This window comes from Foetidibacter luteolus, assembly GCF_009650435.1.
GTDB classification, from domain to species: Bacteria; Bacteroidota; Bacteroidia; order Chitinophagales; family Chitinophagaceae; genus Foetidibacter; species Foetidibacter luteolus.
The window spans coordinates 1-57,671 of sequence record NZ_VVIP01000091.1; the positions used below are offsets into that span (position 1 = coordinate 1).

General features: G+C 43.8%; 46 protein-coding genes (1 of these 46 running past the window's edge). 18 read left to right on the forward strand and 28 right to left on the reverse strand.

The genetic code is table 11. The annotated features are described in order from the left end of the window. Nucleotides 1-447: 447 nt before the first annotated feature. The 5 genes from F0364_RS26950 (at nt 448) to F0364_RS26970 (ending at nt 4,542) form a co-directional block, all read left to right on the forward strand. Complete coding sequence (locus F0364_RS26950) at nt 448-855, forward strand: VOC family protein (RefSeq protein WP_153800929.1); 408 nt, start codon at nt 448-450, stop codon at nt 853-855. A gap of 124 nt (nt 856-979) precedes the next feature. Continuing rightward, a complete protein-coding gene (locus F0364_RS26955; protein ID WP_153800930.1) occupies nt 980-1,804 on the forward strand; it encodes a M48 family metallopeptidase in 825 nt (274 codons plus the stop codon). Nucleotides 1,805-1,932: 128 nt separating this feature from the next. Further along, a complete protein-coding gene (locus F0364_RS26960) occupies nt 1,933-2,379 on the forward strand; it encodes a hypothetical protein (RefSeq protein WP_153800931.1) in 447 nt (148 codons plus the stop codon). A gap of 54 nt (nt 2,380-2,433) precedes the next feature. Then, nucleotides 2,434-2,952 (forward strand): class IV adenylate cyclase, encoded by a 519-nt coding sequence (locus tag F0364_RS26965; RefSeq protein WP_153800932.1) that lies wholly within the window; start codon nt 2,434-2,436, stop codon nt 2,950-2,952. A gap of 285 nt (nt 2,953-3,237) precedes the next feature. Next, on the forward strand, nt 3,238-4,542 hold the full coding sequence (locus F0364_RS26970; RefSeq protein ID WP_153800933.1) for a sugar MFS transporter: 1,305 nt from the start codon (nt 3,238-3,240) through the stop codon (nt 4,540-4,542). Between the two features lie 504 nt (nt 4,543-5,046). Here the strand turns inward: F0364_RS26970 and htpG are convergent. From htpG to F0364_RS27000, 6 genes are all read right to left on the reverse strand, one after another. Then, nucleotides 5,047-6,945 (reverse strand): molecular chaperone HtpG, encoded by a 1,899-nt coding sequence (gene htpG, locus F0364_RS26975; RefSeq protein ID WP_153800934.1) that lies wholly within the window; start codon nt 6,943-6,945, stop codon nt 5,047-5,049. Nucleotides 6,946-7,208: 263 nt separating this feature from the next. Further along, nucleotides 7,209-8,975: a SusE domain-containing protein gene (locus F0364_RS26980; RefSeq protein WP_153800935.1), complete on the reverse strand. Its 1,767-nt coding sequence runs from the start codon at nt 8,973-8,975 to the stop codon at nt 7,209-7,211. Between the two features lie 42 nt (nt 8,976-9,017). Beyond that, nucleotides 9,018-9,857, reverse strand: a complete 840-nt coding sequence (locus F0364_RS26985) for a SusE domain-containing protein (RefSeq protein ID WP_153800936.1) — start codon at nt 9,855-9,857, stop codon at nt 9,018-9,020. Between the two features lie 20 nt (nt 9,858-9,877). Further along, nucleotides 9,878-11,497: a RagB/SusD family nutrient uptake outer membrane protein gene (locus F0364_RS26990; RefSeq protein ID WP_153800937.1), complete on the reverse strand. Its 1,620-nt coding sequence runs from the start codon at nt 11,495-11,497 to the stop codon at nt 9,878-9,880. Between the two features lie 19 nt (nt 11,498-11,516). Beyond that, a complete protein-coding gene (locus F0364_RS26995; RefSeq protein WP_153800938.1) occupies nt 11,517-14,525 on the reverse strand; it encodes a SusC/RagA family TonB-linked outer membrane protein in 3,009 nt (1,002 codons plus the stop codon). A 504-nt stretch (nt 14,526-15,029) separates the two neighbouring features. Further along, nucleotides 15,030-15,779, reverse strand: a complete 750-nt coding sequence (locus F0364_RS27000) for an NUDIX domain-containing protein (protein WP_153800939.1) — start codon at nt 15,777-15,779, stop codon at nt 15,030-15,032. Nucleotides 15,780-16,293: 514 nt separating this feature from the next. Here F0364_RS27000 and F0364_RS27005 point away from each other — a divergent pair. After that, nucleotides 16,294-19,203 (forward strand): FAD-binding and (Fe-S)-binding domain-containing protein, encoded by a 2,910-nt coding sequence (locus tag F0364_RS27005; protein WP_153800940.1) that lies wholly within the window; start codon nt 16,294-16,296, stop codon nt 19,201-19,203. Nucleotides 19,204-19,778: 575 nt separating this feature from the next. Here the strand turns inward: F0364_RS27005 and F0364_RS27010 are convergent. The 4 genes from F0364_RS27010 to F0364_RS27025 form a co-directional block, all read right to left on the reverse strand. Next, complete coding sequence (locus F0364_RS27010) at nt 19,779-20,693, reverse strand: COX15/CtaA family protein (RefSeq protein ID WP_153800941.1); 915 nt, start codon at nt 20,691-20,693, stop codon at nt 19,779-19,781. 406 nt (nt 20,694-21,099) lie between these two features. Beyond that, nucleotides 21,100-21,945, reverse strand: coding sequence for an endonuclease/exonuclease/phosphatase family protein (locus F0364_RS27015; RefSeq protein WP_153800942.1), 846 nt, complete (start codon nt 21,943-21,945; stop codon nt 21,100-21,102). A gap of 55 nt (nt 21,946-22,000) precedes the next feature. Further along, nucleotides 22,001-22,723, reverse strand: coding sequence for a hypothetical protein (locus F0364_RS27020; RefSeq protein WP_153800943.1), 723 nt, complete (start codon nt 22,721-22,723; stop codon nt 22,001-22,003). Then, a complete protein-coding gene (locus F0364_RS27025; RefSeq protein WP_153800944.1) occupies nt 22,716-23,405 on the reverse strand; it encodes an SDR family NAD(P)-dependent oxidoreductase in 690 nt (229 codons plus the stop codon). The genes F0364_RS27020 and F0364_RS27025 overlap by 8 nt, the downstream gene beginning before the upstream one ends. Nucleotides 23,406-23,608: 203 nt before the next feature. Here F0364_RS27025 and F0364_RS27030 point away from each other — a divergent pair, with 203 nt between their 5' ends. The 5 genes from F0364_RS27030 (at nt 23,609) to F0364_RS27050 (ending at nt 30,160) form a co-directional block, all read left to right on the forward strand. Further along, nucleotides 23,609-24,832 (forward strand): aspartyl protease family protein, encoded by a 1,224-nt coding sequence (locus F0364_RS27030; protein WP_235921316.1) that lies wholly within the window; start codon nt 23,609-23,611, stop codon nt 24,830-24,832. A 287-nt stretch (nt 24,833-25,119) separates the two neighbouring features. Next, on the forward strand, nt 25,120-26,394 hold the full coding sequence (locus F0364_RS27035) for a DUF2130 domain-containing protein (RefSeq protein ID WP_153800945.1): 1,275 nt from the start codon (nt 25,120-25,122) through the stop codon (nt 26,392-26,394). A 55-nt stretch (nt 26,395-26,449) separates the two neighbouring features. Then, a complete protein-coding gene (locus F0364_RS27040) occupies nt 26,450-27,967 on the forward strand; it encodes an arginine deiminase family protein (protein ID WP_153800946.1) in 1,518 nt (505 codons plus the stop codon). A 10-nt stretch (nt 27,968-27,977) separates the two neighbouring features. Beyond that, nucleotides 27,978-28,901 carry a citrulline utilization hydrolase CtlX gene (gene ctlX, locus F0364_RS27045; protein ID WP_207632904.1) on the forward strand — a complete coding sequence of 308 codons (924 nt, stop codon included), beginning with the start codon at nt 27,978-27,980 and terminating at the stop codon, nt 28,899-28,901. 512 nt (nt 28,902-29,413) lie between these two features. Next, on the forward strand, nt 29,414-30,160 hold the full coding sequence (locus tag F0364_RS27050) for an MBL fold metallo-hydrolase (protein ID WP_235921327.1): 747 nt from the start codon (nt 29,414-29,416) through the stop codon (nt 30,158-30,160). Nucleotides 30,161-30,214: 54 nt separating this feature from the next. On the opposite strand, the gene F0364_RS27055 is transcribed toward F0364_RS27050, so the two are convergent. After that, nucleotides 30,215-31,654: a sigma-54-dependent transcriptional regulator gene (locus tag F0364_RS27055; RefSeq protein WP_153800947.1), complete on the reverse strand. Its 1,440-nt coding sequence runs from the start codon at nt 31,652-31,654 to the stop codon at nt 30,215-30,217. Nucleotides 31,655-32,007: 353 nt separating this feature from the next. Between F0364_RS27055 and F0364_RS27060 the strand changes: the two genes are divergently transcribed. Beyond that, nucleotides 32,008-32,376, forward strand: coding sequence for a response regulator (locus F0364_RS27060; protein WP_153800948.1), 369 nt, complete (start codon nt 32,008-32,010; stop codon nt 32,374-32,376). A gap of 37 nt (nt 32,377-32,413) precedes the next feature. Here the strand turns inward: F0364_RS27060 and F0364_RS27065 are convergent, their stop codons facing one another. The 6 genes from F0364_RS27065 to F0364_RS27090 all read right to left on the reverse strand — a co-directional run bounded on the left by F0364_RS27065 (nt 32,414) and on the right by F0364_RS27090 (nt 38,864). Then, on the reverse strand, nt 32,414-33,808 hold the full coding sequence (locus F0364_RS27065; RefSeq protein ID WP_153800949.1) for an ATP-binding protein: 1,395 nt from the start codon (nt 33,806-33,808) through the stop codon (nt 32,414-32,416). Between the two features lie 136 nt (nt 33,809-33,944). Continuing rightward, entirely contained in the window at nt 33,945-35,432 is a 1,488-nt protein-coding gene (locus tag F0364_RS27070) for an alpha-amylase (protein ID WP_153800950.1), read from the reverse strand. A gap of 456 nt (nt 35,433-35,888) precedes the next feature. Beyond that, the gene (locus tag F0364_RS27075) at nt 35,889-36,464 is read right to left on the reverse strand and encodes a YciE/YciF ferroxidase family protein (protein ID WP_153800951.1); all 576 of its coding nucleotides are present in this window, start codon (nt 36,462-36,464) and stop codon (nt 35,889-35,891) included. Between the two features lie 165 nt (nt 36,465-36,629). After that, the gene (locus F0364_RS27080) at nt 36,630-37,115 is read right to left on the reverse strand and encodes a hypothetical protein (protein WP_153800952.1); all 486 of its coding nucleotides are present in this window, start codon (nt 37,113-37,115) and stop codon (nt 36,630-36,632) included. 83 nt (nt 37,116-37,198) lie between these two features. Beyond that, on the reverse strand, nt 37,199-37,675 hold the full coding sequence (locus tag F0364_RS27085) for a hypothetical protein (protein WP_153800953.1): 477 nt from the start codon (nt 37,673-37,675) through the stop codon (nt 37,199-37,201). 79 nt (nt 37,676-37,754) lie between these two features. Beyond that, complete coding sequence (locus F0364_RS27090) at nt 37,755-38,864, reverse strand: DNA topoisomerase IB (RefSeq protein WP_153800954.1); 1,110 nt, start codon at nt 38,862-38,864, stop codon at nt 37,755-37,757. Between the two features lie 638 nt (nt 38,865-39,502). Here F0364_RS27090 and F0364_RS27095 point away from each other — a divergent pair. After that, a complete protein-coding gene (locus F0364_RS27095; protein WP_153800955.1) occupies nt 39,503-40,651 on the forward strand; it encodes an amidohydrolase family protein in 1,149 nt (382 codons plus the stop codon). A 2-nt stretch (nt 40,652-40,653) separates the two neighbouring features. Here F0364_RS27095 and F0364_RS27100 read toward each other — a convergent pair whose 3' ends face one another. From F0364_RS27100 to F0364_RS27145, 10 genes are all read right to left on the reverse strand, one after another. Next, a complete protein-coding gene (locus F0364_RS27100) occupies nt 40,654-41,199 on the reverse strand; it encodes a Uma2 family endonuclease (RefSeq protein ID WP_153800956.1) in 546 nt (181 codons plus the stop codon). A 37-nt stretch (nt 41,200-41,236) separates the two neighbouring features. Continuing rightward, the gene (recO, locus tag F0364_RS27105) at nt 41,237-41,983 is read right to left on the reverse strand and encodes a DNA repair protein RecO (protein WP_153800957.1); all 747 of its coding nucleotides are present in this window, start codon (nt 41,981-41,983) and stop codon (nt 41,237-41,239) included. A 78-nt stretch (nt 41,984-42,061) separates the two neighbouring features. Further along, nucleotides 42,062-42,706: a hypothetical protein gene (locus F0364_RS27110; RefSeq protein WP_153800958.1), complete on the reverse strand. Its 645-nt coding sequence runs from the start codon at nt 42,704-42,706 to the stop codon at nt 42,062-42,064. Nucleotides 42,707-42,724: 18 nt separating this feature from the next. Continuing rightward, entirely contained in the window at nt 42,725-42,892 is a 168-nt protein-coding gene (locus F0364_RS27115; RefSeq protein ID WP_153800959.1) for a hypothetical protein, read from the reverse strand. 38 nt (nt 42,893-42,930) lie between these two features. Beyond that, the gene (carB, locus tag F0364_RS27120) at nt 42,931-44,577 is read right to left on the reverse strand and encodes a carbamoyl-phosphate synthase large subunit (RefSeq protein ID WP_153800960.1); all 1,647 of its coding nucleotides are present in this window, start codon (nt 44,575-44,577) and stop codon (nt 42,931-42,933) included. Between the two features lie 318 nt (nt 44,578-44,895). Continuing rightward, nucleotides 44,896-46,275 carry an RIP metalloprotease RseP gene (gene rseP, locus F0364_RS27125; protein ID WP_153800961.1) on the reverse strand — a complete coding sequence of 460 codons (1,380 nt, stop codon included), beginning with the start codon at nt 46,273-46,275 and terminating at the stop codon, nt 44,896-44,898. Nucleotides 46,276-46,503: 228 nt separating this feature from the next. Beyond that, the gene (locus F0364_RS27130) at nt 46,504-47,664 is read right to left on the reverse strand and encodes a 1-deoxy-D-xylulose-5-phosphate reductoisomerase (RefSeq protein ID WP_153800962.1); all 1,161 of its coding nucleotides are present in this window, start codon (nt 47,662-47,664) and stop codon (nt 46,504-46,506) included. A 9-nt stretch (nt 47,665-47,673) separates the two neighbouring features. After that, nucleotides 47,674-48,165: a PIN domain-containing protein gene (locus F0364_RS27135; RefSeq protein WP_153800963.1), complete on the reverse strand. Its 492-nt coding sequence runs from the start codon at nt 48,163-48,165 to the stop codon at nt 47,674-47,676. Then, a complete protein-coding gene (locus tag F0364_RS27140; protein ID WP_153800964.1) occupies nt 48,165-48,413 on the reverse strand; it encodes a UPF0175 family protein in 249 nt (82 codons plus the stop codon). Before F0364_RS27140 ends, F0364_RS27135 begins: the two co-directional genes overlap by 1 nt. Nucleotides 48,414-48,431: 18 nt before the next feature. After that, nucleotides 48,432-49,931 (reverse strand): GH3 auxin-responsive promoter family protein, encoded by a 1,500-nt coding sequence (locus tag F0364_RS27145; RefSeq protein WP_153800965.1) that lies wholly within the window; start codon nt 49,929-49,931, stop codon nt 48,432-48,434. Nucleotides 49,932-50,261: 330 nt separating this feature from the next. Here F0364_RS27145 and rplU point away from each other — a divergent pair, with 330 nt between their 5' ends. The 5 genes from rplU (at nt 50,262) to F0364_RS27170 (ending at nt 54,357) form a co-directional block, all read left to right on the forward strand. Beyond that, nucleotides 50,262-50,567 carry a 50S ribosomal protein L21 gene (gene rplU / locus F0364_RS27150; protein ID WP_153800966.1) on the forward strand — a complete coding sequence of 102 codons (306 nt, stop codon included), beginning with the start codon at nt 50,262-50,264 and terminating at the stop codon, nt 50,565-50,567. 50 nt (nt 50,568-50,617) lie between these two features. Continuing rightward, nucleotides 50,618-50,884: a 50S ribosomal protein L27 gene (rpmA, locus tag F0364_RS27155; protein WP_153800967.1), complete on the forward strand. Its 267-nt coding sequence runs from the start codon at nt 50,618-50,620 to the stop codon at nt 50,882-50,884. Nucleotides 50,885-50,973: 89 nt separating this feature from the next. Further along, nucleotides 50,974-51,159, forward strand: a complete 186-nt coding sequence (locus F0364_RS27160) for a hypothetical protein (RefSeq protein ID WP_153800968.1) — start codon at nt 50,974-50,976, stop codon at nt 51,157-51,159. Nucleotides 51,160-51,419: 260 nt separating this feature from the next. Next, nucleotides 51,420-52,394: a Fic family protein gene (locus F0364_RS27165; RefSeq protein ID WP_207632905.1), complete on the forward strand. Its 975-nt coding sequence runs from the start codon at nt 51,420-51,422 to the stop codon at nt 52,392-52,394. 289 nt (nt 52,395-52,683) lie between these two features. Then, nucleotides 52,684-54,357 carry a DNA polymerase/3'-5' exonuclease PolX gene (locus F0364_RS27170; RefSeq protein WP_153800970.1) on the forward strand — a complete coding sequence of 558 codons (1,674 nt, stop codon included), beginning with the start codon at nt 52,684-52,686 and terminating at the stop codon, nt 54,355-54,357. A 3-nt stretch (nt 54,358-54,360) separates the two neighbouring features. Here F0364_RS27170 and F0364_RS27175 read toward each other — a convergent pair whose 3' ends face one another. Then, a protein-coding gene (locus F0364_RS27175; protein WP_153800971.1) for a sensor histidine kinase crosses the window boundary here: on the reverse strand, nt 54,361-57,671 show its 3' portion. The gene runs 442 nt beyond the window's last position; 3,311 of the gene's 3,753 nt are visible here — the last part of the coding sequence; the start codon falls outside the window, past its right edge — the gene reads right to left on this strand; it ends in the stop codon at nt 54,361-54,363.

Below are 57,671 nucleotides of genomic sequence, written 5' to 3' on the forward strand. Positions count from 1 at the left end.
TACAGAAGAAAACAAACTCCCGCTGCTAACATTAAACTTTGAACAAACAAACATTGAACAGTTGCCGGTTACAGGTAGCTGGATACCGGTCTGTTAAAGGGTAAAAACCTAATGGTCTGTTCAGTTGATAAACTACAGAAGAAAACAAACTCCCGCTGCTAACATTAAACTTTGAACAAACAAACATTGAACAGTTAAGCCCCATCGGGGCGGTATGTTAGTAGCAGGTAAAAGCTATGAGAAGTGGAACCCCGTAGGGGTGATATGTTAACCGGTCCATTACACAAAAAGTGGTACAAGACAGCAACCTCCTTTACATTAAAATCGCGTAACAATAGGCCGCCGTTGCGCAACTTTACAAATCCCACGGTGCCATTGGTATTTACTAAACCCGTTATTATGCGGGGCCAATCTTTTTAAATAGCTTCAAGCCTTCAAACAAGCTATATGAGTTCTTCTCCCCAAAATTCGGCCCCAGCTATACAAATATCCATTGCGCCCTGGTTAACCGTGGCAGATGCTACAACCGCGGTGGCGTTTTATAAAAATGCTTTCCATGCTGTTGAAACTTACCGGCTTGAAATACCCGGCGGAGGCCTGGTAGCAAAACTTGCTATTGGCCAGGCTGAATTTTGGGTAAGCAGCGCTGAAGATGCCGCAACTGTTCAAGGGCCGGTAGGTGGCAGCACAGTAAGAATGATACTTACTGTAAACAACCCTGATGAGCTTTTTGCCAGCGCCACCAGCGCTGGTGCAAAAGAAATCTTTCCGGTGGGGGAAAGCCATGGCTGGCGCCTGGGCCGTATTGAGGATCCGTTCGGTCTTCATTGGGAAATCGGGCACCCCTTACTGTAAAGGTTTGTGCTCTCTTCAGTATACTTTTTGCCTGTTACGTTACCCATTAATTGTTGTTTTCACGCCGTACTCAATTACCTTTGGTACAGATATTGAAATTGATATTGATAAATAATTACCCAGTATGAAAAGCAGATACTTTATTCTTTCTGTTGTTTTGTCCGTAGCAGTTATCGCATGTTCCAGAAATGCCATTACCGGCAGAAACCAATTATCCCTTGTATCCGATGCCGAGGTTCAGAACATGGCCGTTTCAGAATACAAGCAGTTTTTATCGCAAAGCAAAGTTATTTCCCCATCTGCCAGTAAAGATGCGGAAATGGTGAGGCGTGTAGGAAACAGGCTTATCACTGCCATCCAGGAATATTATAAAAAGGAGGGCCTTTCCAACGAATTGGCCAACTATTCCTGGGAGATCAACTTGGTAGACAGTAAAGATGTAAATGCCTGGTGTATGCCGGGTGGCAAGATCGTTGTTTACACAGGCTTATTGCCGGTTACACAAACTGAGCCTGCGCTGGCTGTGGTAATGGGCCATGAAATAGCCCATGCGCTGGCCAAACACGGAAAAGAGCGTATGAGCCAGGGCCTGGCCCAGCAATTGGGTGGGGTAGCGTTGCAGGTTGCATTAGCGAATAAACCTGCCGCCACCCAAAACCTGTTTATGAACGCTTATGGCATTGGCAGTAATGTAGGCGTTATGTTGCCCTTTAGCAGGTCTAATGAGTTGGAGGCGGATAAATTTGGTCTTCGCTTTAGCGCCTTAGCCGGTTACAATCCACGGGAAGCCATACCATTTTGGCAAAGAATGGCCAAAGCTGGCGGGCAAAAACCGGCTGAATTTTTAAGCACCCACCCTGCGGATGAAACCAGGATCAACCAGTTACAAAGCATCATGGATGAAACTGTACGGGATTATTACAAGCCGATGACAGGCTCTAAAAAGTAACTTTTCGCCTCAAAATACAGGCTGGTAGCCCATTTTAGCAAAAAAGATGGGCTTTTTTCTTTTGTGTACCGGTAGTATACTCTACCTTTGCAATCCTATTCTTTAAAAACCACAATTAATTTTTAAGGATGTCTACACAACAAAGTTTTTTTGAAAAGTTACAATTGCAGGATGAAAAGAATCTCCTGATCCAAGGTCTTCCTTCCTCTATTGAAAAACAGTTTGTTAAGCTCTCTTATTCCAAAAATGTAACGCCGCTCCTCAAAAGCAGGAAAATTGATTTTGCACTGGTTTTTTCAGTAAACCACAATCAAATGTGCAACATCTTAAATGATGTATTCCCCGCTTTACATGGCGAAAGCAAATTATGGGTGGCTTATCCTAAAACTACCAGCAAAATTGCAAGTGATTTAAACCGCGATTGCAGTTGGCAGATTTTAAGCGATAACGGCTTCGAGGCTGTAACCCAGATTGCTTTGGACCATGTGTGGACCGCGATGCGTTTTCAGAAGGCAGAACCTGCCCCTGTTAAAGCTAAGGCTACCAGGCAAAGGGCCAAACTGGAAATGGCTTAAGTTACCGGCAAAAGGCCGGAAAGGATTACCTCAGTTACGTTCCGTTGAATTTTTATGAATCATATCAACGTTGAAATTAAAGCGAAATGCTTTCACCTTGAAACGGTGGAAGCATTTTTGTTTGCGCACAATGCCCGTTATGTTGGTACCGATTACCAGCAGGATACCTATTTCAATGTACCGGATGGCCGGCTTAAATTAAGGCAGGGCAATATTGAAAATAGCCTGATTTTTTACCGCCGTGATAATCAAAAGGGCCCCAAACAGTCAGATTTTCAGCTTGTTGCCTTTAAAGACGGCCCAGCCCTGGAAAACCTGCTATCCGATGCACTGGGTATTAAAACCATTGTAAAGAAAACCCGCCGCATATTTTACCTGCATAATGTAAAAGTTCACCTTGACGAATTGGAAGGCCTTGGCAATTTTGTAGAAATTGAGGCCGGCAACCTGCTTGCGCCGGAGAAAACGGTTGAAGAACTACATGTTCAATGCCGGAAGCTTATGAAAGCCTTTGACATACAGGAAGCTGACCTGATTGACAAAAGTTACAGTGATATGCTGTTGGAAGGTTAGCGGCGATAGATATTCAATTCGGTGCCTGCTCTCCTGGTTTCCTACATATTAGTTTATACGCTATATAAGTTTCAGGGACATTTTTTCTCATAACACTTTGATAACTAAGGTTTGTTCGCCTGATTTTTCGTCTTTGTAATTAAACCAAATAAGTTTTATTGTTCTCTCATTGCCTCTTTTTCAGCGCCTAACACATTAGATTTTCACGCAAACGTTTTAATAGAAATGTTATAAGATATTACAAGTAACTTGGCATTCTTGTATATAAAAAAATCATCATCCTTCATGTCAGCAACACTACAGGCGAAAGCGGCGCCGGTTTCAGAGAAAAAAAATTACGCGGGGCCACTTATTATTATAGGTGTCTTATTTTTCATTTACGGGTTTGTTACCTGGGTTAACGGAACCTTAATACCTTATCTCAAAATTACCTGCCAGCTTAAATCAGACGTTCAATCTTACCTTGTTGCCACCGCTTTTTTTATTGCATACACTATTATGGCCTTGCCATCATCACTGATATTGAAGAAAGTAGGGTATAAAAAAGGGATGGCTTTAGGGCTTTTTATCATGGCCGTCGGCGCTGTGGTGTTTATACCTGCTGCCCAGGCGAGGAGTTTTCCGATGTTCCTGGTTGGCCTGTTTATTATTGGTACCGGTTTAGCACTTCTGCAAACAGCATCAAACCCGTACGCCTCTATTCTCGGGCCCCATGAAAGTGCTGCAACACGTATCAGCATAATGGGTATCTGTAACAAAGTTGCCGGCATAATAGCTGGGCTAATTTTTGGTTATATTGCCTTAAGCGATGCTGATGCCCTTGAGCAAAAGCTTTTAACCATTAGCGAGCAGGAAAAAAATGCCCTGCTGGACGAACTTTCGGGGCGTGTAATTGTGCCTTACATAATTATTTCTGTGGTGTTGGTACTTACTTCAATAGCAGTTTTAAAATCGGGCCTGCCAGATATTGATGACGGAAAGGAAGATGAAAATGCCGAAAGTGCCTTGCCTCAAAAAACGAATGTTTTACAGTTTCCCCACCTGGTATTGGGTGTGCTGGCCTTGTTTTTTTATGTAGGGGTAGAGGTTATGGCGGGTGATACAATTATCAGTTATGGCAAATCTTTAGGTATCCCTCTTTCTACGGCCAGGTATTTTACACAAGGCACACTTGCCTGTATGCTTATAGGATATATAGCCGGTATTGCCACTATTCCCAAATATATATCCCAGGAAGCTGCTTTAAAATTCTGCGCCATCTCAGGAGTAATTTTTACGATTCTTGCGGTAGTTACTACCGGCTATGCTTCTGTTGTTTTTATTGCTTTACTGGGCCTTTCCAATTCGCTTATGTGGCCGGCAATTTTTCCGCTGGCCATAAACGGCCTGGGAAAGTTTACCAAAACCGGCTCGGCGCTTTTAATTATGGCCATTTGCGGCGGGGCATTACTGCCATTAGCTTATGCTAAACTCTCAGAAGTATGGAATACCCAGCAGGCATATCTTTTAATGGTGCCCTGTTATTTGTTCATTCTGTATTTTGCTATATCAGGCCATAAAGCAGGGTTGAGGCAACAACAAGTTTCATAAAACTTTTTTCCAGATATGGGAACAGGCTTTCTATAAAACGGAATAACAAGCTTAAAAAGAATCATAAGTTATTGATTTTGAACACCTGCTGCTACTGGCATGACAGTTGAAAACATACAGCAGGTTTTTCATAGGATATTGGATTAAAAAACGGGGCAGCATTTCTATGCAGGCCCTTTTTTATTTTCACGGGGTTACCTGCTTCTCAATCTCTTACCACATCAATTAGAAAGGAAAGATATTATTTCAGCCATTCACGCATCAAACGTACCGGTATGTTGAACAGCCAGCGGATGCCGCGTGAGGGATTGAAGCGGAAAGCCCGCAACCACCGCAGCCTTAGCGGAGGTGGTGAGGACTTGCAGCGAACCCGGCCCGGACCTGCAGGAAGGGTTGGCTTTGTGCATTGCCTCTGCATGGGCCGGGACACGCCCTGAAAACTCTTCCCTAAAACATAAAAGCAGCCATGCGGCTGCCTTTATGTTTTATATATGTTGCTGTTAATTATGCTTCAACAACCAGGCCCTGTTTTTCGTTCTGCATCAAGTCAACACTGCGGTTGATGAAGTTGGTAAGGTCGTTGCCCTTGAGCAGGCCCTGCGATAGCAATGCCAGGTCGGCCAGGTTGCGTACCAGTTTTTCCTGCTTGTCTTTCTGCTCTTCTTTTAGCAGGCTTTGGTAAATGGGGTGGTTGCCATTTACGGTAAGCGTTACTTCGTCGGGCATGTTGCCGTAAAAAGAAGCCATGCCGCCGCCAATGGCCGCCATGTCTTTCATGCGGCGCATAAATTCAGGGCGTGTTGCTACAACAGGCGCTGTATTGGGGCTAAGGCCTTTTACTTCAACCGTAACGTGCAATTCGGGAATTTGCAGGCCAAACAGGTCTTTCAGCTTTGCTTCCTCGTCTTTATTAAGCACGCTGCTGTCATGTTCCTGTTTGTCTACCAGGTTGTCGGCTATGTCCGCATCCACCCTAACGAAATGGACGTTTTCCCATTTCATTTCCATGTTGTTGATGAAGGCAGCATCAACCAGTGTTTCCATTTTTACCACTTTGTAACCCTTAGCTGTGGCAACTTGTATGTAAGCATCCTGCTGTATGGGGTTGGTAGTGTAAATGATTACCTGCTTGCCATCTTTATTTTTTTGCAGCGTTTCTGTGGCTATCTTATATTCCTCCAGGGTAAAGAATTTTGAAGGGGCTTCCTGTCCTTCTTCAACGGCGGCGGGGCTGCTGTCTTCCATTACCAGGAACTTGTTGGCTTTTTCAGCAAACTTGTCATCCGTCATCATACCGTACTTAACAAACAGGCCCAGGCTTTCCCATTTTTCTTCGAACGCCTTGCGGTCGTTGCGGAAGATCTCGTCCAGTTTATCGGCCACTTTTTTGGTAATGTGGGCGTTGATTTTCTTTACGTTAGGGTCGCCCTGCAGGTAGCTGCGGCTTACATTCAGCGGAATATCCGGACTGTCTATAACGCCGTGCAGCAGCATCAGGAACTCAGGCACAATGTCCTTTACTTCATCTGTTACAAAAACCTGGTTGCTGTACAACTGTATCTTGTCTTTCTGTATTTCGTAGCTCTGCTTTATTTTGGGGAAGTAAAGGATACCCGTAAGGTTAAAGGGGTAATCCACATTCAGGTGTATCCAGAACAGCGGGGTTTCGCCAAAGGGATACAATTCCTTGTAAAAATTCTGGTAATCTTCGGTAGTTAGCTCAGAAGGCTTTTTAACCCATATAGGGTTGGTGTTGTTAATGGCCTTTTCTTCCTCGCCTTCCTTCTTTTCTTCGGCAACATCCCTGAAATAGATAGGAACCGGTAAAAACTTACAGAACCTTTCCAGTATACTTTTAATGCGGTGCGCTTCTAAAAATTCTTTGCTTTCCTCGTTAATGTGCAACACTATTTTGGTACCGCGGTCTGTTTTGTCAATTTCGTACAGCTCAAATTCGGGGCTTCCGTCGCAGCTCCAAAACACCGCATTGGCATCTTTAAAGCTCTTGGTGTAAATATCTACCTTATCGCTCACCATAAACGCACTGTAGAAGCCCAGCCCGAAATGGCCGATGATGTTGGCATCTTTATATTTGTCCAGGAACTCTTCAGCGCCGCTAAAAGCCACCTGGTTAATGTATTTGTCCACCTCTTCAGCGGTCATGCCGATGCCACGGTCAATAATGCTGAGGGTTTTTTCTTTAGCGTCCAGCTCTACATCAATGCGCAGTTCGCCCAGCTCTCCCCTTGCCTCGCCTATAGAGGAAAGGGTTTTCAGTTTTTGGGTAGCATCTACGGCATTGCTTATCAGCTCCCGCAGAAAAATTTCATGTTCGCTGTAAAGAAATTTTTTGATGATAGGAAAGATGTTCTCCGTTTGAACCCTTATCTGTCCTTTTTGCATAGTATTTATTTTTTGGATGTCAGCTTTTGACTGTTTGTGAATCGTTCCTTGCGTCGCACTCTTGTACTGTATAACCAGTGGCGGCAAGGCATTTCGTGTAATGTACAGGCATTGCAGGTTTTTGTGATAATCCGCAACGAAACCATGGTTAACAAAGAAAATACCAAAAAGTATAAGGCTGACAGCTTGGCAATTACATGCAGTATACCAACAAAAAGGGCCACCACATAGTGGCAGCCCCTGAAGTATAAACCTTAACAGAACTACGGGTTAATGGTAACTGTTTGCGCCTGCTCATCCAGCACAACAGTATATGTACCGCCTGCGGCAGGTGTTTTAAAATTGTCGCCGCCATCCCATTTTGTTTTACGGGCAACGCCGGTAGCATTGCTACCGCCACTATTGTCTTCATAGTCAAAAGCACCCCATGCATTACCAGCCAGGAACTTAATGTCTTTGCCGCCCAGCAGTTTGAGGGTAAGCTGCCATTTGCCTTTGCCCATATATGTCATTTGCGGGCTTGCTCCCGGGTCCCATGCGTTAACGCCATCAATGCCGTCGCCAACTATACGCATTTCTGTGGCGGGGGTCATTTCATATACTACTTTATCAACATTGCGGCCGTCCCATATTACGCGGTACCTGCCTGCGCTGGTAACATTGGGAAAGTTAGCGCCGTTAACTTCCAGTTCGCTGCCACTACTACCGGAGGAGCCATAGCTTCTTGTTTCATCCACCGCATTGCTGCCGTTGTTCCACTGATCGTTGTCAATCAATTTCCAGCCATCGGCCGCCAGGTCTGTTACGCCCAGGAAAAGGTTGGTGCCCACATTGCCCAACGCATAGGCGGGGAAAACATTCGGCGGGTTCCAGCCCGCGCCGGTAGCGCCACCCACAAAGCCCATACGGCCTTCGCGTATATCGTACTGCATGGTTTTGCGGTTAATGGAAATGCGGTAAAAGCCATCGGCGCCAACACCAATATCTGCACCTCCTGCTGATAAAACCCCTCCGCTGCCACCGTAGTTTACATCCCATGAACGCCCTTGCGTAATTTTGAACTTGGCCCCTGCAGGCAAATAAATGTACATGTAATACATATCGTTGAATACGCTGCTGCGTAAATCCCTTACAAATTCAGGCGCAGTACCAGGGTCCCAGTCGTTACCGTTACCAGTAGCATTCTGGTAACCGCCCGGCATGTAAAACCTAAGCAACGGAAAGTAGCTTTGTATGGTAATGGCAACCACATTAGAATAAACCGAAGCGCCAAATGAGGTTGATGCTTTTACCCGGTATTCAATCTTACCTTCTTCGCCACCAGCTACGCCGGAGTTAAGGGCTGTTTCATTCAACTCGCCTTGCGTAAGCGCCTTTGTATATAAAGAGCTGCCTACCGCAATTTCCTTAGGTGCGGCAAAATTTTTGCCCACAGAATCGTATTCTATCACGTAGTTAACAGTACCGCTGTAGCCATTAAATGAGGCTGACCAGTTAAAGTCAACCGCCTTTTGCGAGGCTGTATTCAATTCGCATACGGCCGATTCCACAGAGCTGGTTAAAACGGAAGAATCGCCATAGGGAGTAACCATTACATTGATAACATTGGATTTGTATTGCTCATTGTTATTACCGTAAGATGACAGTACACGAAAATCGAGGTTGCAGGCAGTACCTGGCGCAAAACCATAGTTAAGCAATATAACGTTCAGGTCTTTACCGGTAAGTGATGTATTGCGCTGGCCAATAACTTCTTTGGTTATTTTATTGCTGAAATTTCTGCCTGCAGAATCTATTTCCAGCACGTATTTAAAGGTACTGCTGTCAGAGGCATAGGCCGGGTCTGTCCAGGCAAAGCTGATGACATTGTTCAGAGAGTCGGCCGGTGCCGGCGCTACCGAGGTAACAGAAGAAGACAGGGTAACGGCCGTGCCGTTGTCGTAAAAGGGCAGGTCTTTAACCTTCTGGCATGCTACAAAGAGCATAGCCAGAGTGGTTGCAGTTAATAAAAAGTTGATTAATTTTTTCATAACACAGTTTTAAATGTGTAACAGGTTGATTAAGGTTCGTATTTATTGTTTGGTGACAGTGTATTTTCCCCGCTGAAAATCTACCTGTATTTTATAAGTGCCGCCTGCGGCAGGGCCCGGGAAGTTATCACTCCAGTTAAACCCAAAATCTCCGCCATCGGCGCTTTGGTCTGCGGTTTTCTTACATGCGAACTTGTTGCCCCAATCGCCATTTTTCGGGATGAAAAGGTATTGCTTGCCACCGGCTAACGGAACGGTTAATTCATACAATGTTTCGCTAACCCTGGTAAATTGCTGGGAAGGAACCGGTACAGGGTTATCCCAACCGCCATCTGTTGCATCGCCTACGAGGAAAAGTTCTCCTGTTGTTGGCGGGGCTACTTTTGGAGGGATGGCATAAGGTGTTACCCGAAACGACAGGGCGTTGGAACTTAAGGTAGCTGAATTATTAACGAGGTTTGATTTAACCCTTATCTCAATCTGGTGAGGAATGCCGGGTACCAACTGCAACTGGTTCAATAAATAGTCGTTAATCTCTGATACCTTAAAGGATTTGCCCAACTCTTTGCTAACCGCAACGGTTTGCTTCTGGGGATTAGAGAAGCTGGCGCCAACTGTATCTATCTCAATAAGGTATGACACATCCTGTGAACTTACGCCGGTTGTAAACCTATAATCAGGATTTGTCCAGTTTAATGAGATAGCGGATTTATCTGCGTCTGCAAAGTTGAGATTAATTGAATCAGTCGTCGCATTCGTCACTGCTGTGAGTTCAGGCGGGGTACCCCCTTCCAGGAAAACCTGGTTTTCATCTTTCTCACATGATAACAGCATAACTGCTGCAAGGAGTGAGAGCGTTATAGATTGAATAATATTTTTCATTGCAAAAATTTTAATGATAATTAATACCCTGTGTTCTGGGTAAGGTTAGGATTCGCTGTTATATTGGATGCCGGTACAGGATAAATATTGTATTTGGCATCAACGCCGGTACCGGATGCCACACCCCCTTTCCAGGGCCACAGGTAAGTGCCGGTAGTAAGCAACCCGTAACGGATAAGGTCTGTACGGCGGTGCCCCTCCCAATACAATTCCCTTGCTCTTTCATCCAGCACCAGTTGCAACGATAAATCAGCCGTTTTTAATTCACCCACATTTCCGGGGCCGTAGCTTTGGCCATAAGCCCTGTACCTTATTTTATTCAGGTATTCCAAAGCCTTGGCTGCACTGCCGCCACCGCCACGTAACTGCGCTTCGGCATACACCAGGTACATTTCAGAAAGGCGGAAAACAGGGAAATCAATATCAGCAAAATCTCGTTTAGTGTCTGAAACAGGGTTGCCATCGGAACGGATATTCCTGTACTTGTTTACGTGTACACCGTTGTTGAAATCGCTGATATCATTTATCACTATCTGCGAAGCGCCTGTACCGTATTTTGAAGTGGTAAACCTTGCTCTTTTATCAGTACCGCCTGTAGGATCGCTGAATTTTGCAGACAGGGCCGATGTTGCCCTGTAACCATACCAGCCGCCGCTTACGCCAAAATCCGAATGATCATCCCCTGAAGCGCAATGCACAAAGAAGGTAGTGTTGCCATAAGACTGGGTGCGCAGGCCATCGCAGGTTATGGCGAATATAAATTCGTTTTTCTGCGTCTCGTTATCAGCCATGAACAGTCTTGCGTATTCCGGTTGCAGCTCATAACCGGCTGTGATAACTTTTTCTGCATAGGTAAGCGCATCTGCGGCCCTTGCAGTACCGGTGTACACTTCTGCATTCAGGTACAACCGCGCCAGCAAAGCCCAGGCTGAAGCCTGATCCACTCTGCCATATTCGGCAGTTTTGGCAGCGGCCATTTTAGATTCTATGTCCAGCAATTCGCTTTCTATGTAATCAAAAAGGTCTTTACGGGAAATTTCTTTTGGCAGGTCCGTGCCTATGGCATTTTCTTCAGTAATAAAGGTTGATTTGCCAAACAGATCCAACATTACCCAGTAGTTAAATGCCCTTAAGAACCTCACTTCCGCAACTGAGTTTTTAATATCTGTTGCCTCGGCGCCGGTAATGCCACGGGAGGCAAGCTTATCATCTGTAGATTCCCGCAGGTACTCGTTACTGATGGTGATGTTATAAATGGGCCTTGCATACATGCCCAATAAAAAAGGATCGGAACTGCTCCATTTTAAGCCATGGAAATCTTTGATGGTCTGGTCGTTCCAGGCAACTACCGCTTCATCGGTAGGTAATTCCTGGCAGTTGAAGAAACCCCTGATAAATGGAGATTGGGAGCCTTCGTCAAGCCCTTGTATATCAGAGCTGCCTGCCGGGCCTGTGTTACCAGTGCTGGCAAGGCCGCCATACACTTTTGCCAATACGCTTTTGTAACCGGCTGCAGTTGAGTAAGTGGTTGCCGGCGTTAAATCATTTTGCGGGTATAGGTCCAGCTTTTTGGCACATGACGATACTGTAGCCGCGGCCACACACGCTATAAAGATGTTTCTTATTTTAATACTTTTCATTGTGTCAATTTTTCAATTACTAAAAATCAAGGTTTACGCCAAGTGAATAAATGCGGGGACGTGGATAGATGTTGTTATCAACTCCCGAGTCACTTGCATTTTCAGGATCTAACCCTTTATATTTAGTGATGATGAAAACGTTTTGGATGCTCGCCGCAATTCTTAAGCTGGCTTTGTTGCTAAACACTTTGCCGGCATTGTAACCAAAATTGATATTGTCCAACCGCAGGAAAGAGGCATTCTCTATGTAATAATCAGAGAGGTATTGGTTGTTTTCAAAACGTGTTTCAAGATAGTTGCCGGAAACATTGCCAATGAAGTTGATTGGGTTTTTAATGGCCCTTAGCACACCACTGTTTGAGTGATAGTTGTTGTACAGGTAGTTGCCAAAATATCCATGTGCTGCCAGGCTTAGGCTAAACTGTTTGTAAGTAAGCTGTGTATTAATGCCCAGCAGTACATCAGCGGCAGGTTTCTTGTAAAAATACCTGTCATCGTTGTTAACAATACCATCGCGGTTAATGTCTTCATACAACCCCTCAATAGGAAGCCCTGTTTTTGAATCGTAAACCTGTTTGTATACATTAAAGGTATATGGGGCGTAGCCTACAAAATGTTTGCCCACGTTGTTGCCTGTACCGCCGCTGATACCGCTCACATCAATGCCTTTAAAGTTAGCGTCCTGCTGTTTTAACAGGTTGGTAATTTTAGAGGTATTATAGGTATAGTTAAAGCCAAAGTCCCAGGAGAAATTGGTGGTTTTAACAGGTGTTGTGTTAAGGGTAAATTCTACACCCCTCACTTCCATATTGCCTACGTTAATGGTAATCCTGTTTACAAAGTTGGCGCCTGGGGCTACCGGCACCTCGCTTAACAGGTCTTTGGTTTTTTTGAAGTAGTAGTCAACACTGCCTGATATCCTGTTGTTGAGAAATCCAAAATCAATACCAACGTTAGAGGTTGTGGTGGTTTCCCATTTCAAGCTCCTGTCATATCCTTCCGGGCGCAAATAAGAATAATAAGTGTCACCGAATAAATATTGAGCAGATACATTGCTCCTGGTGTACCTGGGCAGGTAAGAGTAATAGCCTATGCCATCCTGCTGCCCGGTTATGCCCCAGCCCAGCCTGAGCTTTAACTCAGTAACGGCAGGTATCATCTGGAAAAATTCTTCACGCAGTTTCCATGCTGCGGCAAAGGCGGGAAAGTAGCCCACCCTGTTTTCGGGGGCAAACTTAGAGCTGGCATCTCTTCTCAATGAACCGGTAAGAAGGTACTTATCCGCGATGGTTATGTTAACCCTTGCCAGGTAAGACTCCAGGCGATATTGCGGCTTATCAGTCAGGAATACCGGCTCTGAACCCTGGATGGTATCTTTTTTACCGGGGTTATTTACATCGGCTATTGCCCTATAGCTAAATGCGGCGTAATTATTAACATTGGTAGTAAAATCCTGGTAGGTGTGGCCCACCAAAACATCAAACTTGCTTTTCAGGCTTTTTATATCCTTTGCGTAAAACAATGAAACATCAGCAAGTGTATTTTGCTTTTTCTGCTGGTAGTAAGTTCTTCTTCCACCGGTTTTGTAGTTGGTGGCAGATAAGGAATCTATATTATCATTACCTGAACCTTTTGTATTGTCAAGCCCAAAGTTGGCCTGCAGGTGCAGGTCTGGTAAAAAATGCAGTTTGTAGTCAAACTGTATGTTTCCAATAAGCCTGTTAACATTAGAAGTATTGTGCCTTAAATTCAAAAGGCCAATGGGGTTGCGGGTGGAAAGGTCTATGGCGCTGTCGTTGTTCTGGCGCCATTCGTAGTAACCGCCAAAATTTACTGTATGCGATTTATCGTCCATTACCGGCTTTGTAGGGTCGAAGGAAACAGCAGACCCGATAGCCCCCTCATCTGCAAAGCGGTTGCTTGTTCTGCTGGCTTTTAAAGCCAGGTTAACAGATAAATGGTCATCAAAGAATTTGGGGTTAAGGTTTAAAGAAGAGGAAAGCCTCTTAAAATTGTTAGTTTGTAAAACGCCGTCCTGGTTAAGGTAGCCTACCGAAATACGGAAAGGTACGGTGCCAATGCTTCCGGTAGCGCTAAGGTTATTATCGTAACCAACAGCGCTGCGGTATATTTCATCCTGCCAGTTGGTTTTTGCAGTGCCCAACAAATCTTTGTATGCATTGCTGCCTGTTGTATTTGCATCGTCAATCACAATACTGCTTAGCTCATCTGCAGACAGTACATCTACCTGTTTGGCTACATTGGCAGAAGATACCATAGTGTTGTAGTTAAACTTTACTTTTCCCCTGTAACCCTTTTTTGTGGTAATGATAATCACACCATTAGATGCCCTGGCGCCGTATAAGGCTGTTGCAGACGCATCTTTCAACACGCTCATTGACTCAATATCGTTGGGGTTGATGGTGTTGAGCAAATTAGCCGATCCGGGCAGTGAATTGCTCTCTACCGGTACCCCGTCAATAACAATCAGCGGGTCGTTACTGGAGTTTAATGATGCGCCGCCACGTATGCGTATGCGGCTGCCCCCACCGGCAGAACCTCCTCCGCTTGTAACCTGCAGGCCCGCTACCTTGCCCTGCAGCAACTGCTCAGATGATGGGATGTTACCCTTCTGAAAATCCTTGGCAGATACAGAGGCCACGGAGCCGGTAAGGTCTCCCTTCTTACGGGTGCCGTAAGCAATCACAATTACATCATTCAAAGGGTTGGATATACCCAACAGGGCCACTGTAATGTTGCCATTACCAATACTTACTTCTCTTGCAGTGTAATTAATGTGAGAGATAAGCAATGTGGTGGCATTTTGCGGAACGGACAGGCGGAAAGCCCCGTCGGCCCCGGTTTGTGTACCGATAGTGGTGCTTTTAACCAGTACCGTTGCACCCGCAAGGGGGGCGCCGCTGGAGTCTGTCACCCTGCCGGTAACAACCTTGTCCTGCGCCAGTGCGGGAAGGCAAAGGCATAGCAGTGGCAGAACAACCGAAAAGAACAGTTTAGTCAATTTCATACATCATAGCATTTAAGGTTTATACATATTTCAGGCAAAAAACAGTTATGGGGCACAGGCTGGTAGCCCGCCCAAAGGCAGTAATAAATGAGTTTTATACTTATGTGGAAAGTTGATGATGGTTTTTGCGCTAACAAAAGGCAAGGCAAAGCAAATTGCATACACCCCAGGCAAAGCGGTTATGGCGGCAAAGCAGTTTAGTCTCATATAAAGCAAGCAATTTTTTGTTGGGCTTAAAGTGTAATATTTACACAATCTTGAACAAATGTGTATAAATTACACAAAACCGCCAAAATTTTTTGCCATTTTGTTAAAATTTTAATGTGGGGGCGGTAATTAAGTGGATAACACGTAAAAATTAACGGCCACATAATGCCGCCCAGGATTACCAGGCGTACAAGAGTGCGACGCAAGGGACGCCCAATAGCAGTTCCTCCTGCCGGGCCCATAATGATTCTTACCATGCCCATCGGGCATGATGGTTTTTACAGCCGTGTGATTGGGCTAAAAATCAATGCCGGTAAGCTTTCTCTTGGTTTTTTCGTACTTGTCAAAGTTAAACTGGTACAGCTTGCCTGGGCGGTGGGGCACATCATCTTCAAATTCGCCAGTGTCAATCAAAAAATCCATCGCAAAGAATTTCTTGCGAAAATTGCGCCTGTCTAATTTGGTGTCCAGTATGGCTTCGTAAAGGTTCTGCAGTTCGCGTAAGGAGAATTTTTCAGGTAAAAGGTTAAAGCCGAGCGGGTGTTCCAGTATTCTTTTCTGAAGCCATTTATAGCATTCGGTAAGTATTTCCTTGTGGTCAAAAGCCATTGTTTTAATGGCGTTTACGTTGTGCCAGTGCAACTCGTTGTCCATCTTCTTCAAATGGTGGTGCTGTATATTCAGCAGCGAGCAATAGGCAACGGTAAGTACCCGGCCGCCGGGGTGGCGCCTGGGATTGCTAAAGGTTTTTACCTGTTCAAGGTACACATCATCCATACCCGTCCTTTCCCGCAAAACGCGGTAAGCGGCATCGTCCAGTTCTTCGTTATTGTCTGCAAAGTCGCCCAGAAAGCTCCATTCGCCCTTAAAAATCTCAAGGTCGCTGCGTATCAACAGCACTTTAAGCTCGTTTTCTTCAAAGCCAAAAATTACACAGTCAACGGTTATGGGTACCCTTGGGTAAGATGCTACCAGTTTTTCGGCATCTTTTATCAAAGTTATTTCGGTTACTCCCTGTTCAGTTTGAGCAGTTGTTTCAATTGTCATGATGGCAAACATTTTATAAAGGGATCGGACAAGGATGGTGTTGCGGGCTCTAAATTAAGAATTTTAAATAATGTGTGATAAATACACTTTAAATTTTTATCCATCATTTTTGTATCAAACACAATGACACAGGTGTTTTTACATCGTACACCGTACATTCCACATCTTACCTATCACAAGTACTTCGTACTTGCCTTTGGGGGTGTTCCTCGTGACTCGGGTCGGGCAGAACTGCGTTCGCAACCTTCGTCAAAGCAACATTTAGTTGCTTTTTCTCGGTTGTGCTACTACTCCGGCACAAAATCCGTGCTGCGATGGCCTCACCGGGGTAGCCGCTTCAATCCCTCACCCAAGGTGTAGCACGCTTTTATTTTGCAGGCGGGCCGCTAAGTTAACGGTTATGCCTGCCGGCACCTAAAAACCGCGGCCAATAAACCGCTATGTACGGTAAGCTGCTGCCAAAGCGGCAAAACAACTAAATTTGCCATCCTTATAAGAAAAAGCGAGCTACATAATGAACGACAAGTTGCGGCAGTTGGCCCAATCCCTGACCGGGGAATTGTATTATGATGACACCATGCGTATTCTTTATGCTACCGATGCATCTGCTTACCGCGAAATGCCGCTGGCGGTGGCCATCCCTAAAACAACAGATGACCTTAAACAACTGATAAGTTTTGCACATGCCAACCAAACTTCGCTTATACCGCGTACCGCAGGCACATCGCTGGCGGGCCAGGTAGTGGGCGCAGGCATAGTGGTTGATGTATCTAAATACTTTACGCAGATTATTGAACTGAATAAGGAGGAAAAATGGGTGCGGGTACAGCCCGGCGTTGTACGGGATGAGCTGAACATGTTCCTGAAACCGCACGGCCTTTTTTTTGGCCCGGAAACATCCACTGCCAACCGCGCCATGATTGGCGGCATGGTAGGCAACAACTCCTGCGGCTCTAACTCTGTAGTGTACCGCAGTACCAGGGAGCATTTGCTGGAAGTAAAAGCATTATTGAGTGATGGAAGTGAAGCGGAGTTTAAAACACTGGGCCTGGATGAATTTCATGCCAAGTGCGAAGGGGATAGCCTGGAAGCTTCTATTTACAGGAAGGTAAGGGGCATGCTGGGCAATTACGATAACCAGGCAGAGATAAGGAAGGAATTTCCTAAAAAAAGCATTGAACGCAGGAACACCGGCTACGCCGTAGATATGTTGCTGGATACGGCGCCTTTTACCGCCGGGGAACCCGACTTTAATTTTTGCAAACTGATAGCGGGTTCTGAAGGCACACTGGCATTGATTACAGAAATTAAGTTAAACGTGGTACCGCTGCCGCCCAAAGAGGCTGGGCTGCTGTGCGTTCACTTTAATACCATCGACGAATCTTTAAGGGCCAACCTTATAGCTTTAAAATATGCACCCAGCGCCAGCGAGTTGATTGACCATTACATACTGGAATGTACCAAAGACAACATAGAGCAACGCAAGAACCGTTTTTTTGTACAGGGAGACCCCGGCGCCATACTGGTGGTGGAGTATGCCCGCCAAACCAGGGAAGAAGTAATAGCTGTTGCCGCCCAGGCCGAAGCGGAAATGAGAGCGGCGGGGCTGGGTTATCATTTTCCGTTGCTGTTTGGAGAAGATACCAAGAAGATATGGACACTACGCAAAGCCGGCCTTGGCCTGTTGAGTAACCTGCCCGGCGATGAGAAGGCTGTACCGGTTATTGAAGATACCGCGGTGGATGTAAACGACCTGCCGGATTTTATCCGCGACTTTAACCTGGTGCTTAAAAAGCACAACCTTTATTCCGTACATTATGCGCATGCAGGCAGCGGTGAAATACACTTGCGGCCTATTATTAACCTTAAAACCAAAGAAGGCAACCAGCTATTCCGCACCATTGCAGAAGAAATTGCCACGTTGGTTAAAAAATACAACGGCTCCCTTAGCGGCGAGCATGGAGACGGCCGCCTGCGTGGAGAATTTATTAAGCAGATGGTAGGTGAAAAAAACTACCGCCTGCTAAAGGAAATCAAGCAAACCTGGGACCCGGCTAATATCTTTAACCCCGGTAAAATTGTAGATACACCATCTATGAACAGCATGCTGCGTTACGCACCAGGCCAGCAAACACCACGGTTCAATACCATTTTCCGTTACCCCAACCAGGATGTGCTGCAGCATGCGGAACAGTGTAATGGCTCCGGCGATTGCCGTAAGTCTCACCTCTCCGGCGGCACCATGTGCCCTTCTTTCATGGCTACCCGCAACGAAAAAGATACCACCCGTGCCAGGGCCAACATTCTGAGGGAATTTCTTACCAACTCCAACAAGGTTAACCGTTTTGACCATAAAGAGATTTACGAGGTGATGGATTTGTGCCTGAGTTGCAAGGGCTGTAAATCCGAGTGCCCTTCTAATGTAGACATGGGAAAGTTGAAGGCCGAATTTCTTCAGCATTACTATGATGCCAACGGTGTTCCTTTCAGGAGCAGGTTGATTGCCAACTTTAGCAAATCGGCCAAGCTGGGTGCAATTGCGCCAGGCCTCTACAATTTTGTAATGACAAACAAGGGCATCAGCACACTGGTAAAGAAAATGTCAGGCTTTGCTGTTAACCGCTCTATGCCTGCCATGTACAAAACCACGCTGCAAAGCTGGTACCGTAAAAACAAGCAGGGTGCTGCCGGCGGCAGGCAACTGTACCTGTTCTGCGATGAATTTACCAACTATAACGATACTGAAATAGGCATTAAAGCCATCCTGCTATTGCAAAAGCTGGGTTACGAAGTAACCATTCCCAGCCATGAGGAAAGCGGCAGGGCATGGTTATCCAAAGGGCTGGTACGGCAGGCTAAAAAAATAGCCAACAAAAACATTGAGCTGCTGGCTAATGTGGTAACAGAAGATAGCCCACTGATTGGAATTGAGCCTTCTGCCATTCTTACTTTCAGAGATGAGTATGTGGACCTTGCTACAGATGAAAACTATGAAGCAGCCAAAAAGCTGGCGAAAAATGTATTTACCATAGATGAATTCCTGGCCCGGGAAATTGAAAAAGGCAATATTGGCAAAGAGCAGTTCAGCACAGAAAAACGTATTATAAAACTTCACGGGCATTGCCAGCAAAAAGCATTGTCTTCTGTAGCGCCTTCTGTAAAAATTCTTTCCTTACCAGAGAATTATCAAGTTGAAAATATACCTTCCGGCTGTTGTGGTATGGCCGGTTCTTTTGGTTATGAGAAGGAACACTACGATATCTCTATGAAAATAGCGGAGCTGGTATTACTGCCAACAATACGTAAACAGCCCGAAGATGTTATTATAGCCGCACCCGGCACCAGTTGCCGCCACCAGGTGAAAGACGGCACCGGCAGAACAGCCAAACACCCCGTGGAGATTTTATACGAAGCGCTTAAATAGGCTTATGGGTACTCAAACTATTTCGCTATACTGCAAACAGGGTAAAAATGTGCAATTGCATTCTTTTACCTATCCAGGGTTGTAGTATTATGGGTGCGTGAATGTTTTTTAGGGGGGTGTCCCTCGTACCTCGGGCCGGGCTTTCCGCTATTACTCCGGCACAAGGCCCCGCTGCGAAGGCCTCACCGGGGTAACCGCTTCAATCCCTCACCCGAAAGACAGTTACCGGTTACAAGTTGCTGGTTACCGGTGTGTTGAGTGGGTGAAAGGTTGGTTATATTTTTTGATTGATGAAACGCCTGGTAAAATATTCAACATAGTATTAACCAGAATAAACTTATTACACAACCTGTGTTGTGGCGGAACACTTTGTGGGTAAAACATTGCCCGAAGGGCATAAATAACAATAGCCCCGGTTGCAAACCGGGGTTAAAGAATGAATCGTACAGCAACCCTGCAAGGGTTGAACCCCACGCGTATTCAACCCTTGCAGGGTTGGGCTATAAGGATGCGGTAACCCGGGTTTCATCGGTGCTATTACACAGTTTTATTCTGCTCATACTATCATGAACATGCTACTTAATTTTCAGCCTTACGTCAAGTAACTGAATAACAAGTAAACTGGCCATCAGCAAATGCGCAGGTTGCGCAAAAGCCGGCATATTTAACCCGGCCAATATTAACCCCATGGCAATGGTAAGCAATACAGAAACCAGGATAAATACGCCTTTGCGCTGTACCTGCTTATAACCAAGGGACAGCCAGAAAATACCAATACACAATACAGCCACCAGCCATGCCATAATTTTGTGCAGGGTAAAATAATGGTCAAGGCGGGCTATCCAGGTTTCTCGCCGGGTGTACAACAGTGGTTTGGCTATTTCATCTATTTGCTCCCGCACTTCGGTGCCCAATACAATTTGCGCCAGCAATACCAGCAATGTTACCAGCGTTAACCATTTTAAACGTTTGTTGCTTAGTCTTTCCTGGCGCTTAAGCAGGTGTATAATGATTAATGGTATAGCCGCAATTACCAAAGCTACCAGCATGTGCGTGGTTACTTTTACTACAGCAAGGTTAGCATCAACTACCTTTTTGCCCAGCCAGCCCTGGAACCCTGTTGCCAGTAACAACAATAACGACAGCCAGAAAATTTTACGGTTGGTTTTAGAGTATTTTCTAAAGCTCCAGACGGTATGGATAAAAATCCAAACACCCAGCAAAGCGCCCAGCAAGCGGTTAATGTATTCAATCCAGGTATGGTAAGCATTAAAGGTATGGTCAATATCCTGCTGCTTCAGGTATTTTTCAAAATAAGGGGGCAACTGGCTGGCATCTGTAGGCGGTACCCACCTGCCAAAGCAGCGCGGCCAATCCGGGCAGCCCATACCGCTTTGCGTGGTGCGTACTACGCCGCCGGCAAGTATTACTAAAAAAACAAATACCAATACAAATCGTGTGTAGCGTATAAAAGCGGTATGCGTATTCATAAACGCTGCAAAGGTATTGGGGTAAAGGCAAGTATGCTTCAATAAAAAGAGGCAGATTTTATGAGCATGTTATTGAGCGTTTCAGTACAATAATCAACAGGCGTCACTTTTGGGTGAGGGATTGCAGCGGATACCCCGCTGAAGCCTTCGCAGCCCGGCCCTGTGGCGGAGTATGAGCGGAAAGCCCGACCCCTTGCGTAGCTTGGGGGCACCCCCAAGTACGATTTGCGAAGTACGAAGTACTTACTTATGTTAGATGTTAGATGTGGGATGTACGATGTAAAACAAGTACGATTTAGGATTTACGAAGTACCTGTAATATGTTAGATGTACGATGTGGGAAGTACGATGTAAACACGTACGAAGCACATAACCACTTAAGATGTTAGGTTTACAACTTAAACACCTATATAACCACCCTTGCAAAAACGGGAAAATGGTCTGATGAAAAACGCCCCTGCCATGTTTGCGAAAGTGTGGCGTGCTGCAAAACCTGTACGCCATTCCTGATAAAAATATGGTCAATAGGTTCGTTGCCCAGCTCCTTTTCTTTAAAGCCGGTAAAAGTTCCCTGCGGCCCATAGTGTGGCGTTTCGCTGATGGCCTTGCTGTCAGTTAACCGGTTAGGGTTATTGCTGTCGGTAATAATTTTTATCGGCTCGTCTGATGGGCGGGCATTAAAATCGCCGGTGATAAAAGCAGGCGTACTGCCGGCAATTTCTTTTACTTTTTGCAACAGCAGTTTGGCGCTTTCGGCCCTTGCCTGCTGGCCACGGTGGTCAAAATGCGTATTGAAAGCGTAGAAGGTTTTATTGGTTAGCCTGTCTTTAAAAAGACACCAGGTTACCAGCCTTGTTATATCGGCATCCCAGCCTTTGGAGCCTGGCACTTCCGGTGTTTGAGACAGCCAGAAAGTGGCGCCCTTTATCCAAAGCAGGCGGGTAGTATCGTAAAAAATAGCGCTGTATTCGCCGGCGGTTTTACCATCATCACGGCCTACACCAAAGTATTTAAACGCGGGCAGGCGCTGCAGCAGGTCCTCCATCTGGTCGTGCAGGGCTTCCTGCACACCCAAAAGATTGGTTTGATGAAACAATACCTGGGAGGCAGCATTGTCCTTACGGTAAGGCCAGGCATTTAGGCTGTCACCCGGGTTGTTGTAGCGGATATTAAACGTCATTACATTCAGCGGCGCCTGTGCAAAGGCATTTGCGCAAATAATCATCAGCAAACAAAAGAAAATGTTTTTCATGCGCTAAAAGTAGGGCAATAATGAACATTTGCAGCGAGCCTGGTTTATGTATATGTTAATAATCGGGGTTGTGCCCATAAACGCCAGGCATCATACGTATATAGCGTTTAACAGTGGCCGGGCTCATGTATCGTTCATTTTTATCAACACTACTGTTTTCTGTAGCCTCAGTTTGTTCGGCGTTGCCAAATTGTTTTTGTATAAACCTGCTCCAGGCCAATAGCTGGTAACCCAGGCCATGAGCTATGCACAGGCTGTCTGTAGCAAACTCAAACCTGTTCATATATGCCCGGGATAGATGGCCAATACCTGTTCTTATGAATCTGCCAAAACCACCGTTGACAAAGTAGGACACATGACTAAGCTCGTGCCCAATTACGCCAATACGGGCGTTATAATCCATGTACTTAATGAGTATTGGCGACAGAAATGCATTGCTGGAATCGCTGATGGTAATTATATATTTTGCCTTGCTGCCTTTTCTAAAAATGCTGAAAAATCTCGGCTTAGCAGCCAATGGAGAAATATAGTGCCTGTATTCAAACCTGATATATGTTTGCCTAAGCTCCGGAAAATAAGACAATGCTACCAGTATTGGCCTGGCAAGCGCTGCCGGAATTTCTTTATTAGCGCCAAATTCTTTTGCAAGTGTAGCACTGTCTTCTGCTAATAATGCATTTTCAGCAAATTGCTTAACTGGCTGTTGTGCCGATGCGTAATGCGCATTTTGTAAAAGCCATACAATCAGTATCGGGATTAGCAACCTTACCTTAAGCATTGTTATACACCTTAAGTACTGGTTCACGCAACGTTTGGCCGTTATCGCCAACAACAAACTCCAGTATGCCCGCAAGTGCTGCAGGGGTAACCCAGTTATCAAAACCGGCATTGGGCATAGCTTTGCGGTTGGCCGGCGTATCAATGGTTGAGGGAGCAACTACAACCGCGGCCACATTTTTTCCTTTAGCTTCTTCGTTCATTATTTCCGCCAACCTAAGCAGTAAAGATTTGCTAAGCGTGTACGCCAGCATGCTTTTGCCCAGGGCGGTATTAATGGCCGGGCGGGAGCCTATGAATACAATACGCCCATTGCCATGCTGCAGCATGTGGCTGAACAAAGGCCGGGCTACATGATATGCAGTATTAAAGTTTAACGCTACCTGCTTTTGAATATCATCCGATTTTGTATCTGCTATGCTGCCCATGGCAAAGCCGCCGGCAAGCAGTAAAGCGGCATCAATGTTTTTGTATTTGTCAATGTTGTTTTGCACAAACGCCGCGGTTTGCTGTTCGTTGCTTAAATCAACCACCTGCACGTCCAGCAGGCTATGCGGCTCCAGTTCTCTCTTTTTTTCTTCGCCTGACACGGTTGCGATAACCTGGTAGCCTTTATTTAAAAACTCTTTTACCACGGTAGTTCCAAGCCCGCCGCCTGCGCCTGTTATAATAACTGTCTTCATACTGTTTACTGTTTATAAAGAAGAATGGCTAAGCTACAAAACAATGCCCATTAAAGAGGTGTTCAAACACAGTAGGGGTTCACTTTAAACCTGTGTTACACGAGGGCCAGGCTGCAATTTATTTTATCAGCGGCATTGGCTGAAAATGATATTGTTGTAATTTCAGATAATATCTTATTTAACGAAGAATCAAAAGCACAAGCGTGGCAGGAAAGGAAAGGTTTATACATATAACAATAGCCCGGCTTCAGTTGCTTATATTAACGATAGCTTGTCTGCCTGTGGTATTACCAGCACAGGAACAGATATTGCCTGCCCCCGCTCAAAAGCTTACTACCCTCCCCTTTTACCAGATTACCGGCGGCATTATCATTATTCATGCCTTGTTGGATAACTATAAAGACACTTTAAACTTTGTGCTGGATACCGGCAGCGGCGGCATATCGCTTGACTCTTCTACCACAGAATACCTGGGCGTTAAAAAAGAAATGAGTGATAAAACAGTACGCGGCATTGCAGGTATGCGTACTGTTGAATTTGCTTACAACCACACACTAAAATTAAAGGGTCTTGATGTGGAGAGGCTTGATTTTCATGTAAACAATTACGACCTTCTTTCCAGCACCTATGGTGTAAAGATTGATGGCATTATCGGCTACAGTTTTTTGCGCCGTTATATCGTTGCCATAGACTACGATAAACTGGAAATAAATGTATTTGCACCCGGCACCTACAAGTATCCCCGCGGCGGGTTTATGCTAAGGCCCAGGTTTGGCACCATACCAATACAAAACGTGATGGTAAAAGATGAAAACGCTTTTGATGCACGCTATTACTTTGATACCGGCGCCGGGCTTTGCATGCTGCTGTGCGAGGAAATTGTAAAAGACAGCGCACTGCTTAAGCGCAAAAGGAAATTTTATACTACACAGGCGGAGGGCCTGGGCGGTAAAAAAAGCATGCAGCTTACGGTTATAAAGCAGGTAAAGCTGGGCCCTTATAAGTTCAGGAATGTGCCTGTGTACGTTTTTGATGACGAGTTTAACATTACATCGTACCCCATGTTGGGCGGCCTTATTGGCAACGATTTGCTGCGCAGGTTTAACACCGTTATCAATTATCCTGAAAGGGAAATTCACCTTAAGCCCAATACACATTATACAGACTCTTTCGACTATTCTTATGTGGGCATGAGCGTATATATGATAAATGGCCTTATTACCATTTCCGATGTAATAAAAGATTCCCCTGCCGATAAAGCCGGCCTTAAAGATGGCGACATCATTTTCGGCATTGACAATAACCTGTCCGGCAATATACAGGTGTACAAAGCCATGCTGCAAAGCGCCGGTAACAAACTTAAAATAATTGTTATACGCAATGGGGAGTTTGTAACCGTGCAAATGAAAGTGCGAAGTATTTACTGACGTAATATTTGGGGCTTTCGGCTGCAATAACTTTGTTGAGGCTGTGGTACCGGCTTTCCGCTGCAAGTCCTCGCCACTCGTACCTCGTGGCTGCGGGCTTTCCGCTTCAATCCGGCAGCCATTCAACTGCAGGATTTCTTCCAGGCAAAGCATCCGTTACTATTCAGCCAACCAACAAAAAAGAGCATTGTGCCCGGGCTTAACCATTGAAGCATATTAGCTGCTGTTTAACCACTCTGTAACTTTGAAGCATTTCTGCCTATCTTGTCAAAAAAAATACAGCGGCAATGGCTACAATGATCAAATGCCCCAACTGCGGCCATGAATTTCCTTTGGAAGATGCGCTAAACGATGAGTTGAAAGAGAATATTGAAAAGGAAAAGCAGCAGTTGCGGCAGCAGATGATGGATTATAAAAAATCCAAGGAAGATGAACTGCGAAAAAAGGAAGAAGAATATGTAAGGTTGCGCCAGCAACAGGAAGAATTGTACAATAAAAAACTGGATGAAGAACTGAAAAAGCGCAACCAGCAACTGGAAGAAAACATTCGCAGGAACATTACCGCCGATTATGAAAACCGCCTGAAACTTTTACAGGAAAACGCCAGCGACAACGAAGAGAAATTGAAGGAAGCCCGCAAAAGAGAACTGGAGTTTTTACAGAAGGAACAAGAGTTGAAAAACCGGGAAGCAGAGCTGGAACTGAATGTACAGCGCAAGCTGATGGATGAGCGGGAAAGGCTGAAGCAGCAATTGCAAAAAGAAGAGCAGGAACGCCTTGGCCTGAAAGAACAGGAACACCAGTTGCGCTTAAAAGAACTGGAAAAGCAACTGGAAGACCAGAAAAAACTGGCGGAAGAAATGCGCCGCAAGGCGGAACAGGGCAGCATGCAGTTGCAGGGTGAAGTGCAGGAACTGCTGCTGGAAGAAATTCTGCAAACCACTTTTCCCTTTGACGAGATAAAAGAAGTGGGCAAGGGCGTACGCGGTGCGGATTGCATACAAACCGTACGCAACAAGTTTGGCAGCGAAGCCGGAAAAATTATCTATGAAAGCAAACGCACGAAGGACTTTAGCAACGACTGGATTGAAAAGCTGAAAGCAGACATGCGCAGCCTGGGCGCCGATGTAGCCATTATTGTTACGCAGGCTTTGCCAAAAGATATGGAACGGTTTGGCGAGAAAGACGGCGTGTACATCTGCACTTTTACCGAAGTGCGGAGCGTGGCTTTGCTGCTGCGCAATGCCCTGCTTAAAATTGCTGACTTCAAAAAAAGTGAGGAAAACAAGGGGGATAAAATGGTGATGCTGTACGATTATCTCATCAGCAACGAGTTTGGCGAACAATGGAAAGCCATTCGTGAGGGTTTTATGAGTATGAAGCTAAGCATTCAGAAAGAGCGGGATGCGATGGAGAAGCTCTGGAAAGCAAGGGAGAAGCAACTGGAGAAAGTGTTGCTGAACGCCGCACATATAAAAGGTTCTATTGAAGGCATTGCCGGCGCTGATGCCGTTAATCTTAACCTGCTGGAAGATACCGGTGACAGCCTGCTGGAAAATTAAACCCGGCGGCTTGTACGTAACTTGCAATAATACATTACAAAACAAAAGCAGATTTATGCCGCAGAATGCCATACATGTAACCTCAGAAATAGGTACCCTGGAAAGATTGATTATACACAGCCCCGATGGCGGGATTGGTAAAGTGGTACCCAGCAAATTCCAGGAGTGGCTGTACGATGATACCGTTTACCTGGACAATATGCGCCGTGAGTACAACGAATACATTAAGGTATTGCTATACTTTCTTGATCCTGAGAAAATTGAATACATACGCGGGTTTGAACGTAACCATGATGGCCAGAAGCAAATGGATTGCTTTATACCCGGAAGCCCGCATTACTTTAACAGCGATAAAGTGCTGGATACACAACACCTGCTGGCCAAAGTGCTGGAGCAGGATGAAGTGCGTACAAAAATTATTTCGGCGGTTTGCGCCTGGGAGGGCTGCAGCTTCAGCACAGAAAAAAAGCTGCATGCGGTGGAAGACACACATGAGCTTGCCAAAGTACTTATTAGCGGCGTGATGCCCGTTGCCGGCAAAAAGCATGGGCAATTTGTATTTCAGCCATTACCCAATTTTATTTTTACCAGGGACATCGGCATAACCCTGCACAACCACCTGCTGCTTAGCAATGCTGCTACCGCGGCAAGGGAAAGGGAATCTCTGCTGATGAAATTTATCTCTTACTACCATTTGTTTAAAAACAACCAGGACGGCATAATTGAAATATCAGAATCAAGCCAGTTCTTTTTGCTGAATGAAGAAGAGCAGCGAAATTTTAAAACCTCTGTAGAAGGCGGCGATGTGATGATGATTTCCAAGGGGCACCTGCTGATTGGCATAAGTGAACGTACTACTGCCAGCGCTGTTAACGAAATTATACATGCCATTTTTAAAAACAGTGCAGTGGGTATTGATAAGATAACGGTTATTAAAATACCCCGCCACAGGGCACAAATGCATATTGATACGGTGTTTACCCAGGTAAGCTGCAATACATGGGTATTGTTTGGCAAGTTCTCAGAGTTGTTAAACAAGGTAAAGAATGAAAACCGCTATTCGTATTACCACGATTTAGATGACAGCGATGCCAAGCAAACTTTTGAACTGGTGGAAGTATTCCGTTACCAGAAGGCTCTGACAGAAGCCTATGATGCCGGCCGCAACTACCAGGTTGACATTTCAGCAAAAGTTACAGGCCTTGAATCTTTACTGCGCAACATAAGCCAGGAAGATTTTGGTATACCTGGAGATGAGGTAAAAATTATCTACAGTGGCAATAATGTTTTTCCTTATGATGAGCGTGAACAATGGACAGACTCCTGTAACCTGCTGGCTTTAAAAGATGGCGTTGTGGTTGGTTACGACCGCAACCCGGAAACGCTAAAGGGCTTTGCCGCCAATGGGTATAATATACTTAAAGCCGCTGAGCTTTTTGATTTGTTTGACAGGAAAGCTTTAATGCCGGAAACAATAAAAGATACCTTAATATTGCTGCCGTCCGGCGAGTTGTCACGGGCAAGGGGCGGGGCCCATTGCATGAGCATGCCACTGTTAAGAAAAGACTTTTAAATAATTACCTATGAGTTTAATTGCATCAACCATATTAATGGTACGGCCGGCCTGTTTTGGTTACAATACCGAAACCGCGGCCAATAATGTTTTCCAGTCGCAGGTGGCGCATGGCTCTACTAAAGAAGTGCAGAAAGCAGCGGTAGAAGAGTTTGACGAGTTTATAAAAACACTGAAGAAAAATAAGATTGATGTAATAGTTATACAGGACACACCGATGCCGGTAAAGCCTGATGCGGTGTTCCCCAACAACTGGTTTAGCACCATGCCGGGCGGCAAGCTGATTGTGTACCCTATGTTTGCCATAAACCGCCGAATTGAAAAAAGGGATGACCTGTTACAGCAGTTGCACCATGAGTATAAGGTTACAGACTTCCAGGACTGGAGTGAATTTGAAGCGGAGGGGTTTTTCCTGGAAGGTACAGGCAGCATGATAATAGACCACAACAGCAAACTGATATTCGCCTGCCTGTCTGACCGCACACATAAATCGCTGCTGGATAAATTTGCGGCAGCGCATGGTTACAGGGCGGTATCGTTTAGCGCAACAGATGAAAAAGGATCGCCGGTTTACCATACGAATGTTATTATGCACCTGGGTGAAAGTTATGCGGTAATTTGTCTTGACAGCATTAAAGATGGCGCAGAACGAATAGGCGTGCAGCAATTGCTGATAGCATCGGGCCATGAAGTAATACCCATAAGTTTTGAACAGGTAAGGGCTTATGCCGGCAATATGCTGCAGGTAAAAAACAGCGCAGGCAAAAAGATAACCATATTAAGCAAAAGTGCCTATAAAAGCCTTACCAAAGAGCAAAAAGAAATTCTTGAAATACACACGGATTTGTTACCTATTGATATAAGTACTATCGAAACAATTGGCGGTGGCAGTGTGCGTTGCATGATGGCTGAAATATTTTTAGAGAAGAAGTAGTTGCAGCATCCAAAGGATAAAATTTGTAAATGAATTTTTGGAGCCAGGCTTTATAACAACTATTTGGCGTTCCTTGCGTCGCACTCTTCAACGCTTTGTTCATTATTGATCAAATTACCGCCGCCATTAATTTTATTCCTTGCAAAGTACAGTTGCCGCACCACTGCTTTTTTATGCATTCGGCAGCGGGTTGCACTTTGGGTGAGGGATTGCAGCGGATACCCCGGTGAAGGTCTTGTGTGCCGGCTCTTGTGCCGGAGTATGAGCGGAAAGCCCGACCCCTTGCGATAGCTTGGGGGCACCCCCAAGTACGAAGTACTTACTTATGTTAGATGTTTGATGTGGGATGTAAGATGTAATGGAAATGTTAGATGTTTGATGTGGGATGTAAGATGTAAACAAGTACGATTTGCGAAGTACAAAGCATGAAATATCTGTACTGCAAGATGTGGGATGTACGATGTATAAGCTATATGAGAAGACTTGATTTTTTGATGATATAAACAGTATGGATGATGAAGATTATTCCTTTATCGGAGGGTTCGTTTACAATTGATAAGACCAAGATTTTTGTGCCTTTTAACGAGGACAATGATAACCTGCAAAGCCGGCCTGTGGGCAGCCTGCTGGTAGAAGTGCAACCTTTTGTGGTAGTTACTGAAAAAGATGTGTTGCTGCTTGATACCGGGCTTGGATTTGGAAAAAGGGGGGAGCTGCAATTGCATGCTAACCTGAAAGCAAATGGTATTGACCCGGCCAGCATTACCAAAGTGTTGATGACGCACCTGCACAAAGACCATGCTGGTGGCGTAAGCAGAAAAGATAACCTGGGAAATTATCATATTTCTTTTCCTGAAGCCACCTATTACATTCAGAAAAGAGAGCTTGATTTTGCTTTTGACACAGGTTTTCCATCGTTTATGACCGAGGAGCTGTCTCTACTGCAGCATAGCAGCAATGTTGTGCTGCTTGAAGAAGACAAGGGCAGCATTGACAATTATATTACTTATGAAGTAACTGCCGGCCACAGCCCATACCACCAGGTGTTTTGGATGAAGGATAGTAGTGAAACGATTTTTTTTGGGGGTGATGATGCACCCCAGTTGCAGCAAATGAAAAGCCGTTTTGTAGCCAAGTACGACTATGACGGCAAGAAGTGCATGCAGTTAAGGCAACAATGGTGGGAAGCGGGTAGAGCAGCGGGCTGGACATTTCTTTTTTATCATGATATTGCAACGCCTTTTATTAAACAGGCATAAAATAAAAGCGGGGTTTGTTTAAATACAAACCCCGCCGTTTTAAAATATACGCTGTTAATTTAACTCCCGTGTATCTTCGTAATTCTTTATTTTATTGTACAACGTTTTACGGTCAATCTTTAAAATTTCGGCAGCCCGCTTTTTATTAAAGTTTACTTCTTTCAGCAGGTTCATAATGGTTTCGTATTCTGCTTTTGCCGCTGCGTTCTTTAAATCTCTCTCCTTGGGCGGAAATTCAATTTGAGAAATATCCACCTGCGGCTGGCCGGTATTTTCAGAAGACAATGCATTCTTTATTTCCCAGGGTAATGTAGCAACGCCAATTTTACCTGATGCCGTCAGCAGTACAGCCCGGCGTATAACATTTCTGAATTCACGCAGGTTACCGGGCCATCCATAGTTAAGGAAGGCATTCATTACTTCTTCTTCGAAACCTTCTATTTGCTTGCCGGTTTCCACATTCGTTTTTTCAAGAAAGTAATTGGCAAAAGAAAGTATATCCTGTTTTCTTTGCCTGAGCGGGGGCAGGTTAATGGAAAATTCATTGAAGCGGTGATAGAGGTCTTCCCTAAACTTGCCGCTTTTGTAAGCTTCCTGCAGGTTTTCGTTAGATGCCACCAGTATGCGTACATCAATATGAATTTCTTTGTTGCCGCCAACACGTTTAAATTTTCGTTCCTGTATAACCCTAAGAAGGGATGCCTGTATTTCGTAAGAAAGGTTGGCTACTTCATCCAGGAAAAGCGTGCCGCCATTGGCCAGTTCAAAGTGGCCTTCTTTATCGTTGAGGGCGCCGGTGAAGGCACCTTTAATGTGCCCGAACAGCTCGCTGCCGGCCAGCTCTTTTGACAGGGTACCGCAATCCATGGCGATAAAAGGCTTATCGCGGCGGTTACTTCTGTCGTGTATGGTTTTGGCAATCACTTCCTTACCGGTACCACTTTCGCCGTAGAGGATAACGCTGTAATTGGTAGGCGCCACAAGGTCAATTTGATTATACAGCTCCCTGGTAACCGAGGATTGGCCCACCATATACTCGCCGCTAAGCTTGTGAGGACCGGCAGTGCTTTTTACAGAGGATGGTGCTGCGGGGCTGCCAGGCACACCTGCCTGCCTGGAAAAACTGTCTGCAGGCTGCTTTAAAGCAGTGGCCAAAACATTTAAGACTTCGTCGGGGATGAGCGGTTTTGTAATATAATCGTAAGCGCCGTTTTTTATGACTTCAACGGCGGTTTTTATATCTGAATACCCGGTTATGATAAGTACAATTGTTTCAGGATTTATGGTTTTTATTTCAAGTAATACATCTTTACCTTCTTTGTCTCCCAGGCGGTAATCGCACAAAACAACATCAAATGTGGATTCTTTAACCTTGGCTATGCCTTTCAGGCCACTGTGTGCGGTATCTGTTTCGTAACCATTTTTAGTAAGAAGCCTGCTGAGAAGTAAGCACATATCCGTATCATCATCAATTATAAGCACTCTTTTTTTCATAAGTATAATCTCACTTTAATTTTGTTGCGGGGGAAATTTTAGCAAGCATGTGCAATGTTGCGGCAGTAAATTAACGCAGGGCGTAAATTTCACAGGTAACAACAGTGCAAAGACATTTGCAAAATTCGGGAATTTTTTGTGTAAGAAATCCCAATAAATATGCCTGAAAATGCTTCAACAATGTAGTTAATAAATTTTGTTTTGCCTTATAAAAAAGCCGGGCTGCGTAAAATACTGAAATTTAATTTTTTGAAGAGATTTATGGCACATTTTTATATCCGCATTGTTAATTCCTGATTTGAATAATACCTGAAAGTGCTGTGGAAAAGAGCGTTATAAATACTGTATGGCCCATGACTTTAAAAGTTCTTATAGTGGATGATGAGATTGATATCTGTTACCTGCTGAGCGGCATCCTGCGTCAAAAAAATTACAAAACTACCTATGTAAATACCCTTTCTGACGCGGAAGTGATGCTTAAAAGAGATCCGCCTTCTATTGTATTTCTCGATAACCATTTACCTGATGGATTAGGAGTTGATTTTATACAGTATATAAAAAAGTATTACCCCGAAACAAAGATTGTAATGGTTACAGCCAATGATACCGCCACAGACCGGCAGAAAGCTTTTAAACAAGGGGTAAACTATTTTATGGGCAAACCTTTTACCCGTGAAATGGTTTACAGGGTAATAGAAATACTCACTGAGGAGAAAGCCTGACCGCACCTGGGGAAAAAACTCCACAATTTTACGTTTGTTAGCTAAGGTTGAGGGTGATAGTAAATGTTGTACCCTTGGCGGGAGCGCTTTGCACAGATATACTTCCCTTATGATTTAAAATGATGTTCTGCGTATTGGTTAAACCTAAACCGTTGCCTTTTTGTTTGCTGGTAAAATAAGGCTCAAACAAACGGGAGACAGTATCTTCATTCATACCTTTTCCATTATCTGATATCCTGATAAGACACTGGTTATTTTTGCTTTCAGTTCTAATCTTTAGTATGCCGTGCTGTGGAGACATTGCTTCCACCGCATTTACTATTATGTTCAGAAACGCTATTTTCATTTTCTCTTTATCAACAGATATCTCGCATTTAACATCCGTATAATATTTCTGAAGCTTTATCCCGTTTAATTCAAGCCGGTCTTTGGCGTTTTCCAATGTTTCATCCATCAGATCATTTATGGATATACGCGAATACTCAAGTTGTGCAAACTTGGTGGAGTTAAGCAAATCGGTAATTAACTGGTTGATACGGGTAGAATTTCTTTCAATCATACTGAAGAGAATGCCTGTTTCATCGTTTTGCTCTACCTCGTTACGCAACTGTTCGCAAGCCAGGCTTATATTGGTAAGGGGGTTCCTTACTTCGTGTGCTATGGTACGTGCAATACGGCCTGTAGCAGCGAATTTTTCTATGCTTTTCAACTCTACCAGCTCCTGGTTAACGCGGTTTAGCTGCTCGATTCTCTTTTCCAGTTCCAGCCGGTAATCATCAGCTTTTTTATTGGCTTCTTCTTTTTGAGTGTTCTCCCGGTTATAATTCATTACAGAATAAATTGAAAGAAATATTGCTATTACCAGCGAAGTGGTATTAATAACACGCATTACCGAAGAATAAGAACCAAGTTGCCTGGCAGGTGTTTGTATTACCTGCTTTTCTTTGGCCTGCATAGCCATAACGGCCATTTTTAAAGAATCCATCACCACCCTTTCTTCGTAAGCACTTTTCCTTATGTCATTAGTAACAACCAATCCGCTGTCCCTGAAGGTATTTAGCGCAAAGGCAAGAGCGGCATACCTTTGTCTTACCAATTGCTTAACTTTTTCTAAAGTACCAAGTTGTTCCTTATCTGTAAGGTTGGTTTTTAAAACCCTTATTATACTGTCTGCCTGCGCATGGCTACGGTGGTAAGGGGCTAAAAAAGACTCATCGTTAAACAGCAGGTAACCACGCATGCCCCGTTCACCATCCTTCACATGTGATACCAGTATTTCAAGATTGTTTAGAACGCTGGTGGTATGGTTAACATTGTTAGCCAGCTTTATAAGCTCCCTTGAAGTATAAAAGTTTAGCAGAAAAGCAATAAACAGCAGTATAACAGCCGTCATGTAGCCTATGCGGATACGCTCGGCAACTTTTAACTTCATAGATTAGCAGGGTTTCATGGTAATTGAAAATAGCGTTACGCCGCTTAAAATTACAACAAACACACAGTTACGCATATTGCGGTAAACACTATTTTAAAACGGCCGCAAAGTTGCCGGTAACTTTTTGTTGCTTACGTTAGCCTTTAGCCACCCACACACTTACAGATCCCGCTTTAACCTTAAACTGAGCCCATCCCTCGTCATTTACCTTAACCATGCGCTTGTAGTTGCCCAACAGGTCGTACATTTTTTTGCCAGCAAATTTTTTGCCCATTTCCATGGCTTTGTGGCCGTTATCCCCATTTGATACAATTACCGCGCAGCCGGAACCCTGTTTTTCATCGGCGCCCTCCCTTGTCCAGCCTATGCAGTTACTATGATCAAAATAATCCCTTTGCAGGCCATACGCATATTCCCGGCGGGCATACAGCAGTTTATCAAGATTTGGACATTCAGGTAAAAAAATCTCATACTCGTTGCCGTCTTTCCCCTTGTCTTTGTAACCTGCCCCATACAAATCCGCATAAAAAACGCATGGGTATCCTGCTCCCCTTAACAATATTAAAGCATACGCTATGGGTTTAAACCAGGGTTCTACCGGCGCTTCGAGTGCCTGCAAGGGTTGTGTATCGTGCGTATCTACCAGGGTTACCGCCAGTTCAGGCCTTGCCGCCACCAGGGTATCGTTAAAGATGGAGGTAAGATCAAAATTCCTGCCTTCTTTGGAAGCCCGGTGCAGCTTATTTTGCAGCGGCGCATCAAACAGGGTTGTGCGCCCCCCGGTAGCATCAATATAAGCCAGCATAGACTGGAGGTTGTGCGGCGCCCAGAATTCAGCTACGGAAAACAAATCATTTCGGGTTTGGCTACGCATTGCATCCAGCCATTCATTATAAAAATAGGTGCTTATGTGTTTTACAGCATCCAGCCTAACCCCATCGAAACCCACCGTATCAAAATACCATTTGCCCCAGTATTTAAGCTGTTCACGCACTGCCGTGTTCCTGAATTCTATATCGCAAAACATCAGGTAGTCGTAATTGCCATGCTCATCGTCAACCATGTCCTCCCAACCTTCGCCATGCTCGTTTTGTATGCTGAAAATGGCGCACTCATCCAGGTCTTTGGCATAATCCGTACCGGTAAAGCAGGTATGGTCCCAAACAAAATCAGAATACTTACCCTGCCTGCCGGGAAAGGTGAATTTTGTATATGCCTCAATTTCAAAAGCATCGCTGGTAAAGTGGTTTCTGTCATGCGCATCAACCCGGCGTACATAAATTTTTTCATGTTCATCGGCCCCGCCCATGTGGTTAAGCACAATATCTACATATACTTTTACGCCGTTATCCTGTAAAGATTTAGCCGCGGCAACATACTCATCCTTTGTTCCGTACTTGGTGCGTACGCTGTTTTTCTGGTCAAACTCCCCCAGGTCGAAAATGTCGTACACATCATATCCAACAGAGTGCTCTCCGTGGGTGCCTTTATAGGCAGGCGGCAGCCATACCGCAGTAAAACCAAGTTCTGCAAGGTGCTTAGCATCGTCTTTAATCCTGTTCCATAAACTGCCGTCAGCAGGGTAATACCAATGAAAATACTGAAAGATGGTTCCGTTTTGCATGCAGGAGGTATTTGTTTTAATAAGTTAGCTTACAATTAAACATGGTACAACAAAGTGAATTACGGTTCTTGTTTTCATAAAAAGGGTATGAGTAAAAAACCTGCCTGCGAAAAAAGCAGCGTGCTACACTAAGGGGTGAGGGATTGCAGCGGATACCCCGGTGAAGCCTTTGCAGCGGGGCTTTTGTGCCGGAGTATGAGCGGAAAGCCCGACCCTTGCGATAGCTTGGGGCACCCCCTAATAACAATTATAGAAACACTAAGTTTTTAAAACGGGCCCGCTACCGTATAAGGTAACAAACTACAGCTAAACTTCTGCATTTCAAATAAGCATTTCCTTTGTGTTACAGAAGTTACGAAACTTTTAAAGCCAGGCAATTGCCTGGCTTTAGCGAATAATTATTATTAAACCTGCCTTTTATAACTTCCATGCTGTTACAACATCCCTGTTCAAATACTATTCCGTTTCTTCCAGGGCCTCGTAATTAATGTTATTCTCAGCTATGGAAGTAAGTAATTCGTCTGTTTGTTTTTCTTCTTCAAGCGTGCTGTATAAAACTTCGGCCACATCTTTATAGCCAAGTGTTTTTGCCAGTGTTACCAAACCGCCATAAGTGGATATTTCGTAATGCTCTACTTTTTGCGCAGCCATTATAAGTCCCACATCTCTTGTAGCGGTATCTTTCTCAGTATCTTCTATAATACTTTCACCTTCTTTGGTAATGCCTTCTATGGCTTCGCATTTTTTTGCCTGGGCCTTTTTACCCAGCATGTCAAACACCTGTTCCAATCGTGTTACATGTTCTTTGGATTGTTCAAGGTGTTCTGCAAAAGCTTGCTGCAATTCTTCAGAAGTAGCGGCTTTCTGCATTTTGGGCAATGTTTTTACAATGTGTTTTTCGGCCCAGTAGATATCCTTCAATTCGTCTGCAAAAAATTCTGCAAGCAATGACGAAGTAACGGTTGTGCTTTTATTCTGGGCGGTGCTTTTGTTAGTTGCGGCGCTTTTGCCTGTAGCGGATTCTTTTTTCATGGATTTATTTTTTGTGTATTGGTTAAAGGCTAAATACTGTGCCGGTAAAAAATTTTTTCTTTTACAACCTAAACCACACTTTTAACCAACGTTATTGAGGATTATTTTGCTCACCGGTTTTTCTGGTTTGTGGAATAGTGTCTCTGCAAACGGCTAGTTGCGTTATTAAAAAAGGGTTCTTTGTCCAGACAGCTCTTTAATGCTGAAGTTATTAAGCAGCTTAATTTTAAGATAAGCGTAAAGCATTTCGTTTAAATGCGCCTGCAGGTTATTGCGTATTTCAGGTATAATTTCATAATCGTTCAGCAAATCCCTAAACGCAAGAATGGTTTCCTTCTCGTAGTATTGGGCACAGGCAAAAGGGTTATCAAATAACAGATCATCGTTCAGGTCTTTTTTCACGAAATTCAAATCTGTAGCGGGAAAGACGTGGGCAAGCGACTCAATTTTTTTCTTTAATTCTGTTTCGCAGGGGGCTGTTTCGGCAACAAAAGTAAGTATGCTGCGTTTAAGGTAAGCATCATTCATTTGCAGGGCAGCCATTTCCATTTTAAGGCGTACCGCTGCAATTACGGCTTTCAATGTTTCCAATTTAGCGTAAGTGTATCTTATCTGGCGTTTGTCTTTTTTGGTTAGCGGGGCGTGTATCATGGCAAGTTTTTATACGTAACTCCATCAATTTTAATGCCTGCGCCCGTCAAACAACCCTTGTTAACAGCGCCCTAAGTTAAAAGTTACAGCTTGCAAACATCAATAAGATAGGGCGCTTCATCGTAATAGTATTTGTCGTAGTTCCACACCGTTTCCCCGGAAAAAAGTATCACCTGCCATAAACCGGCCGAAGAACGTATTGCCGTAAACATGTGACGCCGGTTGGAATGATAAATTTCATACACCTCGTAATCTCCGGAAATGTATTTATGAAAAGCGAAGCAATATTTACCATCGGGCTTATACAGCCATTGCAATGGCTTATATTCTGTAAAGCCATATTTAAAATGGTTGGTAAGCTGGTTGCCGGTTTCTTCGGCCAAGCGGGTAAAACCCATATCCTGCTCAACCCATTTACCACTTTCTACATCGGTAAAAAAAACATTTGCATACCCATCCTCAAACTTAACCAGCGCCATTAAATGAAAAGGATGGTCAATAATGGTAAAGTTGGCCACTCTTATATCCTCATCCACATTTACATAAATAATGTTGTCCATCTCAATATTATTTGGTTACACAACTTTGTTTCTCTGCAAGGCTTATACCTGTTGCGTGCTACGGGCGGCAGGCACATTGTTAGTTAAGTACAACCCTTTTATTTTCCGCCAGTATGTTCATCAGTATTTTTTCTTCGGCAGTAAGGCCGCTGCGGTTGTCATCCGCTTCAATATCTTCCAGTTGCTTTATATATTTTTCCAGCCCTTTATTCTCGTACATCTGCAGAATGGCCGGGTGTACATAATATTTTTTGCAAACAGTGCGGGTATTACCCAACTGTACTGAAACTGCATCCAGTGCCTGCACCACTTTTTTCTTTGCTTCCGTTTCGCTTTCAAAAAACCCCAGTTCTTTAAAAGATAGCAACGCTTGTACAGTTCCAGACCATGTTCTAAAGTCTTTGGCCGTAAAATCGCCGCCACTAACCTGTTTTATATACTCATTTACCATGCCCGAATCAACCGGCTTTCTCTCGTTATTACTGTCGTAATATTGAAACAGCTCTTTGCCCGGTATGTCCCGGCATTGGTGTATAATTCTTGAAAGCCGCCTGCTTTTAAGGCTTATCTTATGCTCAACTCCCTTTTTGCCCTTGAAGAAAAATTGCATTCGGGTACCGTTAATTTTTACATGTTTATCTTTTAAAGTAGTAACGCCGTAAGACCCGTATAGCTTTTCATAAAAGCTGCTGCCTATGCGTATATTGGTACGTTCCATAACGCTTACCACAGTAGCCAACACTTTTTCTGCGGGTAGCCCTGGCAAGGCAAGGTGCTTTTCCATTTGCAGCCTCATGGCCGGCAGGGCTTCACCAAAATCGTGCAGCCTGAAAAATTTGGTTTGGTTGCGCAGGCTGTTCCATAACTCGTGGTAGCGGTATTGCTTCCTGTTCTTTACATCAAAACCGGTAACCTGCAGGTGCCCGTTGGGCAGGTTGCATATCCATACGTTTTGCCATGCGGGTGGTATTACCAGGCTGCGTATACGCTTAAGCACTTCTTTATCTTTTACCTGTCGGTTATTAAAAACATAGCTAAAAGCCTTTCCGTTCTTAACACGCTGAATACCGGGGGCGGTATCGGTTATATAAACCAGGTCTATGGCTTTAGCGGTTTTTTCTGCGTCTTTCAGCAGGCTGCGCACTTTCTTTTCTGTAAGGTTAAGTACTGGTTCTTTAGTTGTTTCCATTCTGCAAGCGTTACAACAATTGGCAATGAAATAATTATGCCTTTGTAAAAAGGGTGGCCGCAACGGCTAAACAACTTGTTTAAATGCTTAACTGTTACCTTTTTTGAGGAAAATGTTCCACAGAAAAGCTGTTTTAATGAGGGTAAAAACACCGGGTTTTTCTGAGCCCATGGCTCTTGTATGTTGAATTGGTAATTGTTGGGGGTGTCCCTCGTACCTCGGGCCGGGCTTTCCGCTATTACTCCGGCACAGAAGCCGACCCACAAACCTTCACCGGGGTAGCCGCTGCAATCCCTCACCCGAAGGTGTAGCCTGTTACTTTTTTTGCAGCAGCGTTAAGGCCGGATGAGAATATTTGCGTAGGAACGCTTATCTATTTTACGGGAAGAAGTAGTGCCGGGCAGCGGCAAAATTTTGGAACAGGATTTACTGCCGCTTACCCGGGCTTAATAATGTTTAGCAGTAGCTGGTTAATTAATGGCCATTGTACGACTACAGCGGCCCGTTTGTAAAAATGACCTCCATTGAAAAATGATTCATAGCAAAGATGCCGCACCAGTATGCCCGGCCCTTATGCAATCGGGAAATTGCTTTACGGTATCAGGAAGAATAAAATGTGGCGGTACTATCTTTACCACATGGCGTGGGTTAAATACAAAGCAGATAAAATTTTTACAGGAACAGAACTATTGAACGGCAACCATGTTTTAATAACAGACGGCGCCGGCAAAGTGGAAGCCATAGTAACCGCCGCCGAAGCAGGGGAGGATGTGCAGCATGTACAAGGTATTTTATCGCCGGGGCTTATTAATTGCCATTGCCACCTGGAGCTTAGCCACATGCGTGGGCTATTGCCGGAAAAAACAGGCCTGGTTGACTTTGTTTTTAAGGTGGTAACGCAAAGGCATTTTGCTGAAGATGAAATTTTAGCAGCCATACAGCAGGCTGAAAATGAAATGCTGGCCAATGGCATAGTTGCCGTGGGTGATATTTGTAACAATACGCTTACACTGCCGCAAAAACTTAAGCAACGCCTGTTGTACTATAATTTTATTGAGGTTAGCGGCTGGATGCCCAATGTTGCCGCAACACGTTTTGCAAGAAGCAAGGCATTTTATGACAGTTTTCAAAGCAATGCAGCGGGCGTGTACCATGCATTGGTACCGCATGCTCCTTACTCGGTTTCAGAAGAGTTATGGCAGATGATGCAGCCATTTTTTGCGGGTAAAACAATTACCATTCATAACCAGGAAACTGCGTTTGAAGATGCGCTTTTTAAACATGGCTCAGGCGATTTTATGCGTATGTACCGCATGATGAATATGGACAGCGGTTTTTTTAAGCCTACCGGTAAAACCAGCCTGCAATCTTATTATCCAAAGCTGCGGGAAGCAAAGAATGTTGTACTTGTGCACAATACTTTTACCGGCCGGGAAGACCTGCTTTTTTTACATCAGCGCCCTGTTTATTTGTGCCTGTGCATTAATGCCAATCTCTATATAGAAAATACGGTGCCGCCGGTTGATATGTTTATACAGGAAAACTGCAGACTGGTATTGGGTACGGATAGCCTGGCAAGCAACCACAGCCTTAACCTGCTGGATGAAATGAAGAGCATACGCAAATACTCTCCGCAGGTTGGCGTTGAACAACTCTTGCAATGGGCTACCATTAACGGTGCAAAAGCACTTAACATGGAAGATAAGCTGGGCAGCTTTGAAAAGGGTAAGCAACCAGGCATTATTTGTATGGATGAAAATATGGAAACGGTAAAAAGGCTGGCCTGAAGTTAAAAAGTAAACTCCAGGTTAAGCAAAGCTGAGTAAAACCTGCCGGTTGCCTCGTAGGCTGGTTTATAAATGCCGTTTGTTAAAACCCATGCTTTTACTTTGTTGTTATCGGGGTTAACGGTAAAATATTCCTTTACACCGGCATGTTCATACAGCGCTTTCTTCAATACAAGGTCACGGTTTTTGTCGGCAGATAATACTTCCACAATCAAGTCTGGGGTGCCATGCACATAACCATCGTGTTTAAGAATATGCATGTTTTCTTTCAAAATAAAAACCAGGTCTGGTTGAACGGCAGACAGCAGATCATCAAAGTACACGTCAAACGGCGCTAATATAATTTCACCGGACTGCTCAACTTCAATATACTTTGAGATTTTGTTGAACAAAATGCCAAGCAGGCGTTGGTGGTTGTATTTGGGTGCGGGGGACATATAGAGTACGTTATCAATCACTTCGCACGGCGTTCCTTCCGGCAGGGTGCGGAATACATCCAGCGCTGTTTTAGGAATCTGTTCAATATCTGTTACCATGTATTCTTTCACAACAAAAAAGTGATTGCCCCTAAAATTACAAAACTTTTTAACCCAATACCTCCTGCAATACGGCCAGGCTGCGCATTTCGCCAAAATCGGGTATGTGCAGCGCCAGGTATTGCTGAAGGCCTTCCAACAGCGGCCGACGGGTATAACGGGTTAACGGTATGGAGGAAAGGTCTTCATAAAAGTTAATGCTGTTTATTTTATGTACTACGGCTGCGGTTTCGCCGGAAATATAATGTGGGTGATTGGGGATCTCATTTACAAATTGGCCTTCCTGCAAATCAAGCACAGGGGTTTGTTTGCTGTAGCTACCATGCAACTGAAAGCCAGATTCACTTGCCAGGTGCAATATAAAATACAAAGGCAGGTTGGCTGCAAGAGCATTATCTCCTTTGTCTAATTGCTTAAGGCTGTCTGTTATCAAATAAAAAAGTTCAGGGTTTGCTTCCGGTTGCTTCAGGCTGTGCTGCAGCAGTTCTATCATGTAAACCGCTACAGCATTTTTTACTACATCAAAAAAAACCTGCTCGTACAGGTAATCCCACTGAAAGTCTTTTATAAACTGCAGGTTCTTTAATTCGTTATGGTAGGCTTCCAACTGAAGTATGGCGCCCGGTTGAAAGTAACTGCTTTTACCCTGCGACTTTTTGGAAACTTGCCGCACCCCTTTTACAATGTAGCTCTGTATGCCAAACAGCTCTGTATACAGCGTTGAGATAATGCTTGTTTCTCCATACTTAACGGTACGCAGCACAACTGCTTTGGTTTTGTGGGTAACCTGACTCAACTAAGTTAATTATGTAATAAGTGTAATCTTTTGCAAAGACATATTTGGGGTGCCCAGCTACAATAGTGCCATTTGTAATTATTGCAGCAGCCCTGTAAAATCAATTTCCTTCCTGGGAATAAAAAAGCCTTTAATACAGTTTAAGTTACGAACACAAATCTGAATATGACTTTTCTCAAAAATGCCTGCACCATCAAAAGCTGGCCCACCTTCGGTAAAAACACCCCTTACTGTGTCAAACGCGTTAAAGTGCGAGAACCCTTTTTCACTGGTATCCTGATTTATTTGCCGTAATATCTCACCGTGCATAAATTCAATTGAGGCACAATCAAGTTCCCGGAGTATTTTATCCTTGTGCTTATCCTGTGGAATGTCTTTGTTGTATGGTAATTTTTTTCCGGCAGCTTTGTAAACTGCTGCCATAAGAGTAAAATAAGATTGCAATATGCTTATATACTTGCTGTCTAAAAAATCACAACAATACCCAAGGCTCAAAACAGCTCCTACAACGGACGGTTTTCCGGGTGCTCCACGCTTACTCTTCTCTGTTGCCCAATGCAAGGCACGCTCGTAATTGTTCTCCCAGAAATACATACCATGCCCTAACCAATCATAAGGCTGTTTACTGGTTCTTACTTCATCAGGATTGTTTACGAGTGCATTTCTCACGCTTAAATCGCAACCATGAAATCCAATTACGAGATTGGGCTTCACATCGTACATAGGGCAAGCTTAATAGGTTTAACTTCTGCTTACGGTAGCAAGATTTTTATATGGAGGTGTAAAATTACCGTGTTTATCAAGTATGCCGGCATCCATTAAAGAGCGCAGGGCATCCTTTTTTGAAATATTCTTTTTCAGCTTCTCAGTCGCTAAATCAGTAAGCCTTTTTACATCCTTATCACTCATAATTTTTAAATTAGGCAACTAAAAATAGCGAATATTCTTTACCCCTCAAACGAACTGTAGAAGTAAGGCGTTTTAGCTTCAAATTCAGCGCTGCAGGTATCTACCATTTTATATACACGGGTTATACCCAGTGCTTTGCGCTTTTCATACACCTGCTCATCTGTACAGTTGCCATGTAATATACGGGCAATCTGCTCGTCACTAAAGCCATTCTTCTTGGCTTCCTTTAACAGCGGTTCGGGCAGGGTATCCAATTTATATTGTTCCAGTTCTTTTTCTATGCGGCATATTTCCTGTATCTGGTAAATAAACCAACGGTCAATGCGGGTGGCCTGCACAATGGTTTTAATAGTAACGCCGTGCATCAAGGCATCTTTTATGCGGAAAATCCTGTCCCATTTCGGGGTTTTGATGTATTCAATCAGGTCCTCGGTTTTCATCAGGCTTTTGCCGTAATAGCCAAGCCCTACAGCTTCGTTCTCCAGGCTTTGGCAGGCTTTCTGGATGGCTTCCGTAAAACTTCTGCCAATGGCCATTACTTCGCCCACACTCTTCATTTGCAGGCCAAGCGTATCGTTGGCGCCTTTAAACTTGTCAAAGTTCCAGCGGGGCACTTTTACAATTACGTAATCCAGCGCAGGCTCGAAATAAGCCGAGGTAGTTTGCGTAATCTGGTTCTTTAATTCATCCAGGCTGTAACCGATGGCCAGTTTGGCGGCAATTTTAGCAATGGGGTAACCTGTAGCCTTACTTGCCAAAGCTGATGAGCGGCTAACACGGGGGTTAATCTCCACGGCAATCAACTCTTCTGTTTCAGGGTTTAAAGCAAACTGAACATTACAGCCGCCGGCAAAATTGCCCAGGCTGCGCATCATGAGCATAGCTTTGTTGCGCATGTCCTGGAAGGCGCTATCGCTTAACGTCATAGCAGGCGCTACGGTAATGGAGTCGCCTGTGTGTATGCCCATGGGGTCAAGGTTTTCCACGGTACATATAATCACTACGTTATCATTCTTATCACGCAAAAGCTCCAGCTCAAATTCTTTCCAGCCTAAAACAGCTTTTTCAACCAGCACTTCGTGTATCGGCGATGCTTTAAGGCCACGTTGTAAGGCTTCATCAAGCTCTTCTTTGCGGTGAACAAAACCACCGCCGGTACCGCCGAGCGTAAAAGAAGGCCGTATAACCAGTGGAAAACCAATTTCCTGGGCGAACTCTTTGCCTTCCAAAAAGCTGTTGGCTACCCTGCTGGGCGCTACCTGTATGCCAATCTTAATCATTAACTGCCGGAATTTTTCCCGGTCCTCCGCAGTATCTATGGCAGCTACATCAACGCCAATCATACGTACGTTGTAACTCTTCCAGATGCCCAACTCATCTGCCTCTTTACAAAGGTTTAGGGCAGTCTGGCCGCCCATGGTGGGCAACACTGCATCAATCTGGTTTTCCTGCAGAATTTTTTCTATGCTTTCAACAGTAAGCGGCAACAGGTATACTTTATCGGCCATCATGGGGTCTGTCATAATGGTGGCCGGGTTGCTGTTAATCAGTATTACTTTAATCCCTTCTTCCCTAAGGCTGCGTGCAGCTTGCGAGCCGGAATAATCAAACTCGCAGGCCTGGCCAATAACAATAGGACCTGAACCAACAATCAAAACCGATTTAATAGAAGTGTCTTTAGGCATGGTAGTACAAAATTGCGCAAATGTAAGGGCTGAGGCGCAATTGCGCTGGTTAATTTTACAGAAACAATAGCTTAGGTATGCTTACGAACATTAGCAATAATGTAAGGCTTTGGCAAAAAAGACCGGATTGACAGTATTAAGCAACATTCCATTAATGCGGCCAGGTGTAAATAAAAAAACTTATGGCGCCATGGGCGCCATAAGTAATTCTATCCTGTGGGAAAAGCTGCGTAGCGAATCCAACCGTAAAAGTGTGCGACGCAACGAAAGCTCAATACTTGTTCCCGCTGCCAGGCCCATAAAAAAATTCGCGGCGGTTTATTTGTTTCTGCCCCAGCCAAACCAGTCGTTACCGTTGGCATATAACATAAGGCCGAGCAGAATAACCATACCGGCAATTTGGGCGTATTCCAAAAATTTGTCGCTGGGCCTTCTGCGGGTTACCATTTCATATAGCAGAAACAGCACGTGACCGCCATCCAGTGCAGGTATAGGCAATATATTCATGAAAGCCAATACAATAGAAAGGAATGCGGTTAAAGACCAGAAATCCTGCCAGGCGCCCCACTGATCGGGGAAAATAGAGGCCATTCCTTTAAATCCACTTACACCTTTGTAAGCTTCGGTTTCAGGCGACAAAATTTTCTTAAACTGGTCTATGTAGTTTCCGAGCTTTGTCATTGCCAGTTTTGCGCCGGCTGGTATGGCCTCAAAAAAACTATAATTGTTTTCAATTACTTTAGCAATGCCTAAGCTATCTAATTGTTTAGGGCTAAAGTTGCGCCTGTAAAAACCCAGCGTGCCATCGTTGTTTACCGCTACATTTAATGGAATAATTTTTCCGCCACGTTCTACCTGTAATGTGGTCTGCCTGCCTTTGCTGGCCATTAACTGGTGTCGGTAAGTATCAAAGTATGGTGTAGATATAGAATCCACACCCACTATCCTGTCATTTTGCTTTAAACCAGCCACGGCTGCGGGAGATTTAGCCACTACTTCTTCTACTACTACCGGTAACTGAGGTATAAAAATGGCAGATTTGTTCCTGCGGCGTTCACTAAGCTTGCCCAGCAGGTTTACAGGTAATTTTACTAATTGTATTTTGCCATCCCGTTCAACAGTTACTTCTTTTCCCAGTAAAACCATATACTGGGCATCTTCAAAATAAGTTACAGATTTGCCATCCACACTTAAAACTTTGTCGCCATCTTTTAACCCAATATCATACATCAGGCTATCAACTACCTGTATGCCTGTTTTCATATCCGCAGTTGGCGTTTTGGTATCTCCCCAAACAAACAATATCATCGCATAAATAATAAATGCCACGATAACGTTTACCGTAACGCCACCAACCATAATAATCAGGCGCTGCCAGGCGGGTTTGCTGCGGAACTCCCATTGTTTAGGCGGTTCTTTCATCGCTTCTTTATCCATGCTTTCATCAATCATGCCCGATATTTTAACGTAACCGCCCAATGGCAGCCAGCCAATACCGTAAACAGTTTCACCTACTTTCTTTTTAAAAAGAGAAAAACCGGCATCGAAGAAAAGGAAGAATTTTTCTACCCGGCAGCCAAAAAGTTTCGCGGGGATAAAGTGGCCTAACTCATGTAAAATAACCAGAAGGGAAAGGGCCATTAACAGATACAGCGCCTGGATACCTACGCCGCCCCAATCAATTGCTAATAAAGTCATGTTGCTTGTAAGGGCCGTTTGCAACGGCTTTTAATTTTTTGTATGTCAAGGACAGAATACCTATTGGGCTTCGTTGTGTCACTCACTTCAGGGGTTTATTCTTTTCTCAGCATTTTCCGTACGTTAACATCATTTTCCCCATCCCTTTAATTAAGCGGCAGCCACAAAGCCCCGCAATGTTACGATGCTTTGCGGCATAAAATACGCCGTTCAGCACAATTTAACGCTTTACATCTGTACCAGCGAGGCAGCGAAATTACGGGCCTCGCCATCGGTTTCAAAGTATTCTTCCAGTGTGGGGTTTTGTATAAAAGGAATTTTATCCATGGTACGCTCTACCATTTCGGTAATATCCAAAAAGCCTATACGGTTGCGTAAAAAGGCATACACGGCTATTTCATTGGCTGCATTCAGCACACAGGGCATGTTGCCGCCTTTAAACAAAGCATCTGTAGCCAGCACCAGGTTGCGGAAGGTGCGTGTATCGGGCTCCTCAAAAGTTAAAGTGCCGGGCTTTTTAAAGTCGTAACGGGGAAAGTTATTGGGTATACGTTGCGGAAAAGCCATTGCATACTGAATGGGCAGTTTCATATCCGGCAACCCCATCTGCGCTTTAATACTGCCATCTTCAAACTGTACCATGCTGTGTATAATGCTTTGCGGGTGTATAACTACCTGTATTTGGTCTGGCTGAAGGTTAAAAAGCCATTTGGCTTCAATCATTTCCAGCCCTTTGTTCATCAGCGTAGCAGAGTCTATGGTAATTTTGGCGCCCATGCTCCAGTTAGGATGCTGCAGGGCATGGTCCCGCTTTACATTTACCAGGTAATTAGGTTTACGGCCTAAAAAAGGGCCACCGCTGGCAGTAAGGATGATTTTTTCAATTTTGTTTCTGCCTTCACCAACCAGGCATTGAAAAATGGCGGAATGCTCACTATCAACCGGAATTACGGGCACCCTTTTTTCCATGGCTTTCTGCATCACTATATCTCCTGCCACTACCAGGGTTTCTTTATTGGCCAGCGCTACAGGTTTGCCATTTTCCAGGGCTTGCAGGGTGGGCTTAAGTCCGGCGTACCCAACAATGGCTGCCAGCATAAGGTCGTAGTTATCCATAGCGGCAACCTCGTCTAAAGCCTGTTCCCCGGCAAAAACTTTGCTACCGGTAGCCTTCAAAGCATCTTTTACTTTCTGGTATTTTTTTTCATCGCCTATAACTACAATGTTGGGATTAAATTCCAGCGCCTGCTGCACCAGCAATTCATCGTTGGTATGAGCAGTAAGTATTTCTGCGGCAAACTTATCAGGATTAGCCTTGATAACTTCCAGCGCCTGTGTGCCTATAGAGCCTGTTGAACCAAAGATGGCGATGCGTTTGATGGATGTCATACGATAAAACTATAAAATTTCCTTTGCTTCCTTTAAAATAAGCAGGTACAATTCTTCATCTATCCATAGATGCGCTTTTTCTATCATTGCATCCAATAAAGACTGTACGCTTTCAATGAGCCTGTGTTGTTTTGCAAGAAGTAAAATTCCTAATACACCAATGGTTGAAATGTTGTAACGCTTGGCAATTTTTGTGCCTTTGCGCTCATCAATCAACAATACTTCTGCATTTATTTCCATGGCAAGGCTTATAGCGCTTGCTTCTGCATAATCAAGTTCGGCATTTAGTTTTTGAAATATCTCGTTTTCGGCAGGTTTTACAACAGATATCCAATTTAGTTGTTTTATCACTGAAGTATCAATGCCGTGCATTTTCAGTTCTTCAAGTTCCTGCAATACCCGTACAGGCATTACAATTGTTCCATAAAGCGATTGCAGGATATCCAGTCTGCCGATAAGAAAAAAGTTACTGATGGGGGAATTGTCACTTACAACAAGCACTACAATATGGTTTTTGAAGCAGCGATCTGTTCACGGATTTCGGTAATAGAAGTTTTAATGGTCGGAATTTTGCGGCTGGCCAGCTCTTTTTGAAACTGGAACCAATCCATATTGGCCAATTCAGCCGCCGCATATAGAGTAACCTCCTCATCCATATACATTTTTATGGCTAATCCCAGCAACGCATCTTCTTTGGTTAGTTTGCCGGAAAAAGAAAATTTATCAGGTATCTCCAATATCAATTCCATGTATTGTAAAGTTATACATTATTCATGTACAATAAACCCCTGCATGGCATCCGCTATCTTCCTGTCATTGCTGAGCCTGGGCAGTTTATTTTGGCCGCCCAGTTTTCCAATTGACTTCATGTAGTCTATAAATCCATTCTTACGTACCTGGGTTATTTTCAGTTTTTGAAGAATATTGCCGGCAATTAAATCATCATAATATACATTCTTTAACCTCAGGTTTTCATCAACCTTAGCAATAAAGCCTTCCATGTCAGCGGGCAGGTTCTCAAATTCAATAAACCACTCATGGTAACTTTTTCCCTCGCCCTGTTGCACAAAGGGGGCCACAGTAAATTCTACAATTTTTATACTTTCTTCGTTAGCAGCTTTCATTAACGCATGTTCCACCTCTTCTGCAATTACATGCTCGCCAAATGCGGATATGTAATGTTTGGTCCTGCCGCTTACTACCAGCCTGTATGGGTTAGTGCTTAAAAACTTAACTGTATCGCCTATATTATAGGCCCAAAGGCCTGCATTGTTGCTGATAACCAAGGCATAGTTTTCGCCAACTTTTACATCTGCAAGGCTAAGCCGGGTGGGGTTATCATTAAAAATTTCAGCGGCTGGTATAAACTCAAAAAATATTCCGGAATTGGTGTTCAGCAACAGGCCGGCAGCACGCTGGCTATCCTGGAAGGCAAAGAAACCTTCGCTTGCCGGAAAAGTCTCAATAGAATCTATTTTTTTGCCGATGGAATCAAACAATTTAGCCCGGTAAGGTTCAAAATTTACGCCGCCATATACCATTACCGAAAAATTGGGAAACAGGTCGGCAATTTTTTTGCCGCTGCGCTGGGTAAGACGGTCAAAATACATTTGCATCCACGGTGGTATGCCGCTTATAAGCGTCATATCCTGGTTAATGGTAAGGTCGACAATCTTATCCAGTTTGGTTTCCCAGTCTTCTATACAGTTGGTTTCATAATCCGGCAACTGATTGCTGCGCAGGTATTTTGGCACATGGTGGTTAACAATGCCGCTTAGCCTGCCGGTTGGTACGCCCCCCACTCTGTCAAGCACCGGAGAGCCGCTTAAAAAAATCATTTTGCCTTTGGTAAAAGCGGCATTGCCGGTTTCTGCAATGTAGCACAGCAAAGCATTGCGGGCAGAATCAATATGGTTGGATATGGAATCTTTTGAAATAGGGATGTATTTAATACCACTGGTAGTACCGCTGGTTTTAGCAAAATAAATGGGCTTGCCTTTCCAAAGTATGTTTTCTTTCCCCTCTTTTATTTTGGCTATGTAGGGTTTTATCTGCTCATAATCCCTTACAGGCACTTTCGTTTTAAAATCTTCATAGGATTGTATTCCTCCAAACTCATGGTCGCGGCCAAACTCGGTATCCTTTGCTCCTTTAATCAGCGATTTAAAAATGGCCTGCTGATCCTCTACCGCGGTTTCCATTCCCTTTCTTATCTTATTATATATGTACCCGGCAAACGGCTTTGCTAAAATTGATTTTAAGTCCATGGCAGAGTTATTCAGTATTGGAAGGGCAAAAATAGCAAGTGCGGAACAAGGCGGCATTATTTATTTTAACTGCCTGGTGTCTCCTTTTTATACTTTTTGGCCGCATAAGCATTTTTATGAACCCGGCGGCTGTGCCTTGTGGCATCACCTCTTGCGTCGCAGTACTTTCATCGTTCGGTTCATTGGGCGGCTTGCAGCCCGGATAGGTGCATACCCCAGCTTTTCCGTTTGTTTGCAGTAATAAAAAGCACAGGTAAGTTTTTTTTAAGGTTTGCTTGGTATTATATAGTTGAAAACCCATACCTTTGCCGTCCTAATTTTGGATAAGCCATGTTTGCAGTAGTAAAAATAGCAGGTCAACAATTCAGGGTACAGGAAGGTCAAAGCCTGTATGTACCACACCTGCAGTCAAAAAGCGGAGATAAAGTAGAATTCAGTGAAGTGTTACTTGTTGATAACAACGGAACACTTACTACCGGCGCCGATGTAAAGGCCGTTGTAAAAGCTGAAGTTGTAAGCGACCTTGTTAAAGGCGATACCGTTATAGCTTTCAAGATGAAAAGAAGGAAAGGTTTCCGTAAAAAACACGGTCACAGAACACACTATACCAAGATTAAGATTGAAAGCATAGCATAATCTTTTCGGTAACACCGGAATTCATCCACAATAATTCAAATTCATTTTTTATGGCACATAAAAAAGGTGAAGGCAGTGTAAAGAACGGCCGCGACTCACAAAGCAAGCGCCTTGGTGTTAAAATATATGGCGGGCAGCCTGCAATTGCCGGAAACATCATAGTACGCCAGCGTGGTACAGTTTATCATCCTGGTAAAAATGTAGGTGTTGGTAAAGACTTTACTTTATTCGCTTTAGCTGATGGCGTAGTAGAATTCAGAAAAGGAAAGTCAAATAAAACATCTGTTTCTGTTCAGCCTGCTGAAGCAACGGCTTAACAGTTAGTTCTTTGTGTAAAATTTTTTTGATGGTTGCCATAAAGTATCTATTTTTATCTAATATTTACTAACCATTAAATTTTAAAACTATGGCAACTGCAAAAAAAGCAGCTCCCAAAAAAGCTGCTGCTGCAAAGAAAGCTGCTCCTAAAAAAGCCGCTGTAAAAAAAGCTGCTGCTCCTAAGAAGGCTGCTCCTAAAAAAGCCGCCGCTCCTAAGAAAGCTGCTGTAAAGAAAGCCGCTCCTAAAAAGGCAGCTCCTAAAAAAGCAAAATAAGCTTTGCGTAAAAGCAAATAAATTAAGTCCTGGTTTAATACCGGGACTTTTTGTTTTTGGTAAGTCTCTTGTTATGTTTTCCTTTCGTATCAAAATCGTATCTAATCGTATAAAATCGTATACAGTATCGTATCAAAATCGTATCCAATCGGATAAAATCGTATATTTTTATTTTAGCAAATACGGATTTTGCAAATATGAACGGCCACATCTATACATTTAAGTTAATGCCGGACTGGCAACTGATACAGGAACTAAGTATGTTAGACAGATTTGATGCATCATGGTCAGTTGTTGAAAAAAGGGAAGGAAAAAGTCTGAAGCAACTTAAATCAATTGCAACAGTACGTAGTGTTGGCGCTTCTACCAGAATTGAAGGATCAATAATGACTGATGAAGAGGTAAAAGTGTTAATTGAAAACCTGGATATTTCAAAATTAGAAGATAGAGACTCGCAGGAGGTTGCAGGGTATTTTGAAGCATTAGACTTGATATCCGAGGAATATAATAACATGGAAGTTTCTGAAGGTTCCATAAAAAACCTCCATAATATTTTAATGAAGCATAGTCAAAAAGACCATTGGCATAGGGGAGGTTACAAACAACATAGCAATGCTGTTGAGGCAACAAGACCTGACGGAAGCAAGCAGATTATTTTTAAAACCACGCCTGCTGGTTTTGCCACAGAAGATGCCATGAGAATGTTGGTTGAGTGGTGGCATAATGATAAGGAAACACATCCTATAGTAAAATGTGCTTTGTTTTGTTATGATTTTGTAAGTATTCATCCTTTTCAGGATGGAAACGGACGGTTAAGCAGGCTTATTGGAACGCTTCTTTTACTTAAAAACGGATACACATGGATACAGTATGTAAGTTTTGAGCATGAAATTGAAAACAGAAAATCTGAATATTACCAGGAATTGATGAATGCCCAAAAACAGAGGCCAGGAGAAGATGTATATAACTGGGTGTCTTTTTTCTTAAGATGCCTAAATAACATTAGCAGCCAGCTAATGGCAAAGCTTTCAAGCCAGGGTGTTGTTAATAATCTTGGCCCTAAAGAAAAGTCTGTTTATCTGTTTATTGAAAACCATCCTGGAAGCAGGTCTGGAGATATTTCGGAGAAGTTGAACATACCATTGCCTACAGTGAAAAAGATATTAAGTTCCCTGGTTAAAAGTAAGACTGTTGCAAAACATGGAGCAGGGGCTGGCACTAATTATTCATTATAATCTTCAAATGTTTGTATCTATCGCTTTGGTGCGCATTATCTTACCCGGGTCTGAAAAGATGCCAAATGAACTGAACGATGAAAGGGTTGCCAGCCAGGTTTGTTATTTTATTTTGGCACTGGCGAACCTCCTTCGTCGGTTTGCGACGCAACAGGCGATGCCATGAAACTATGTTGCCGGTATCTAAAAAATCTGCCCACAATAAGCACTTTTGCTTAATGCTTTATTTGGATGTATTCCTTTACTTTCGGGGTTGTGTCTTCAGTAATTTTTATGTAAAATAACCTGTATGGATAATTATGCCATTGCCGATAATTTTTCGCTGCTTGCCAAACTGATGGATATACACGGCGAAAACAGTTTTAAAACCAAATCATATTCGTCGGCCGCATTTACCATTGAAAAGTTACCAATGGAATTATCGGCATTGCCGCATGACAAAATTTTTTCTATTAAAGGCATTGGTGAAACCATTGGTAAAAAGATTATTGAACAACTGCAGCTTGGCAGCCTGCCTTTACTGGATGAATACCTGCAAAAAACACCGCCGGGTATTATTGAAATGCTTAACATTAAAGGGATAGGACCCAAAAAAATATCAACCATCTGGAAAGAGCTTGAAATAGAAAGCCTGGGCGAATTACTGTATGCCTGCAACGAAAACAGGCTTACCCTGTATAAAGGTTTTGGCGAAAAAACGCAGCAAAACGTAAAAGAGGCAATTGAGTTTTATTTGAGTAACCAGGGCAGTTACCTATACGCACAAACTGAAGCTTTTGCTGATGCGATAAGCAATAAACTGAAGGAAGCCTTTACGAGCTACAACTTTTTACCCACGGGCGACTACAGGAAACACAGTGAAATAATCAGCAAACTTGAATGGGTTACCAATGCACCTGCCAACGTATTGAATGATTATTTTTTGCAGCATAATTACCAGCCTGTTGCCCAGCATGACGAGCAGGTGTCATACAAAGGCGAAGAGAACCTGGAATTGATGTTTTACATTTCTACGGATAACATTTACCTGAAACAATTTATTACCAGCAGCAGCGAAGCATTTTTAACGGAATGGATAGAACAGGGGGCTTTTGATAAACAGAAACAGTACGCATCTGAAGAAGAAATTTTTACAGATGCCGGCGCAGCATTTGTTCCGGCATACCTGCGGGAAAAGTCAACCGCGGTTGCATGGGCCAAAGCGGACCAACTGCCTTCGGTAATACAAGAGGAAGATATAACTTCAGTTATACACAGCCACAGCAAATGGAGCGACGGCGCCAATACGCTGGAAGAAATGGCCAAAGGCGCTATGGCCAAAGGATTGCAATACCTGGTGATAAGTGACCACTCCAAAACAGCCTTTTATGCCAACGGCCTTACTGAAGAAAGGCTGGCGTCTCAACACGCGGAAATTGATGAACTGAACAAAAAACTTACCCCGTTTAAGATTTTCAAGAGTATTGAAAGCGACATACTGAATGATGGCAGCCTTGATTACGCGGATGATGTACTGGCTACATTTGACCTGGTAATTGCTTCTGTACACTCTAACCTAAAAATGAGTGAAGAGAAGGCGATGACAAGGCTGCTAAAAGCTATTGAAAACCCTTACACCAGTATTCTTGGCCACATGACCGGGCGGCTGTTGCTCAGCCGCAATGGCTACCCTGTTGACCATAAGAAAATTATTGAAGCATGCGCTGCCAATGATGTGGTGATTGAACTGAATGCCCACCCACGAAGGCTGGATATAGATTGGCGCTGGATTGATTATGCACTTGAAAAAAATGTATTGATCTCTATTGACCCCGATGCGCATTCTGTTGACGGTTTTGCCGACATAAAATACGGCGTACTGGCTGCACAAAAAGCCGGGCTTACAAAAGCAAGCAATTTAAGCAGCTTTAGCCTGCCTGAATTTGAAGTGTTTATTGCAAAGCAAAAAGCGAAAAGAAAATAGGCCTTACAATTTTGCCAATGGAATAGACACAAAGAAGGTTGTGCCTATGTTTTCTTTGGTCTCAAACCATATTTGCCCCTTCGCAGTTTCTACAATGGCTTTGCATATAGCCAGGCCCAGGCCCGTGCCCGATGATTTGGTGGTAAAATTGGGCTCGAATATTTTGGTCTTCATGTTTTGAGGAATGCCTGTGCCATAATCCTGGATGGCAACCACCACATGGTCATCTTTGATATGTTGCGTAACCAATATCCTTATAGGATTATTATCCCCGGAAGCTTCAATAGCGTTTTTAATAAGGTTGGTAAACAACCGGCTTAACTGAAGCTTATCGGCCTCAATAATACAGGCTTCATCAGATTTTTCCCATAGTATGAGAATATCTGCATCGGCTTTAAACAGGTTGATGACAGACTCCAGCACTTCATTAGCTGAGAACCTTTCCAACATCATATTACTGCCAATATTGGCAAACTGGGAAAAATCACCCGCTATTTTGGATAGCTGCTCAATTTGCTCAATTAACGTATTGGCTACACGGGAGGAAAGCTCTTTTACATTATCCGCATTATTGTTTATGGCTTTCTGCAGGTATTGTATGCTCAGCTTCATAGGTGTTAGCGGGTTCTTTATTTCATGGGCCACCTGCCGCGCCATTTCCCTCCAGGCGCCTTCTCTTTCGCTTTGGGCAAGGGCCATGGCACTTTCTTCCAACTGGTGCACCATTTTATTGTATTCCTTTACCAGAACACCAATTTCATCGTTGCTTTCCCATTCAATCTCTTCATTGGTTTTGCCCAGGCTTACCTGTTTCATACGGCTGCTTATAAGGGCGAATGAAGAAGTAATCCTGTTGGTTACCAGTAACGCGATAGCGCCGGCCAGTAAAAAGATAAGGGCGTTTAAATCTATCAGCGTTACAAGAAAGTTGGATATTTCCTGATTTAATTCCCGTTCTGTATTAAGGTAGGGTATGTTAAGGTAAGCGATTACTTTTCCGTTGTTTTCCCTAATTGGGGCGTAAGCGCTCTGGTAAGAAAAGTTGCCCACTTTTTCATCCTGCATATACTGCAACCTGCGGGCATAATGCAGGTTATAGTAAGCATCCGGCTGCATTTTGGTACTGAATATTTGCTTGTTATACAGCAGTTGTTGGGTAGAAGCCCGTAGGTTTCCTGTTTCGTCGTAAATATTAACGTCCGCATTGTGCTCTTCCGCTATTTCGATTATTTTTCGCTCCAGGTCGCCTTTTAAACCAATCTCCACCAGGTCATACTGATCGTCAAAAATCAACTGGCTTTTTATGCGGTTTTCCACCTCGTTGGATATTACCTGGATGGTTTTGGCCAAACGTTCCTGGTTATTGTTGTAATAGCGCTTGATGAAGAACGATATGGTAGCTATACCAATAATGATGAAAGAAAACAGGCTGATAAAAATAATGATGGACAATATTTGGGTGCGGATGTTAAAGCTGAAAACATTCTTCACTTCCTTCCAGCGAAACCTGGCATTAAAGAATATCAAACCCAATTGAAACAATACTACCACCAGTATAAAATTGGTAAACAGGTAAGAGAAGAAAGTAAGCGATTCGGCAAACCAATTATCTTTTTTTATAACCAATACTGTTTTAGCGTTGCCGGCATTATGCCATAGCTCCTCCACACCCTTTCTTTTTCTTATCTCAAATTCAAATTTTGGCAACTGGTTGTTTAAAAGAGTGTCTGAAAAACTGTAAGCATTAAAATTGGCAATAAGCTTTTGCTTACTGTAAAGGGCGTAGGAGTACCCGGCATTTATATCGTTAATAATGCTGTTATCCTGCTTAAAGAGTTCAGGAAATAATGATTCTGTTCTGTACCGCTTTGGCTTGGATACTATAAAAAGATACCCCAACGTGTCTTTACGAAAGCCTCGTATAACATGATCGTAGATATAAGTAAAGCCCTCGTTGATGCTTTCGTAGTAGTATAGGCCAGGAATGGTGGTACCCTTACCGCGGTTATTAATGATTGATTTAAGGCCGTAATACGAAGTTGGGTCTTCATTAAACAAGGGGCTAAAATCTTTACCAAAGGTGTAAATGCGTGTATCGTATTTGTTCAGGTAGCTGGAAAAATTATCTTTCAGCAGGCTGTCTTTAAAACTGCGGTTGCTGCTTTCGCCTGTAAGTAGTTTAAAATTTTCGGCTCTGAACGCGTTGGTAAAATTGGTGGTGGTAAGCCCCATCAGGTTTTCGCCCAGTGGGTCTGTTTGAAAAGAAAGCTTTTCGGCAAAATTTTTACGTTGCACCACTTCCTTTGTTTTATAGTGATGTATTACCAGCGTAGTAACAAATGCGGAGAAGAAAATTACCCAAAACAGGAAAAAGGGCGAACGTATCAACTGTACATTATTATCCTGCTTGCGCAACTGGGTTAACAGTATAAAACCGATAATCCACAACAGTATCATTATTTTAACATCAATAGGATCGTTGTAAACCCGCAGTACAATCAGCAACAGCCCCGATGCCGCTATTACCGCAACACGTATAAACAAACTGTACGAAAGTTTTAACGATGGCAAGAGCAACATGGTTGCCAGGTGGTAATAAGAGAGGATAAGGAAACAAAGTATAAGCAGGCAAATAATTACGTAGGCATTCAGGCTGAAGAAATTGGTTACGTCGAACGATATTTGTGAATCAAGCACCAACCCCTTAATTAAATCAGCAAAGCCGAATGTAACCAGCGGCAGCGTACACAGTGCCGCCACCGCTACCACATGCATCCATTTTTTTATTACGGGTGGCTTCCAGTTCCACTGGCCTGTATTGTTAAACTTAACAAATACCACCAGCCAGTAAAAAAGGATAACATTAATAATTAAATCACCCAGACTGCGGTGTATTTCGCTGGATGCATAGTTGCCCGGATAAAACAGATCGTAGCTCCTGAAGTTAAAGGGAAAGGAAAAATAGTAGCCAGGTATGCGTATCAGCAAAATCATAGCCACCAAAAAAGCAAAACCGGTATAAAATCCTTTCATTTTTACCAGTTGCGTGGCTACGGCATTAATAAAAACAAATACCAGTATAATAGCCAGCACCCGCAAGGTTATGGAAAGCCCCCCCGGCTGGTCAATATCTGCCCTGTCTTTTTTTACAATTCTGTAAAGCAGTTTATTGTATGAGTTATAGATGGGTATACTGTTATCGCCACTGCCGGTTTCGTAAAAATCATCAAGCGATGGATATTGAGCAAAACGTGTTTGCAGGTAGCGGTTCTGTATAAAGTACTGCCAGCGCAGCGGAATAAGCCCTGCAATAA

Bases quoted from the DNA above. Each gene is read 5' to 3' on its own strand.
- F0364_RS26950 (WP_153800929.1), top strand. From the start codon at position 448: ATGAGTTCTTCTCCCCAAAATTCGGCCCCAGCTATACAAATATCCATT.
- F0364_RS27170 (WP_153800970.1), top strand. From the start codon at position 52,684: ATGGATAATTATGCCATTGCCGATAATTTTTCGCTGCTTGCCAAACTG.
- rplU (WP_153800966.1), top strand. From the start codon at position 50,262: ATGTTTGCAGTAGTAAAAATAGCAGGTCAACAATTCAGGGTACAGGAA.
- F0364_RS27025 (WP_153800944.1), bottom strand. From the start codon at position 23,405: ATGAAGACAGTTATTATAACAGGCGCAGGCGGCGGGCTTGGAACTACC.
- htpG (WP_153800934.1), bottom strand. From the start codon at position 6,945: ATGCAAAAAGGACAGATAAGGGTTCAAACGGAGAACATCTTTCCTATC.
- F0364_RS27065 (WP_153800949.1), bottom strand. From the start codon at position 33,808: ATGAAGTTAAAAGTTGCCGAGCGTATCCGCATAGGCTACATGACGGCT.
- F0364_RS27035 (WP_153800945.1), top strand. From the start codon at position 25,120: ATGGCTACAATGATCAAATGCCCCAACTGCGGCCATGAATTTCCTTTG.
- F0364_RS27090 (WP_153800954.1), bottom strand. From the start codon at position 38,864: ATGGAAACAACTAAAGAACCAGTACTTAACCTTACAGAAAAGAAAGTG.
- F0364_RS27020 (WP_153800943.1), bottom strand. From the start codon at position 22,723: ATGCTTAAGGTAAGGTTGCTAATCCCGATACTGATTGTATGGCTTTTA.
- F0364_RS27075 (WP_153800951.1), bottom strand. From the start codon at position 36,464: ATGAAAAAAGAATCCGCTACAGGCAAAAGCGCCGCAACTAACAAAAGC.
- F0364_RS27005 (WP_153800940.1), top strand. From the start codon at position 16,294: ATGAACGACAAGTTGCGGCAGTTGGCCCAATCCCTGACCGGGGAATTG.
- carB (WP_153800960.1), bottom strand. From the start codon at position 44,577: ATGCCTAAAGACACTTCTATTAAATCGGTTTTGATTGTTGGTTCAGGT.
- F0364_RS27055 (WP_153800947.1), bottom strand. From the start codon at position 31,654: ATGAAAAAAAGAGTGCTTATAATTGATGATGATACGGATATGTGCTTA.
- F0364_RS27070 (WP_153800950.1), bottom strand. From the start codon at position 35,432: ATGCAAAACGGAACCATCTTTCAGTATTTTCATTGGTATTACCCTGCT.
- F0364_RS27130 (WP_153800962.1), bottom strand. From the start codon at position 47,664: ATGACATCCATCAAACGCATCGCCATCTTTGGTTCAACAGGCTCTATA.
- rseP (WP_153800961.1), bottom strand. From the start codon at position 46,275: ATGACTTTATTAGCAATTGATTGGGGCGGCGTAGGTATCCAGGCGCTG.
- F0364_RS27160 (WP_153800968.1), top strand. From the start codon at position 50,974: ATGGCAACTGCAAAAAAAGCAGCTCCCAAAAAAGCTGCTGCTGCAAAG.
- F0364_RS26995 (WP_153800938.1), bottom strand. From the start codon at position 14,525: ATGAAATTGACTAAACTGTTCTTTTCGGTTGTTCTGCCACTGCTATGC.
- F0364_RS26970 (WP_153800933.1), top strand. From the start codon at position 3,238: ATGTCAGCAACACTACAGGCGAAAGCGGCGCCGGTTTCAGAGAAAAAA.
- F0364_RS27140 (WP_153800964.1), bottom strand. From the start codon at position 48,413: ATGGAATTGATATTGGAGATACCTGATAAATTTTCTTTTTCCGGCAAA.
- F0364_RS26965 (WP_153800932.1), top strand. From the start codon at position 2,434: ATGAATCATATCAACGTTGAAATTAAAGCGAAATGCTTTCACCTTGAA.
- F0364_RS27115 (WP_153800959.1), bottom strand. From the start codon at position 42,892: ATGAGTGATAAGGATGTAAAAAGGCTTACTGATTTAGCGACTGAGAAG.
- F0364_RS27085 (WP_153800953.1), bottom strand. From the start codon at position 37,675: ATGGACAACATTATTTATGTAAATGTGGATGAGGATATAAGAGTGGCC.
- F0364_RS26960 (WP_153800931.1), top strand. From the start codon at position 1,933: ATGTCTACACAACAAAGTTTTTTTGAAAAGTTACAATTGCAGGATGAA.
- F0364_RS27000 (WP_153800939.1), bottom strand. From the start codon at position 15,779: ATGACAATTGAAACAACTGCTCAAACTGAACAGGGAGTAACCGAAATA.
- F0364_RS27040 (WP_153800946.1), top strand. From the start codon at position 26,450: ATGCCGCAGAATGCCATACATGTAACCTCAGAAATAGGTACCCTGGAA.
- F0364_RS27060 (WP_153800948.1), top strand. From the start codon at position 32,008: ATGACTTTAAAAGTTCTTATAGTGGATGATGAGATTGATATCTGTTAC.
- F0364_RS26985 (WP_153800936.1), bottom strand. From the start codon at position 9,857: ATGAAAAATATTATTCAATCTATAACGCTCTCACTCCTTGCAGCAGTT.
- F0364_RS26980 (WP_153800935.1), bottom strand. From the start codon at position 8,975: ATGAAAAAATTAATCAACTTTTTATTAACTGCAACCACTCTGGCTATG.
- F0364_RS26955 (WP_153800930.1), top strand. From the start codon at position 980: ATGAAAAGCAGATACTTTATTCTTTCTGTTGTTTTGTCCGTAGCAGTT.
- F0364_RS27095 (WP_153800955.1), top strand. From the start codon at position 39,503: ATGGCGTGGGTTAAATACAAAGCAGATAAAATTTTTACAGGAACAGAA.
- F0364_RS27050 (WP_235921327.1), top strand. From the start codon at position 29,414: ATGATGAAGATTATTCCTTTATCGGAGGGTTCGTTTACAATTGATAAG.
- F0364_RS27015 (WP_153800942.1), bottom strand. From the start codon at position 21,945: ATGAAAAACATTTTCTTTTGTTTGCTGATGATTATTTGCGCAAATGCC.
- ctlX (WP_207632904.1), top strand. From the start codon at position 27,978: ATGAGTTTAATTGCATCAACCATATTAATGGTACGGCCGGCCTGTTTT.
- F0364_RS27010 (WP_153800941.1), bottom strand. From the start codon at position 20,693: ATGAATACGCATACCGCTTTTATACGCTACACACGATTTGTATTGGTA.
- F0364_RS27080 (WP_153800952.1), bottom strand. From the start codon at position 37,115: ATGATACACGCCCCGCTAACCAAAAAAGACAAACGCCAGATAAGATAC.
- F0364_RS27110 (WP_153800958.1), bottom strand. From the start codon at position 42,706: ATGTACGATGTGAAGCCCAATCTCGTAATTGGATTTCATGGTTGCGAT.
- rpmA (WP_153800967.1), top strand. From the start codon at position 50,618: ATGGCACATAAAAAAGGTGAAGGCAGTGTAAAGAACGGCCGCGACTCA.
- F0364_RS27165 (WP_207632905.1), top strand. From the start codon at position 51,420: ATGTTAGACAGATTTGATGCATCATGGTCAGTTGTTGAAAAAAGGGAA.
- F0364_RS27145 (WP_153800965.1), bottom strand. From the start codon at position 49,931: ATGGACTTAAAATCAATTTTAGCAAAGCCGTTTGCCGGGTACATATAT.
- F0364_RS26990 (WP_153800937.1), bottom strand. From the start codon at position 11,497: ATGAAAAGTATTAAAATAAGAAACATCTTTATAGCGTGTGTGGCCGCG.